Genomic DNA, 56778 nt, shown 5'->3' with positions numbered 1-56778 from the left:
GCGGATGCCGTCGACCATGACCCCGAGTGCGCGCGCCTCGAGCGGAGCATCCGGCCCCTCATGCCCCTTCGCGAAGCCGGGCATGCCGGCGAACGAGGTCTGCACATCGGTGATCGGCAACCGGCTCGCGATGGCGACGCCGTTCCACTGGTTCAGGCCGTGCACCTCGACGTGATACCCGGCCTCCTCGAACGGTGCGTACGGGAACTGCTCGGGCTTGCACTTGACCTCCTGCATCGCCAGCACGTCGATGTCTTCACGCACGGCGAACTCGACCGTGCGGGCGACGCGGGTGCGGATGGAGTTGACGTTCCAGGTGGCCAAGCGCATGGTTCCCAGCCTAGTTGCGGGGGCGGACATCGGCCGTCCGCGGGTCGATGCCCACGGACGGCACCACGCGCGCTCACCCGCGAGCCTGCTCCGCCTTCTTCTCGCGGCGGAGGCCGTGCAGCAGAGGTTCCGTATAGCCGCTCGGCTGCGCGGCGCCCTCGACGATCAGGCGCCGGGCGGCCGTGTACGCGATGCCCGGAGTGCCGCCATCGGGGACGGCGAGCTTCTCGTAGTTCGGGTCTCCGGCGTTCTGCTCGTCGACGACCACGGCGAGGCGGCGCAGGCTGTCGTCGATCTGCTCCTCCGTGATCACTCCGTGCGTCAGCCAGTTCGCCAGCAGCTGGCTCGAGATGCGCAGCGTGGCGCGATCCTCCATGAGCCCCACCCTGTGGATGTCCGGCACCTTCGAGACGCCGATGCCCTGGTCGATCCAGCGCACGACGTACCCCAGGATCGACTGCACGTTGTTGTCGATCTCGCTCGCCACGACCTCCGGCGTGAGGTCCTCAGGGCCGGCGAGCGGCGGCACGAGCAGCCGGTCGAGCGCCGTGGCGTCGACCGGAGGCAGCGTGCGCCGCACCTCGAACGGGTCGACCTGGTGGTAGTGCAGCGCGTGGAGCGTCGCCGCCGTCGGGGAGGGCACCCACGCGGTCGACGCGCCGGAGCGCGGGTGCGCGATCTTCTTCTCCAGCATGTCGTGCATGAGGTCGGGCTCCGCCCACATGCCCTTGCCGATCTGCGCGTGCCCGTCGAGACCGCAGGCCAGCCCGATCGCGACGTTGCGGTCTTCGTAGGCCTGCATGAAGGGCTGCTGCTTGATCGCCGCCTTCGGGAGGAACGGCCCGGCGTGCAGAGACGTATGGATCTCGTCGCCCGTGCGGTCGAGGAAGCCGGTGTTGATGAAGACGACCCGGTCGGATGCCGCGGCGATCGACGCCGCGAGATTCGCCGAGGTGCGGCGCTCCTCGTCCATGATGCCGATCTTCATGGTGCGCGCGGGGAGTCCGAGCAGCTCCTCCACCCGGGAGAAGAGCTCGGCGGCGAACGCGACCTCCTCGGGGCCGTGCATCTTCGGCTTCACGATGTACATCGACCCGGTGCGCGAGTTTCGTCCGGCATCCGGGCCCTCCAGCTCGGGGAGTGCGCCGAGCGCGGTCATGATCGCGTCGAGGATGCCCTCGAACACGGGGGCGCCGTCACGGTCGAGCGCGGCGTCGGTGCGCATGAGGTGACCGACGTTGCGGATGAAGAGCACGGCACGCCCGGGGAGGGTGATCTCACCTCCGTCGGCGGTGCGGTACGTGCGGTCGCCGGCCAGGCGGCGCGTGAACGTGCGGCCGCCCTTCGTCACGGTCTCGGTGAGGGTCCCGTCCATGAACCCTCGCCAGTTGCGGTAGCCGAGAGCCTTGTCGTCTCCGTCGACCGCGGCGACGGAGTCCTCGAGATCGAGGATCGCCGTGAGGGCGGACTCGAGCACGATGTCCTGCACGCCTGCGGCATCCGTCTTCCCGATCGGGCCCTCGCGGTCGACGACGATCTCGGCGTGCAGCCCGTTGTGACGCAGGAGCACCGCGGTCGGGGCGCCGGCCTCGCCGGTGTAGCCGACGAATGCGCCGGGCTGGGCGAGCCGGCGCTCGCCGTGCGCCGTGTCGATGATCAGGCCCGCGCCGTCGACGCGATACGACACGGCGTCGCCGTGGGATGCGCCGTCGAGAGGAGCGATGTCGTCGAGCAGGGCACGACCACGAGCCACCACGGCCGCAGCGCGTGCGGGGTTGAACTCCCGTCCGGGCGCGAGCTCGCCGGACTGGTCGATCGCGTCCGTGCCGTAGAGCGCGTCGTACAGCGAGCCCCAGCGGGCGTTGGCCGCGTTGAGCGCGAAGCGCGCGTTCAGCAGCGGCACCACGAGCTGCGGCCCGGCCATGGACGCGATCTCGGGGTCGACGTCCTCCGTCGTGACGGTCACGTCCTCGGGCTCCGGAACGAGGTACCCGATCTCGGTCAGCAGGGCGCGATAGGCGTCGCGATCGGGGACTCCGGGGTTGGCGCGGTGGAAGTCGTCGATGCGCTGCTGCAGCTCGTCCCGCTTCTCGAGCAGCGCGGCGTTGCGGGGCCCGAGGTCGTGGATGATCGCGCTCGCCCCGGCCCAGAAGGCGTCGGCGTCGCGCCCGGCGTCGGACAGCGACGTCTCCGCGAACTCGACGACGGGTGCGGCAACCGAGAGATCGGCTCGGGAGAGATACGTGGTCATGGTTCCATTCCTTCTGCTCGGGCGCCCAGGCGCCTCAGGGTCTCGAGCGCGATCTCGCCCCGTGCGGGGGCCGCCCGTCACGTCGAGGCGCCGTCGCCGACTTCACATAACGAATATTTGCTTTCGCATGATGGAAGAATACTGCAGGACTCACGACGTGTCCATCTGAAGGCGCGAATGCCGCCGCGCGGTATCGCGCGGCGGCATTCGGAAGGGGGATGTCAGCGGTCGGCCGGGTCGGCGGTCCCGACGAGCACGCCCCGTGCCAGGGTGTGGAAATGACGGTGGAAGCCCAAGGTGCCCGGGGTCTCATCGCCCCGAAGATCGAGGTGCTCCACGTCGAGCGCGTCCACGACGAAGAAGTACCGATGCACACCGGTCCCGGTAGGCGGCGCCGCGCCGATGAAGCGCTGCAGCCGCGCTTCGTTCGGCATCACCTTCGCGCCTTCCGGCAGGCTCGCAGCGGTGCCGTCGATCGACTCGAGCTCCGTCAGCCCGGCAGGCAGGTCGAACGCGGCCCAGTGCCAGAACCCCGATCCGGTCGGTGCGTCTGGATCGAAGCAGGAGATCGCGAGGCTGCGCGTGCCCGCCGGCGGTGCGGACCACCGCAGGCGCGGCGTCAGGTCGCTGCCCCCTCTGTCGGACGACCATGCGGACAGAGGGAGGGCGCCGCCCGGCTCGAAATCGGGGCTGGACAGCTCCAGAGGAGGAACCGGACGCAGCTCGGCGAGCGCGGCGTAGGGATCGTACGAGAACACGGATGCTCCTTCCGTTCGGTCACGGGCCACGATAGGCGGATGCCGCCGGGTAAGCCAGGCCGACGGCGCGTGGGAAGGAGGCATCCGCCCTTCTAGACTGGGTGCCGTGACCGCACTCGACGCAGACCGCCAGACACTCCTCGACCTGATCACGGGCGAGGCGGTGTTCCATGGCGACTTCACCCTCTCCAGCGGCAAGAAGGCGACGTACTACGTCGATATGCGCAAGCTCACCCTCGACCACCGCGCAGCCCCGGCGATCGGCCGCATCATGCTCGATCTGATCGCCGACCTCGACGCCGTCGCCGTCGGAGGCCTCACGCTCGGCGCCGACCCGATCGCCAATGCCGTCATGCACGCCTCCGTCGCGACCGACCGGCCGCTCGACGCGTTCGTGGTGCGCAAGGAGCCCAAGGATCACGGCCGAGGCAGGCAGATCGAGGGAGCCGATGTCGCAGGCAAGCGCGTCGTCGTGCTCGAGGACACGTCGACCACCGGGCAGTCGGCGCTGAAGGCCGTCGAGGCGCTGCGCAAGGAGGGTGCCGAGGTCGTGGCGGTCGCCGTGATCGTCGACCGCAAGACGGGTGCGCAGGCCGCGATCGAAGCCGAGGGACTCGAATGGCGCGCAGCCTTCGACCTCGACGACCTGGGACTCGACCCGCAGTGACCCGCTACGCACTGGCCGTCGACGTGGGCGGCACGAAGATGGAAGCAGCGCTCGTCGCGGAAGACGGCACGCTCGTGAACGGGAGCCGGAGCCGCCGCGCGACGGGCCGCGACGCCACCCCCGCATCGCTCGACGATGCGGTCGCCGCGGTGGTCACCCACGCGCTCTCGCATCTGCCTGACGACGCCGAGCTCGTCGGGGCCGGCGTCGGCAGCGCCGGGCCGATCGACCGCAACGCCGGCCGGATCCTTCCCGTGAACATGCCGGCCGCCCGTGGGTACGGCCTTGCGGATGCCGTGCGCACCACGGCCTCCGGCATCCTCGGCCGCCGGCTGCCCACCGTGCTCGGCCACGACGGCGGCGCCCTCGCGCTCGCCGAGTCCTGGCTCGGCGCCACGAGGGAGGCGGGCGCCTCGCTGTCGATCGTGGTGTCCACCGGCGTCGGCGGCGGGTTCGTCGTGAACGGTGCGTACATCCCCGGCGCGACAGGAAACGCGGGACACCTGGGGCAGGTTCGGCGCGAGGGCGGGCTGACGCTGGAGGAGATCGCCTCCGGTCCGGCGAGCGCCGCGTGGGCGCAGCAGCAGGGGTGGACCGGTGCCACCGGCGAAGATCTCGCGCGTGATGCCGCAGCAGGGGATGCCGTCGCCCGCGCGGCGATCGAGCGGTCGGCAAGGGCCGTCGGCGAAGCGCTCGCGGATGCTGCGACACTCGTCGACCTCGACGTCGTGGCGATCGGCGGAGGCTTCTCCCGTGTGTCCGCGGATTACATCGAGCTCGTGCAACAGGCTCTCACCGCCAGCGCCGCTCATGAGTACTCCCGCCGCACACGCGTCGTGCGGTCGGGGCTCGGGGACGAAGGTCCCCTGATCGGAGCGGCCGCGCTCGTCCTCCGCTGAGCATCGCCGAAGGGGTCACCGCGTCAGCATCAGATGACGTGGCGGCCCCTCCCAGCGGGCGATGGCGAGTTTCACCTCGAACATGTCGCTCTGCAGCGCGGCGACGTCGGCCTTCAGCTCGGTGACGTCGCCTTTCAGATCGGCGACGCCGGCCTTGAGCACGGTGACGTCGGCCTTGAGCACGGTGACGTCGGCCTTGAGCTCGGCGACGTCCGAGGTGAGCACGCCCACCTGATGTGCGATGACAGCCATGTCGCTCCTCAGTGAGGCCTGCCCCTCCATGAGCCCCTCACCGCGTGTGGTGAGCTTGTTCTCGACGTCGTCGATTCGTGTGGTGAGCTTGTTTTCGACGTCGTCGATGCGTGTGCTGAGCTTGTTCTCGACGTCGTCGATGCGTGTGCTGAGCTTGTTCTCGACGTCGTCGATGCGTCTGGTGAGTTTGTCTTCGACGTCGTCGATGCGTCTGGTGAGTTTGTCTTCGACGTCGTCGATCTTCGTCGTGAGCCTCGTGTCGAGCGCGTCGATCCGCTCCTCGAGCCGGGCGTCTCCGGCATCCGCTCGCCGCACGCACCAGCTGAAGCCCGCGAACATGCCCGCGCCGAGCGTGACGATGATGCCGACGGCGCTCAGGATGACGGCGATGATCTCTGCGGACACGTACATGCCTCCAGTCTCGTGAGGGGACGGGCTCGACGCTACGCGGCCGCACGCGACACGCGGGGCCCGTCGCGGACGTATCTCGGAATGTGTGGAGAAGTCCGCGAGGGGAAGGGATGTGGAGGGAGACCTGCGCGCGGACCCGTACGCTCGAAGGGACGATGGAAGGACACGCATGCGCGTACTCGGACTGCTCTCAGGAACCTCGCACGACGGGATCGACGTCACCGTCGTCGACTTCGAGGAGTCGGGAGGCGCCGTGCACGGCACGGTGCTGCACGAAGACAGCGTTCCCTATGATCCGGAGCTGCGGTCCCGGCTGATCGCGGCGCTGCCTCCCGCGCAGACCACCTTCGCGGAGGTGTGCGAACTCGACACGTTCATCGGCCAGGCGTTCGCCGAGGTGGCTGCAGCGGCCGCGGCATCCGTCGGCGGCGTCGACGCCGTGTGCACGCACGGTCAGACCGTCTACCACTGGGTCGAGGTTGGACACGCCCGCGGCACCCTGCAGATCGGCCAGCCCGCCTGGATCGCCGAACGCCTCGGGGTGCCCGTCGTCTCCGACGTGCGCATCCGCGACATCACCGCGGGCGGACACGGTGCGCCCCTCGTGTCGTTCCTCGACGAGCTCCTGCTGCGCGGCCGTCCCGGCGTCTCTGCGGCGCTCAACCTGGGAGGCATCGCCAACATCACCGTCGTGGGGCTCGACGGACTGTCTGCGTACGATGTCGGACCGGCCAACGCGCTCATCGACGCGGTCGTCGTGGCCGAGCGTCTCGACGACCGCGGCTACGACGCCGACGCCGCGATCGCCCGGAGCGGACGCGTCGACCATGCACTGCTCGAGGCACTCCTCGCCGACCCGTACTACGCGCTCCCCGCGCCGAAGAGCACGGGCAAGGAGCATTTCCACCTCGACTATGTGCGCCGCATGACGGAGGGCCGTGACATCGCGCCCGCCGACCTCGTGCGCACGCTCACCGAGCTCACGGTCCGGACCGTGGCGCAGGACGTGAGAGCGGCCGGCATCCGCTTCCTCGCCGTGTCGGGCGGCGGATGCCGGAACCCGCTCATCATGCAGGGACTCCGTGACGCCCTGCCCGACGTCGAGGTGGTTCTCGCCGACGAGCTCGGCGCTTCGGCCGACGGCAAGGAGGCGATCCTCTTCGCGCTCATCGGATGGTGCACGCTGCACGGAGTTCCTGCCGTCGTGCCCGGCGGGACGGGAGCGCGGGAGGCGCGCATCCTCGGCACCATCACACCGGGCGCCGGACCGCTCCGGATGCCGCAGCCGGTGGGGCGCGTGGAGAGTCTGAAACTCACCGCGCGCTGAACGACGGGTCCCGCGCGGTCTCGGTGTGGGCGGGCGCGTCAGCGTCGCCGGTCGTCGTCCTCCCAGGGGCCTTCCCACCAGCCGGCGCGGCCGTCCCCTGAGCCACCGCCTCGCCGGCCGCGCACGAGGTTCACCACGGTGATCGTGATCGTCGTGACGAGGATCAGGGTGACGACGAGGAACAGCAGATCGCTCTGGCTCATGGCCGCTTCCCCTCCGCGGCATCCGCCACGATCTTCGCGATGCGCGCCGTGCGCGTCTCGGCCTTCTTCGCCATGGCGATGTTCGTCAGCCCCAGCTTCTTCGCCGACTTCGGAAACGCATCCCAGTTCGCGCGTGCGGCGGGCACGGCGTCGAGCGCCTCGGTGAGCTCGGGCGGCTCGATTCCCGCTTCCGGCCCGTCGAGCACCGTCCACGTGCCGTTGGCCTTGGCCGCCTCGATCGCGCGGATGCCGGCGGGGGCGAGGAGGCCCGCCGTCTCGAGCTCTGCGACACGGGCCTTGTTGGTCGCGGCCCAGCCGCTGCCCGGCCGTCGCGGCGAGAACCACTGACCCACCGTGGCATCGTCGAAGGTGCGCACGGGACCGTCGATCCAGCCGAAGCACAGCGCCTGGCGCACGGCGTCCTCGTAGCCCACGCCGTCGCTCGCGGCGCCCCGGACGCTCAGCAGCCAGACTCCGGCCGCGCGCTCATGGTTCTCCTCGAGCCAGGCGCGCCAGGCCGACGCGTCCGCGGCGCGGAGCCGTTCCCCGTCGTCGAGGGCTCCCATCTCAGCCGTCCGTCGCGGGCAGCAGCTCGGCGACCGACTCGACGATCTCGTCGGGGCGGAACGGGTACTTCTCGATCTCCGCGCGGTCGCTGATCCCCGACAGCACCAGCACGGTGTGCAGCCCCGCTTCGATGCCAGCCACGATGTCGGTGTCCATGCGGTCGCCGATCATGCCGGTCTTCTTCGAGTGTGCGCCGATCTTGTTGAGCGCCGAACGGAACATCATCGGGTTGGGCTTGCCGACCACGTACGGCTCCTTGCCCGTCGCCTTCGTGATGAGCGCGGCGATGGCACCCGTGGCGGGGAGCGGGCCGTCGACGCTCGGGCCGGTCGCGTCGGGGTTCGTGACGATGAACCGTGCGCCCGCGTTGATGTGACGGATGGCCTTGGTGATCGCCTCGAACGAGTAGTTGCGCGTCTCGCCGACCACGACGAAGTCGGGGTTCGTCTCGGTCATGATGAATCCGGCCTCGTGCAGGGCGGTGAGGATCCCCGCCTCGCCGATCACGAAGGCCGACCCGCCGGGGAGCTGCTGGGCCAGGAAGTCGGCCGTGGCGAGGGCCGAGGTCCAGATGCGGTCCTCCGGCACCACGAGGCCGCTGGCGCGCAGGCGGGCCGACAGGTCGCGGGCGGTGAAGATCGAGTTGTTCGTGAGCACCAGGTAGGGGATGCCGTCGCGCTCCCATCCGGCGAGGAGGTCGGATGCTCCGGGGATGGCGTCGTTCTCATGGACGAGCACGCCGTCCATGTCGGTCAGCCAGCATTCGATGTCATCGCGGTGTGCCATGAGCCCAGCCTATGGCGCACGAGGGCGGGGCGCAGCGGAGGTATCCGCAGAGTGGAAATTCTTTCCATTATCTGCCACTCCTTGTCCCACGCGACGAAAATTGTTTGCAGAATGTTTTGTTAGTGGCATAGTCTTAATTCGAGGCGGAGAGGAAGCCGCCGTGGACGTTTTCAACGAGGAGATCCTGATGCACAAGCGCATTCTGTCCGCCGTGGCGCTCGGCGCCGTGGCCACGCTCGGCCTCGCGGCCTGTTCCGGAGGAGGAACCGACACCAAGGGAGAGGCCGTCGACGGCAAGGGCCAGGAGCTCACCGTCTGGATCATGAAGGGCACCAACCCCGACTCGACCGCTTTCTACGACGCGGTCTCGAAGGAGTTCAAGAAGGAGACCGGCGCCACGGTCACCATCGAAGAGGTGCAGTGGGCCGACGCACACGACCGCTTCGTGACGTCGATCGCCGGCGGCACGACCCCCGACATCGCCGAGACCGGCACCACCTGGACCGCCGAGTTCGCCGACGCCGGTGCGCTCCTTCCGATCGACGAGTACGTCGACGCCGAGAAGGGGCTGCGCAAGGACCTCGTCAAGGGCCTCGAAGAGGCAGGGACCTACGACGGCGAGCTCTACGGCATGCCGTGGTACGCCGGCGTGCGCTCGCTGGTCTACCGCACCGACGTCTTCGAGGAGCTCGGCCTCGACGCCCCGAAGAACTGGGACGACATCGTCGCCGCGGGTGAGGCCATCAAGGCCGCGAAGCCCGACATGCTGCCGTTCCCCGTGCCCGGCGACGCCGAGTTCCAGGTCTACCCCTGGGTCTGGGGCGCCGGCGGCGAGGTCGCCACGCTCGACGGCAAGGAGTGGACGAGCGAGCTCGACAGCAAGAAGTCGCAGGAGGGCATCGAGTTCTACACCGACCTCGCCACGAAGCACGGCTTCTCGTCGGCCGGTGCCACCACGTGGAAGGAGACCGACCTCCGCGACGCCTTCACCCAGGGCAACGTCGCGATGATGCTCTCCGGCTCGTGGACGCCGAAGGCGCTCGTCGAGGCCAACCCCGACCTCGAGGGCAAGATCGGCGCGGCCGTGATCCCTGGCAAGGACGGCGGCATCGCGCCCTCGGTGCTCGGTGGATCGCACCTGTCGATCTTCAACACCACGAAGAACGCCGACCTGGCGTGGAAGTTCGTCGAGATGATGACCACCGGGAAGTTCGCCGAGCAGTGGGCTGACGAGACCGGCTACTTCCCCGGCGTGCAGTCCGCGATGGAGGAGGCCCTGGCCTCCACCGACCCGCTCGTCGCTCCGTTCGCAGAGCAGATGGTCGACGGCGGCGCTTCGGTGCCGGTGACCCCGAACTTCGGCGCCGTGCAGGCGAAGAAGACTACCAACTCGATGATCCAGGCCATCCTCAGCGGGCAGAAGGACGTCGCGACCGCGACGAAGGACGCCGCGGCTGAGATGACCGAGCTGCTCAACCAGTAGGAAGTCCTCTTTCCATGACGATGGTGCAAGCACCGCTGCCGGCCACGAAGGCGGAGACCTCCTCCGCCTCCGTGGCCGGCAGGCCCCGCGGGTTCTCGCTGGCGAAGGCGCGACCGTGGCTCCTCCTCGCGCCCGGCCTGATCATCCTTGCGGTGCTCATGCTGTGGCCCCTCGTCCAGGTGTTCCTGTACTCGCTGCAGGACTACGGACTGCGCCAGATCAACACGGGCGAACAGAACTGGATCGGCCTCGAGAACTACGGCAAGGCGCTCAGCGATCCGCAGCTGTGGACCGTCGTGCTGCCGAACACCGTCGGCTTCGCGGCCGTCGCGGTGTTCGCGACCGTGGCCGTCGGCACACTGGTCGCCCTGCTGCTCGCCCGCCTGGGCACGGTCTGGCGCACGATCGTCTCCAGCTGCATCATGGTCGCGTGGGCCATGCCCGCCGTGACCGGCACCTACGTCTGGACCTTCATCTTCGATGCCGACCGCGGCATCTTCAACACGGTGCTCACGGGCCTCGGCATCATCGACGAGCCGGTCAACTGGTTCACCAACCAGTGGTCGTTCTACGCGATCGTGCTGCTCAACGTCGTGCACCACGGCTTCCCGTTCGTGGCGATCACCGTGCTCGCCGGCCTTCTCGGCGTCTCGAAGGAGATGCTCGAGGCGGCAGCCCTCGACGGCGCCGGCGCGTGGCGCCGCTTCTGGAAGATCATCTTCCCGACCCTCAAGCCGGTGTTCTCGGTCGTCATCATCCTGTCGACCATCTGGGACTTCAAGGTCTTCGCGCAGGTCTACCTGATGCCGGGAGGCAACGGAGGCAACCGCTCAGTGCTGAACCTGGGCGTGTGGTCGTACGTGGAGTCGTTCGGTCAGAACAAGTACGGCTTCGGCGCGGCACTCGCGGTGCTGCTCACCCTCGTGCTGATCGGCATCACGATCGTGTACATCCGCTCTCTCATGAAGGAGGACGAGCTGTGAACCCGCGTCCGTCCGTCCTGTCGAGGATCGGCATCGGCGTCGCTGTCGCCGCCGTCCTGATCTTCACCCTGTTCCCGGTGTACTGGATGGTCTCCAGCGCGCTCGACAAGAAGGCCTCCAGCGGCGGGCAGTCCCTGCTGCCGCAGGAGTTCACCTTCGACAACTTCGCCTACGTCCTCACCGACGGCGGCTTCGGCACCTACCTGCGCAACTCCGCGATCGTGGCCCTCGTCACCGTGCTCGTGAGCGCGATCGTGTGCCTCCTCGCGGCGGTCGCCGTCGCGCGGTTCCGCTTCAAGTTCCGCACCACGATCCTCATGATGATCCTCGTCGTGCAGATGGTGCCGCTCGAGGCTCTGGTCATCCCGCTGTTCCTTCAGGTGAAGAGCCTGGGCCTGCTCAACAGCATCCTGGGCCTCATGGTGGTCTACGTCGCACTGTCGCTCGCGTTCGGCATCTGGATGCTGCGCGGCTTCGTCGCCGCGGTCCCCGTCGAGCTCGAGGAGGCCGCGTACATCGACGGCGCCAGCTGGTGGCGGATGTTCCGCTCGATCCTGCTGCCGCTGGTGATGCCCGGGCTCGTCGCGACGAGCATCTTCAGCTTCATCACGGCGTGGAACGAGTTCATCTTCGCCATGACGATCCTCGGCAGCGCGACCGACCAGTACACCGTGTCGATCGGACTCAAGTCGTTCTTCGGCCTGCACTCCAACGACTGGGGCAGCATCATGGCCGCGTCGACGATCATCACCGTCCCGGTCATGATCTTCTTCGTGATCGTGCAGCGCCGCCTCTCCGCCGGCATGGTGGCGGGAGCGGTGAAGGGATGAGCGACGAGTTCACGCGTCTCGCCAACGGCGTCGTCTGGCCCGGCTTCTTCGGCACGCGCGCTCCCGAGTGGCTGCGGGCAGAGCTGCGCGACGGCCTCGCCGGCGTCGTCTATTTCGGGCAGAACGTCGGCGACGAGCTGGATGCTCTCAGTGCCGAGATCCTCGAGGCGAACCCCGATGCCTTGATCGGCGTCGACGAAGAGGGCGGCAGCGTGACGCGGCTCGAGCGGGCGTCCGGCTCCACGCTTCCGGGCGCGGCGCAGCTCGGGGTCGTCGACGACACGGCGGTCAGCAGGGCCGTCGGTGTGGAGCTCGCCCGTCGACTGCGCACGGTCGGCGCCAACGTCGCGCTCGGACCGGTCGCCGACGTCAACACGAATCCGCGCAATCCGGTCATCGGCGTGCGCGCGTTCGGCGCTGACGCCGAGCTCGTCTCCCGTCACGCCGTCGCCATGATCGACGGCATCCAGAGCGGTGCGGTGGCGGCATGCGCGAAGCACTTTCCCGGGCACGGCGACACACACCTCGACTCGCATCACGCGCTGCCGGAGATCAGCCTCGACACCGCCGAGTACGAGCGCGTGCATCTCGCACCCTTCCGCGCCGCCGTCGACGCGGGTGTCGACATGATCATGACCGCGCACATCGTCGTCCCCGCGTGGGGGAGCGAGCCCGCAACGCTCAACCCCGCGATCCTCGGCATCCTCCGCGGCTGGGGATTCGACGGCGTGATCGTCACGGATGCCCTTGACATGGCGGCGATCAGAGAGAGCGTCGGGATCGGCCAGGGTGCGGTGCGCGCCCTGGCGGCCGGCGCCGACCTGCTGTGCATCGGCAACCCGACGAACCCCGGCGCGAAGGCGGCGGCCGACCAAGACGAGCAGGACTTCCGCGCAGCACGCGACGCCATCGTGACGGCTCTGCGTGAGGGCGTGCTGCCGGTCGAGCGCGTCCGGGAGGCTGCGGAGCGCGTGTCGCGGCTGGCGCGCGCTCTTAGGGCGCAGAGCAGCGCGCGTCCGCTCACCGCCCTTCCCGCCGCCGACCTCGCCGACGTGGTGCAGCGCGCCGTCGGCGTCACCGGCCATGTCCCCGCGGTCGACGGCCCGCTCGCGGTGGTCGACGCCCGGCGCCGGTCGACGCTGGCTGTCGACACCGCCGCGGACTTCGTCTCGGAGGTGCTGCGCGACGGCGGGACCGTACGGCGCATCGACGCCACGGGCGCCGGCCTCGGCGACGGCGAGATCCCCGCGGGACAGATGGCGCTCGTCGTGGTCGACGGCCCCGAGCTGACTGCCGCGCAGCGCACGGCGATCGACGTGGTCGCGCGTCGCGGACCCGGAGTCGTCGTCAACGTCGGCCTCCCCGTCGAGGCCGCGCTTCCGCTCGCGGTCATCGACGTGCGCGCGACGAACAGGGCCGGAGTGGTGGCTGCGCTCTCCCTGATCAGGGGAACCACCCGTGGAGCAGCGTGACGCGATCGCGCTCGTGCGGGAGTCGCTCCCGGGGCTGACCGCGTCGGAGCGCCGGATCGCCGAGGAGATCCTCGACGATCCCACCGGGGTCGCGGGGCTCGCCATCACCGATCTCGCCGTCCGCTGCGAGACCTCGGTGTCGACCGTCGCCCGCTTCGCGCAGTCCCTGGGCTACTCGGGATACCGGGAGCTGCGGGCCGAGATCTCCCGCTCGGTGACGCTCGCGCAGGCGCAGCGGGAGCGCTTCGGCCTCGAGACCACGGCGATCGACCCGCACGACGCGGTCTCCACCGTGGCGGCCAAGATCGGCGCCCAGCAGGTCGACGCCATCGAACGGACCGCGCGCATGGTCGACGCGGATGCCGTCGACAGGGTCGCCGCGGCCATCGTGTCGGCGCGTCGGATCGAGCTGCTGGGTCAGGGCGCATCGGCGCTCACCGCGCAGGACCTCCAGCAGAAGCTGGTGCGTATCGGACTCGCCGCCTCGCACGCCTCGGACCCGCATCTGGCCCTCACGATGGCCTCGCTCTGCACCGAGGAGGACGTGGTCATCGCGTTCTCCCACAGCGGCGCCACCCCCGAGACCATCCGCACGGCGACGGTGGCGCACGACGCCGGAGCGCTCACGGTCGCGGTCACCAACGAGCCCGCCGCGCCGCTCCTCGACGCGGTCGACGTGGTGCTGCTCACGCACGCCGACGAGTCACCGTTCCGCATGGCCGCGATGTCCAGCCGCATCGCTCAGCTGGCGCTCATCGACATCCTCTTCGTCCGCATCGTGCAGCGCGCCGGCGGATCGGTGTCGACGCCGCTGCACCTCACGCACGACGCCATCGCCCGCCGCTGAGGCGGACCGGCCGGTTCCTGGGGATGGATCGGCGGCCCGCCGTGCTGCTGCCGTTCAGCTGTTCAACTGTCCAGCCGCTGTTCAACTGTTCAGCCGCGCGGAGCGGTTCAGTCGCGCGGGGCCGTTCAGCCGCGCGGAGCCTTGCAGGGGGTGCCGTTGCCGTGGCCCTGGCCGTTCCCGTTCCCCTTGTCGTGGCCGGTCGCGTTGCCCTTGCCGTTGCCGGGGTGCTGTGCCGGCGCGGCGGCGGCGACGGCCTGGCTCTCGACCGATGCCGCATCGAGCGCCGTCACCACCCAGACCGCGTCGGGGTCGGCATCCGCCGGGATCTCGTACGAGAAGGTGCCGTCGTCGCCCGCCCACACGCGGTCGATGAGCGTTCCCGGCGTCTGCACGACCTCCTCGGGCGTGCCCGTGCCGGAGTACACCGCGAAGAAGCGTGCGTCGCCGCACTGCGTCCACGACAGGGTCGGGCCGTCCTTCGTCACGCTCCCGGCGCGTTCACGGCGCCCGTCGAGAGCCACGGCTTGGCGGGCGTGAGCGTGGGATAGGAGAACGCGCCGGACTTCAGCTGCGCGATGGCATCGTTCTTGGCCTGATGGCGGGGCTTCAGCGCATCCGACAGGGCCGAGAGGTCGCTGGGTCGCATGTCGTTGTAGCTGAACAACACGCTGCCGTCGATGCCGTCGAGCTTCTGGTTGAACAGGATCTGGTTCGGCACCTCCTCGGGGTTCATCCAGGCCTGCTCGAAGTAGATCTGCGGGGTCAGACAGTCGACGAGCTCGTCCTGCACCCAGCCTCGGGTATCGGCGAAGATCGCGGAGCTGTAGCTCTGCGACGAGGTGGTCGGCGTGTGCGATCCCGCCGGGTCGTTCGCGATGTGCTCCCAGATCCCGAAGGGGCTGACGCCGAACCGCACGGCCGTTCCCGCCTCGGCGTTGTGCGCGTCGATCGCGTCGCCGACCTCGGTGATCAGGGCAATGACGTTGTCGCGCCGCCACTGCTCGATGCCCTCGGCCGTGTCGGGGTATCCCGCGGCGAGGCCGTACTGCTCGAAGGTGGCCCGGTCTTCTCCGGCAGAGCCGAAGAACACGTTCGCGCCGTTGACGCTGATCCGGTACGGGTAGAAGTAGTCGTCGAAGTGGATGGCGTCGACGTCGTAGTTCTCCACGATCTCGGCGACGGATGCCGCGACGTAGTCGCGCACCTCGGGACGGCCGGGGTCGAGGAACAGCTTCTCGTCGAACGCCAGCACGAGCTCCGGATGCTGCACGGCGAAGTTGTCGCTCGCGAGGATCCCCGCGGCGTGCAGGGCGGCGATGTACTCCGGGATGGTGAGCGCCCTGACCTGGTCGGCGGTGAGCTGGAGGGCGTTGAGGATGCTCGCTGCCGTCATCTTGGTGTTGGTGACGCGGTACGGGTTGAGCCAGGCGTGGTACTCCATGCCGCGCTCATGCGTCGCGTCGACCATCCGGGCCAGCGGGTCGTATCCGGGGTCGGTGCCCTGAGTGCCGGTCAGGAACTCCGACCAGGGGTTCAGCTGCGAGGGGTAGTACGCGTCGAGCAGCGGGCGCACCTGGAAGATCACGGCGTTCATGTTCCACGCCTCGAAGTCGTCGAGCACCGCGGAGTAGTTGGCGTCGAAGTCGGCTGCGTCGGCGGGCTTCCCGAAGTTGAGGTTGCCGATCGTGCCGACCCAGGCGCTGGAGAAGCGGCGGGACTCGTGCGTGAGCGTGGTCGGCACGGTGACCTGCGTGCCGGAGCCCGGTTAGGTGTACACCGGCGTGCTGCTGTAGCCGTACGTCCCGTCGGCATTCTTGACGTAGGTGTACAGCGGTTCTTCCTCGGGGGTCGCAGCGGCGGCCGTCGCCGCGGGGGCGCCGAGCAGCAGCAGCGAAGCCGCCGCGGCGACCAGGGGGCGTCTCTTCATCGAGTCCTCATTCCGTCTCGGTGCGGTAATGGTTTCCACAATCTTGCACGCACGCGAAAAGAATTACCACCCCTGGGGAGGGAGTCAGGCGGTGAGCCAGATGACCGCGGCCGCGTCACCCACCTCGACGTCGACGCCGTCCACGCGCACGCCGCCCGGCGTCACGACGACCTCGGTTCCGACGGTGACCCCTGCGGCCTCCACGGCCCGCAGGACCTCGGGATCCTGATCGCTCACGCGCAGCACCCGGCCGGCATGCCCTGGCGCGGCATCCGCGAGCAGCACGAACGGTTCCCGGTCGATCCGCCCCTCGGCATCCGGAATCGCGTCGCCGTGCGGATCGAACCGCGGACGACCGAGGCGGGCATCGATCCCCTCGAGGAGCCGATCGCTGATCGTGTGCTCGAGCACCTCTGCCTCGTCGTGGACCTCGTCCCACCCGTAGCCGAACTCCTGCACGAGCCAGGTCTCGATCAGGCGGTGGCGCCGGATCACCGCCAGTGCCCGCTGCGTTCCGGCATCCGTGAGGCGCACCGCTCCGTACGGCACGTGCGAGACGAGCCCGGCTGACGCGAGCTTCTTCACCATCTCGGTGACCGACGACGGGGCGATGCCCAGCTTCGCTGCCAGCACCGACGGGGTGATCGGAGAGTCCTGCCACTCCGTGTGCGCGTAGACGGTCTTGAGGTAGTCGTCAGCTGCGGGGGATGCCACGTCTCCAGACTACGCGGGCGCCTCGGCGGCTCAGTTCGCGGCGGCGACGAGGATGCCGAAGGCGACCTGACCGGCGAAGAAGACCACGAGGAACCCGAGCAGCGCCGCGGCGAGCGACAGCCGTCCGTCGAAGCCCTCCACGTCGCTCATCCCGACCCGACGGGCTCGGAACGCGAGCACCAGGGTGAGGATGCCGAGCGCGAGCTGCACCCACGGACCGCCGACAGGGAGCATCTTCGGAAAGGCGATGAGCAGAGCGCCGACCACCCCGGCTGTCAGCCCGAGCCACGTGAACAGGCGGACTTTGGCTTCGGGGGTCATGACTTCGAGCCTAACCGCGCGCTGTGCGGAGCGGGAATCGAGGGTGTGCCTCCTCGCGACAGGGGCGGATGTCTCCTCGCGACAGGGCGGATGCGGGGATCGACGGGTCACGAGCCGGTGAGCACCAGCCACAGCAGGGCGCCGTTGAGCGCGATGAGGAGGACGGAGGCGGCGACCCCGGCGATCGTCGTGCCCGTGCGGTTCGCCCACGCGCCCAGCGTGCGGGTCTGGGCGGTGAGCGCGACGAGCGGGATCAGCGCGAACGGGATGCCGAACGACAGCACGACCTGGCTGAGCACGAGCGCGAGCGTCGGGTCGACGCCGGTGCCGAGGATCACGAGCGCCGGGATGAGGGTCACAAGGCGACGGGCGAGAAGCGGCACGCGCACGCGCAGGAGCCCGTGCATGATCTCAGCGCCGGCGTAGGCGCCCACCGAGGTCGAAGCGAGCCCCGACGCGAGGAGCCCCACCGCGAAGAAGGTCGCCACGACGGGGCCGAGCCCGTCGGCGAGGGCCGCATGCGCTCCTTCGAGCGAGTCGGTGCCTTCGACGCCGGCGAGGTTCGCCGCGGCGAGCAGCAGGATGCCGAGGTTCACCGAACCGGCGATGACCATCGCGACCGTGACGTCCCAGCGGGTGGCGGTCAGGAGGGTGCGCGTCTCGGCATCCGCCCGAGGGTCGCCGCCGAACCGGTCGCGCGCGAGAGAGGAGTGGGCATAGATCGCGTGCGGCATGATCGTCGCGCCGAGGATGGACGCGGCGAGGAGCACCGAACCGCTGTCCTCGAAGCGCGGCACGAGGCCGCCGGCGACACCGGCCGGGTCCGGCGGGGCGATGAACACTCCGGCGATGAACCCCACGGTGATGATGACCATGAGCGCGATGATCACGAACTCGAAGTGCCGCGGACCGCGCCGGCTGTGCACGGCGAGGAGGATCATCGACACCGCGCCCGTGATGACGCCGCCGAGCAGGAGAGGCATGCCGAAAAGGAGGTTGAGGGCGACCGCGCCGCCGATGATCTCCGCGAGGTCGGTCGCCATCGCCACCAGCTCGGCCTGCAGCCAGTAGGCGCGGCGTGCCCACGGGCGGCGGAGCCGAGCGCCGAGGAGCTCGGGAAGGCTCTGCCCCGTCACGACCCCGAGCTTGGCCGAGAGGTACTGGATGAGCCACGCCATGATGTTGCCCGCCAGGACGACCCAGACCAGCAGATAGCCGTACTGGGCGCCCGCGGTCATGTTGCTGGCGACGTTGCCTGGATCGAGGTAGGCGACGCCGGCCACGAGCGCCGGGCCGAGGAGCCAAAGGCCGCGCGAGCGGAGCGTTGAGGCGGACGATTTCGGCATGCCGAAATCGTAGCTGATTTTTCGGCATGCCTAAATCCCGGGCGAGGATAACGATCGCTCCTCGGAATCCCGGGGTCACCGGCGCGCGTGTTAGAAGTGAGGAATGGCGACAGGGAGAGCGAGCACGGCGTGGTGGGTGCTCCTGCTGCTGGCCATCCTCAGCGTCTTCCCCGTCGCGACGGCGGCCATCGCGCAGGCGGATGCCGTCGCCGATCCGGTCGCGACCTGCTGGGCGAGCGAACTCCCCGACGGGGTCGAACCGCATGACGACACACTGCGGAGGGTCGAGGTCACGGCCTTCCCCGTCGGGGTGCGGTGCGACTGGGAAGCAGGCGACACCCAGAGCGGGTGGCCCCTCACGGTCGTCGCGCTCGTCGGCACTGCGGTGTGCATCGGTGCGACGGCGTTCGCGCTTCGCCAGGGGCCGGCGGCACGCCGCCTCGTGACGGCGATCCCTGCCGCAGCGATCGGCGTGATCTGGATCGTGATCGCGTCGAACACGCTCTTCGTCATCATCGACTGACCCCGGCGGATAGCCTGGCGTGATGGACGAGCAGACGCCCGAGCGCACCACCCACGGCGTCGGACCGTGGCCAGGCGGACGGGAAGCGTGGCCGGAGGATGCCCGCTACGACCCCGACCTTCTCGCGCACGGCGACACCCGCAACGTCATCGACCGGTACCGCTACTGGCGGATGGAGGCCATCGTCGCGGATCTCGACGAGCGCCGGCATCCGTTCCACGTGGCCATCGAGAACTGGCAGCACGATCTGAACATCGGCTCGATCGTCCGCAGCGCCAACGCGTTCCTCGCCGACACCGTGCACATCATCGGGCGCCGGCGCTGGAACAAGAGGGGCGCGATGGTCACCGACCGTTACCAGCACGTCGTGCATCATGCCGATGTCGCGGCGTTCGCGGCGTGGGCGGATGACGCCGGAATCCCGGTCATCGCGGTGGACAACGTGCCGGGCGCCGTGCCGGTCGATCGAGCGGACCTGCCGGAGCGATGCGTGCTGCTCTTCGGGCAGGAGGGGCCGGGGCTCTCGGAGGAAGCGCTGGCAGCGGCATCCGCCCACGTCGAGATCACGCAGTACGGATCGACGCGGTCGATCAACGCGAGCGCGGCGGCGGCCGTCATCATGTACGAGTGGTGCCGCCGGTACGCATGACAGCGGCCGCGCCAGCTCGGCGCGGGTCAGTCGCGTTCCAGGCCGAACGCGCGCTTCGTGAGGGCGCTGATGTCTGCGTCCAGCCGGTCGAGGCGCCGGCCGAGGGCGCTGAACTCGGCGCGTATCTCGGTGCGGAGGCTCTCCGTCTCGGCGCGGACGTTGCCGATCTCGGCGCGCATCTGTGCGGATGCTCTCGGTCTCGGTGCGGAGTTCCCTGCGGATGCTCTCGGTCTCGGTGCGGAGTTCCCTGTGGAGGCTTGCGGTCTCCGTGCGGACGCTCCCGACCTCGGCCCGCAGCATGCGTGCGAACATCGTGGACATCAGGGTGAGCATGCCGAACAGGCACGCGGCGAAGACGCCGATCAGGGTCCACACCTGCGGCTCGTTCATGGTCAGCATCCCTTCATCATTCCGGTGGCAGGAACACCATGCCAGGGGGATACGGAGATCGAGGGCGCGTGTCGCGGATGAATACCGGTCCGGTGGAGAACTCGTCGTCGAGCGGGAATGTGGAGGAGCAGTCCGTGCGACGGGTCATGCCTCGGCGAGCGCCCAGCGGCCCGACCTGACCCGCCAGCCGAGGGTGCCCAGCCGCGCCAGCAGGTAGACGCCGAAGAATGCCACGGAGAGCCAGATCAGGCCGGTCGCGCCGTCGACCCCGGTCGCCGAGATGATCCACAGCGAGGGCAGGAACGGCACGAGGTTCACGATGCCCGCGATCGCTAGGTAGCGGGCGTCGTTCGCGCCCATGAGCACGCCGTCGAGCACGAACACCACCCCGGCGATGGGCTGCGCGACCGCCAGCACGACGAGCGCCGGCTGAACGAGGCCGGACACCTCCGCGTCGCCGGTGAACACGAAGCCGAGCACGCCGGACGACGCGGCGATGAGGACGCCGACCACGACCCCGAACCACGCGCCCCACGCCACCGTCCGCCCGAGGACGCGCCGTACCTGCGCGTCGTCGCCGGCGCCGAGCTCTTTGCCGATCAGCGCCTGTGCCGCGATGGCCAGCGCGTCGAGCGCGAACGCGGCCGCCGAGAAGATGGTGAAGACGATCTGCCATCCGGCGAGCTCCCGCGTGCCGATGCCGGTGGCGACGCCGACGGTCGCGAGGAGCGCGACGCGCAGGCTGACGGTGCGGAGGAACAGCCAGCCCCCCGAGCGAGCCGTGCGGCGGAGGCCGTCACCGTGCGCGCGCAGTGAGGCGTCGTGACGGTCGGCCAGGCGACGCACGACGACCACGTACGCGGCCACCATGCCCCACTGCGCCGCGACGGTGCCGGCAGCCGAGCCGGCGATCCCCCAGCCGAGGCCGTAGATGAAGAGGTAGTTGAGCAGCGCGTTCGCGCCGAATCCGAGCCCGGCGATCCACAGCGGCGTCACGGTGTCCTGCATGCCCCGCAGCAGCCCTGTCGCCGCGAACACGATCAGCATGGCGGGGAGCCCCCACATCGAGATGATGAGGTAGTCGCCGGCCTGTGCCGCCACGGCGTCGCCCGCGCCGAAGAGCGAGACGAGCCACGGCGTGGACACGGCGCCGATCACCGCGAGCACCGCGCCGAGGCCCAGCGCGAGCCACATGCCGTTGATGCCGACGGAGACCGCCTCGCCCGGCTCTCCCGCTCCGTACCTCCGCGCGACGGCTGGTGTCGTCGAGTAGGCGAGGAACACCATCAGGCCGACCACGGTCTGCAGCACCGCGCTGGCGATTCCGAGCCCCGCGAGCGGCACTGTGCCGAGGTGACCCACCAGGGCCGCGTCGACGATGAGGAAGGCGGGCTCCGCGATCAGCGCGCCGAGCGCGGGCACGGCGAGGCGCAGGATCTCTCGGTTCAAGGAGGCGCGCGCGGTCACCTTCCGAGCCTAGGGGAGGCCGCCGACGTCGCTCCGTCCGCCGACATCGCCGCGGCAGGATGTCCCGGGCGAGCGGGCCGCGTCGGCGCGTGCCGACGTACGCTGGAATCACCGGAGGTGCAGCATGAGCGATCCACGAGAGGCCGCCGCCCGGTATCTCGCGCGCCGACGCGGTGAGCGGGATGCCGATGAGGGCATCCCGCCTGGAGCCGCCGCAGCCGTCGACCGCGCCGCGTACGTCGAGAGCGCGATCCAGGTCGCGATCCGCCGCGGCGATTTCGACAACCTGCCCGGTGCGGGCAAGCCGATCCCCGGATTGGGAGATCACCACGACCCGGACTGGTGGATCCGGCGGAAGATCGAGACGGAGAACCTGACCGGCCTCGGCCCTCCGGCCCTGCTCCTCCGCGTCGAAGACCGCGAGCTCGACGACCAGCTCGACCTCCTCACCCGCGAGAGCGACGTGCGCGAGGTGCTCGAGGACTTCAACCGGCGCGTGATCGAGGCGAGGCGGCAGCTCCTCGGCGGGCCTCCCGTGGTCACCGCGCCGCGCGACGTCGAGGCGGAGGTGGTCGCGTGGAGTGCGCGGCGAGCGGCTCGTGCCGCCTCGGCCCCGCCGGAGCCGCCGAAGCGACGCCGCTTCCGTCTCCGCCGTCGCCACTGAGCCCGCGGTGCCGGCTGGGCCCGCGGTGCCGACCGAGCCCGCGGCGCCTGCTGAGCCCGCGGTGCCGGCCGAGCCCGCGGCTGTTGCGACGGAGTGCGTGAGCCCGCCCGAATGACACGGCCGCCGCGATGTCGGAGGGGTGGTCCTAGGCTGGTCGCATGACCGACGTGCTTCCCTCTGGCCTGGCCATCGACGAGTTCAGCTCCGACATCCGCCCGCAAGACGACCTGTACCGCCACGTCAACGGCGAATGGCTCGCACGCACCGAGATCCCGGGCGACAAGGCGCGCTGGGGCTCGTTCCACCTGCTCGCCGAGCAGGCCGAGAAAGACGTCAGGGCGATCATCGAGGAGTCGCAGAACGCCGAAGAGGGCACCCTCGCGCGCAAGATCGGCGACCTCTTCGCGAGCTTCATGGACACCGAGCGCATCGCTGCGGCCGGCGTCACCCCGCTCGCCGGCACCTTGGCCGAGATCGACGCGATCGACAGCATCCCTGCGTTCCTCCGCACCGTGGGCACGTACGACCGTGACGGACGCGCCCACCTGATCGGCCTGTACATCGAGCCCGATCCTGGCAACCCCGAGCGCTATGTGCCGTTCGTCGTGCAGTCGGGACTCTCCCTCCCCGATGAGAGCTACTACCGTCTCGACACATTCGAGGGCACCCGATCGACGTACCGTGCTCATCTCGAGCGCCTGCTCACCCTCGTGGGCGTGGCGGATGCCGCAGGCGACACCGAACGGTCGATCGCGCTGGAGACCGAGCTGGCAGGCCACCACTGGGACAACGTGCGCAGCCGCGACGCGGTCGAGACGTACAACCTCAAGAGCTGGGACGAACTGCAGGCGCTCGCGGGAGTCGACCTCGCGCCGTGGCGCGACGCCGTGGCTCCGAGCAACCCCTCCGCGTTCGACGAGGTCGTGGTGTACCAGCCCAGCTTCATCGAGGGGCTCGGCACCCTGCTGACCGACGCCAGGCTCGACGACTGGAAGGCGTGGCTGCGCGCACAGGTCGTCCACTCGGCGGCGCCGTACCTCACCGACGACATCGTGCAGGAGAACTTCTCGTTCTACGGCACCGAGCTCACCGGAGTGCCGACGATCCGCGAGCGCTGGAAGCGCGGCGTCTCGGTGACCGAGGGCGCGCTGGGCGAAGCCATCGGCAAGGTGTACGTCGAGCGTCACTACCCTCCGACGGCCAAGGCCGCGATGGACGAGCTGGTCGGCAACCTCATCGAGGCCTACCGGCAGAGCATCGCGCAGCTCGACTGGATGACCGCCGAAACGCGTGAGCGGGCTCTCGCCAAGCTCGACGCGTTCACGCCGAAGATCGGTCACCCCGAGGTGTGGCGTGACTACTCCGCTCTCACGATCGATCGCGAAGATCTGCTGGGGAACGTGCGGCGGGCGGCGATCTTCGAGCACGACCGCAACGTCGACAAGGTCGGCAAGCCGATCGACCGCACCGAGTGGTACATGCCGCCGCAGATGGTCAACGCCTACTACAACCCGCTCATGAACGAGATCGTGTTCCCGGCTGCCATCCTGCAGTACCCGTTCTTCGACGCCTCACGCGACGCGGCGGCGAACTACGGCGGGATCGGCGCCGTGATCGGCCACGAGATCGGTCATGGGTTCGACGACCAGGGCAGCCGCTACGACGGCGACGGCCGCCTCCAGGACTGGTGGACGGATGCCGATCGCACGGCTTTCGAGGAGCGAACGAAGGCGCTCATCGCGCAGTACGACGCCCTCGTGCCCGAGGGGCTGGACCCCGAGCACCACGTCAACGGTGCGCTCACCATCGGCGAGAACATCGGAGATCTCGGCGGTCTCGGCATCGCGTTGAAGGCTTATGAGCTGTCGCTCGGGGGGAAGGAAGCCCCTGTCATCGACGGCTACACAGGCGTTCAGCGGCTCCTCCTCTCGTGGGCGCAGGTATGGCAACAGAAGAGCCGCGAGGCCGAGACGCTGCGCCTGCTCACGATCGACCCGCACTCCCCGAACGAGTTCCGGTGCAACCAGATCGTGCGGAACATCGACGCGTTCTACGACGCGTTCGGTGTCACGGAGTCGGACGCGCTGTGGCTGCCGCGAGAGTCCCGAGTGACCATCTGGTGAAGTCTGCGGCGACGGGCGGGCGTCCGCCCCGGGTCGTCGACGACGTCGGCTGACCCGATTTCCGCACTCTGTGGGGCCCGCTCATCGGGCGGGGTTACGATAGCCCTGCCGCTCGCAGCTCAGCCCGCGGCATCCCGTCCATCCACACCCCTGTAAGGATCACGCGTGGGCGCTCACGAGCCTGTAGACGGGCCTCAGAACTCCGTGGTGCCGGGGGCCGGCGCCGATGGGCAGGCCCACGGCGCCGAGCGCGCGGGAGACGGGCGACGGTCGCAGCGCACCAGCCGGCGCCTGCCCCGTCGGGCCGCTGCAGGGCGACGGTCCTTCACCTCCACCCTGCGGGCGCTCGAACAACTCGCCGACTCGGGGGCGCAGGTCTCGGTGCACGTCGTCGATCTCGACAGCCACGTGCACGTGCTGGCGGGCGATGACCATGTGACCATGCCCGTCGCCGGGCTCGGCGTGGTTCCGCTGCTCATCGAGGTGGCCGCCGCGTTCGGCGAAGGGACGCTCGACCCGCTCGAGATCGTCGACCGGTCGACGGTCGAGCCCGTGACGACCTCCGGGGTCTGGCGGCATCTGCACGCGCCGGCGCTACCCCTCGAAGACCTCGCGGTGCTCGCCGCGGCGGCCGGTGATCCGGTGGCCGCGAACGCTCTTCTGCAGCGTGTCGGCCACGATCGCGTCCGCGCGCGCATCGAGTCGCTCGGACTCCGCCGCACGGCGCTGCTCGACCGATTCCGCGACCAGCGCGGTCCCGACGATGCGCCGCACGTCGCGGTCGGCTCGGCGCGCGAACTGGCCGGACTCTTCTCAGCCCTCGTCAACTCGCAGGTCGTCGATGCGGCCGTGAGCGCGCAGGTGGCCGAGTGGCTGAGCCTCAACCACGACCTCAGCCTGGTCGCAGCGTCCACCGGGCTCGACCCGTTCGCCCACGACCACGACCCTCACGGGCTCCTATTCGTCAACAAGACCGGACGCGATCGCGGTGTGCGCGCCGAAGCCGGAGTCCTGGCCGGGCCGCGCGCAGGCGTCGGCTATGCGCTCATCGTGTGCTTCGACGACCTGTCGATCACGCACCGGCTGCGGGCGCACGACGCGTTCCGGGTGCTCGGGGTCGAGCTGATGGAGTACACGCACTGATCGCGACGGCCGGTCCGTACGGCGTCCGCCCGGCGCAGCCCTCGTCCGCGCGTTAGCATCGACGGATGCCGCACGCAGACTGGACCCCGCACCGCCGCGACGATGGAGAGCTCCTCGGCTGGATCCGTCCCGAGGGGGACGAGTGGGTCGCCGTGGATGTGCTCGGCCGCACGGCATCCGCTGCGGGCGAATGGCTGGACGCCGAGGCGGCCCTCGAAGAGAGGGGCATCGCGTGGCTCGCCGACCCGTGGATCCTCGAGGGCGAGGGCGAGGGCGAGGGCGAGGGCGAGGGCGAGGGCGAAGGCGAAGGCGAGGGTGAGGGCGCCCGGCCGCTTCGGGTGCGGATCGTCGAGGCGACTCCCGACGAGGGTGGCGTCCCCGGGCGCATCGTGGTGAAGGCCGACGATTTCGGCGACATGAGCCGACCGGCCACCGCACAGTACGTGTTGCCGTGGCCGATCCCGCCGCGGCTGCGGCCGCCGCGCCCCGACGACCCTGACCCGCGAGAACTCAGCTCACGCCCTTCATGAGCCGCAGGACGGGGCGTGCCGACGCGAGCAGTCCCAGACCGACGACCACGGCGATGCCGCCGAGAACAGAGAAGTACGGCACCTCGTTCGCCGGGTCGTAGAACCGGGTCAGCCAGCCCGAGATCGCGGTCCCGAGGGCGACGGACAAGAAGAACAGCGCGACCATCTGCGTGTGGAACGCGGCAGGCGCCAGCTTGGTCGTCACCGACAGGCCGACCGGGGAGATGAGCAGCTCGGCGATCGTGAACACGAGCAGGATGCCGACGACGGCCAGCAGCGGCGTCGAGTTCTCACCGCCGCCCGCGAAGGGGAGGAACAGGAGGAACGCGGCGCCCATCACCATCGCCCCGAGCGCGAACTTCACGGGTGTCGACGGCTGCCTCGTTCCCAGACGCGTCCAGATGACAGCGAACACCCCGGACAGAACGATGATGAACACGGGGTTGATGGACTGCACCCACGAGACCGGCATCTCCCATCCGAAGAGGTTGCGGTCCAGACGCTTGTCGGAGTACACCGTGAGCACCGTGAACTGCTGCTGATACAGCGACCAGAACGCCACGCTCGTGACGAACAGCGGCAGGAAGGCCCAGACGCGGGACCGTTCCGTCCGATCGATGCGACGGCTGGAGAGGATCACCGCGAAGTACGCGACCGCAGCGACGAGCGTCCCGATGATGACGATGGTCGAGAGGTTGTCCGCGCGGATCACGCCGAGCAGCACGAGCAGCGTGATGACGACGACCCCGGCGGCGGCGATGCCCCACACGAGCGGGCGCCTCGACGCAGGCAGCGGATTCGGCACGCGCCGTGCGTCGTCGGGGAGTCCGCGTCGGCCGAACGCGTACTGCACGAGTCCCAGCGTCATCCCGATGGCCGCGAGGCCGAACCCGTAGTGGAATCCCAGGGTGGACTGCAGAAGCCCGGTGAGGATCGGCCCGAGGAACGCGCCGAGGTTGATCCCGAGGTAGAACAGCGAGAAGCCGGCATCCCGCCTCGTGTCGTCTGCGCTGTAGAGAGTGCCCACCACCGACGTGGCATTGGCCTTGAGCCCGCCGGAGCCGAGAGCCACGAGCACGAGACCGACTCCGACGCCGAGCGCCCCCGGCAGCAGGGCGAGAGCGAGGTGACCGGCCACGATGACGATCGCGCTGAAGAACAGCACGCGCTCCGAACCGAGGAGGCGGTCGGCGAGCCACGCCCCGAGGATCGTCGACAGGTACACCGCGCCGCCGTACGCCCCCACGATGCCGCCCGCGACTGTCTCGGGGATGCCGAGTCCGCCCTGCGTTGCCGAGTAGTACAGGTAGATGAGCAGGATGCCCTGCATGCCGTAGAAGCTGAATCGCTCCCACATCTCCACGCCGAAGATGTGCACGAGAGCCCACGGCTGCCCGAAGAATCGCGTGTCGTGGTGGTCGTTCTCACTCGTGTTCTGTGGAGTGCCCATCATCCGACGGTACTCCGCCGTGGCCGGAGCGTGTGCGGGAGCGCGCGGGAGGCGAGGGACGCGTCGGGTTTCGCGTCGGGCGGGATCAGGGACAGACTGGGAGGGTGCGAACCATCCGCGACCTCGACACCGTAGAACTCATCCTCGACGCCCAATCGCTGCTGGACTCCATCCGCGGCCCCGAGCGTGTCATCGACGCCGGCACCCTGAGGGCGCTGCAGCAATCGGGCAACTACGTCGTCGGACTCTTCGACGACGAGGGCGGTGAGGAGCGGATGGTCGGCGCGTCGATCGCGTTCTTCGGCGAGCCTGGCCGGCGGGCCATGCACTCGCACATCACGGCGCTCCTGCCCGAGTACCGCGGGCGCGGCTGGGGCCGCGAGCTCAAGGAGCACCAGCGTCAGTGGGCGTTCTCCCGCGAGGTCGGCCGCATCACCTGGACCTATGACCCGCTCGTCGCGCGCAACGCGCACTTCTTCCTCACGGTGCTCGGTGCCAGGGTCACGGGTTACTCGGTCAACCGCTACGGCATCTTCGGGGGCGGCGACGCGGGAGACGAGAGCGATCGGCTGGACGTCGAATGGGCTCTCGCCGACATCGCCAAGCCCCCGGCATCCGACGCCGTCGTCGCGACACTCGCCATCCCGTCGGACATCGAGTCGATGCGAGTGTCGGATGCCGATGCCGCGCACGAGTGGCGCCTGCGGCTGCGCGCCGAGATGGAGGAGCTGCTCGGACGCGGGCTGCGGATCGCGGGCTTCGACGTGGAACGCGGATACCTCTTCACCGAGTAGGGCGGGACAGCCGGCTCACCGAGTAGGTCAGGCGGCTCACCGAGGCAGGTCAGGCGGGCGACCGAAACACGTCAGGCGGGCGGCAGCACGAACGCACCGGTGTCGCCCGGATTGACCGCGATCTCCCATCGGAACCCGTCGGGATCGGCGAAATATCCCGAGTAGCCGCCCCACTCGCGTTTGGTCGCAGGCGACACCGCCGCTCCCAGCGCCTCGGCCTCGGCGAGCACGGCGTCGACCTCGGCCTCGGTGGCGAGGTTGTGCGCGAGCGTGATCGGCGCGATGCCGGATGCCGGTGCCTCACCGATCTCGGCGGTGAAGCCCTCCACGCTCCACAACGACAGGATGACGCGGTCGGCGACGGGCAGCATGAGCACGTCGTCGGCCTCGAAGATCGGCTGCCATCCGAGGCCGTCGACGTAGAAGGCTCGGGTGCGGGCGACGTCGGCGACGGCGAGGGTGATGAAGCTCACGCGTTGTTCCATGCCTCCAGCATGCCGCCGGCATCGGACATGCCGGAAGGGCGTCGGAGATAGGATTGGCATGCCCGTGTTCACGGGTCTCTCACCCGCATCCGACCATTGGAGCCACCGTGGCCGAACAGTCCCGTCTTGACAAGGTCATCGCCCTCGCCCGCCACCGCGGGTTCGTGTTCCAGGCGGGTGAGATCTACGGGGGATCCCGTTCGGCATGGGACTACGGACCCCTCGGCACGGAGCTGAAGGAGAACATCCGCCGCCAGTGGTGGCAGACCTTCGTGCGCGGGCGCGGCGACATGGTGGGCCTGGACTCGTCGATCATCCTCCCCAAGCGCGTGTGGGAGGCCTCCGGCCACGTCGCGACGTTCACGGACCCCCTGGTCGAGTGCCTCAGCTGCCACAAGCGCTTCCGTGCCGACAACCTCATCGAGGACTTCGAGGCGCGCAAGGGCCGCAAGGCCGAGAACGGTCTCGCCGACGTGCCCTGCCCCAACTGCGGCACGAAGGGGCAGTACACCGAGCCCAAGGACTTCTCGGGACTCGTGAAGACCTACCTCGGCGTCGTCGACGACGAGTCGGGGCTGTACTACCTGCGCCCCGAGACCGCGCAGGGCATCTTCGTGAACTTCTCCAACGTGCTCACCGCCTCGCGCAAGAAGCCGCCGTTCGGCATCGGTCAGGTCGGCAAGGCGTTCCGGAACGAGATCACGCCGGGCAACTTCATCTTCCGCACGCGTGAGTTCGAGCAGATGGAGATCGAGTACTTCACGCCGCCCGCCGAGGCGCAGGAGTGGTTCGAGCACTGGGTCGAGGCCTGCTGGAACTGGTTCATCGACCTCGGTATCGACCCCGACAACATGCGGCGCTTCGACGTTCCCGAGGAGGACCGTGCGCACTACTCGGCGGGCACCATCGACGTCGAGTACCGCTTCGGCTTCCCCGGCAAGGAGTGGGGCGAGCTCATGGGCATCGCGAACCGCACCGACTACGACCTGTCGAGTCACACCGAGGCATCGGGGCAGGGTCTCACCTACTTCGACCAGGCGACGGGCGAGCGGTACACGCCGTACGTGATCGAGCCCTCGTTCGGCCTGACGCGCTCGATGATGGCCTTCCTCGTCGACGCCTACCGCGAGGAGGAGGTGCCGAACGCCAAGGGCGGCACCGACGTGCGCACGGTGCTCGCTCTCGACCCGCGTCTGGCTCCGGTGAAGGCGGCCGTGCTGCCCCTGAGCCGCAACGAGAAGCTGTCTCCGCTCGCACGCGAGGTCGCCGACGCCTTGCGCGGCTCGTGGGCCGTCGACTTCGACGACGCCGGGGCGATCGGTCGCCGGTACCGCCGTCAGGACGAGATCGGCACGCCGTTCTGCGTCACCGTCGACTTCGACTCGCTCGACGACCGCGCCGTCACCGTGCGTGACCGCGACACCATGGCGCAGGAGCGCATCTCGATCGACGCGCTGCACGCATACCTCTCGGAGCGCCTCAAGGGAGCCTGAGCCCGGCAGGTCGTTCTCGAGACCCCCGCCCATCGCTGAGGCCCATGGCTGCACCTGCGGGCCTCGGCGACAGGTGGGGGTCTCGGCGTACGGGCCGGGGGTTTCGGCGGCAGAGCGCGAGACCAGTCATGACGTGACGGTCAGCTGCGGCTTCATCCGGCGGCCTTGGCCGCGGCCTTCATCGCCTTCTTGTGCTCGCGGACCTTGGCGAGCGACTCGGGCGACACGATGTCGGCGACGCTGCGGAAGGAGCCCTCCTCGCCATAGGGCGCTGAGGCTTCGCGCCACCCGTCGCCCGTGAAGCCGTATTGCTTGCCGAGCAGCGCGAGGAAGATCTTCGCCTTCTGCTCGCCGAATCCGGGCAGCTTCTTCAGTCGAGCGAGCACCTCGGCGCCGTTCGGTTCGCCCTCGGTCCACAGCGCGGACGCGTCTCCGCCCCAGTCATCGACGATCGCCTGGCACAGGGTCTGCACCCGCGCGGCCATCGATCCGGGGAAGCGGTGCACGGCGGGCGACTGCCGGAAGGCCTCGAGGAACTCGTCCGGATCCATCGCCGCGATGCTCGCGGCATCCGTCGCCCCCGTGCGCTGCTGGATCTTGAGCGGTCCGGCGAAAGCGGTCTCCATGGGCACCTGCTGGTCCAGAAGCATCCCGACAAGGAGTGCGAGCGGGTTGTCGCTGAGGAGCGCGTCGGCGGCGGTGTCTCCGGTGATGTGCAGGGCAGGCATGCGTCCATTGTGGCACTGGGGTCGATCGCGGCGTGCGGCTACTCCGCGTTCCACAACTGTCTGTAGTAATCGATGCGCAACGGGTCTGGCTCCGCGCCGTATGCGGCCCAGAAGACCGCCTCGTCGTACTCTCGATAGTTCCAAGCGAGAGACATCGTCATCACCGCGAGATCGGCCCACCGATCGGCTACGCCGAGCCGAGCGAGATCGACGTGTGCGAGGAACGACCCGTCATCGGCGAGCAGAGTGTTCGGAGCGCACGGATCACCCTGGCAGAGCACGAGCTTGTCAACCGGTGGGGGCTCCTCGAGGGCGCCCGCCGTCATCCGTCTCGAACGGATCCGATGATCCACCCGCCAGTCGAAGGGGCACTCATCGATGGGAAGGTCATGCAGGCGTCGCAGGCCGACGCCGAGTGCGCGGAGCGCGGTCGCCGGGTCATCTCGCCACCGCGAGGCGACGGCCGAATCGCCGGGGAGCGCGTGCGTGAGGAGCACTTCCTCGTGCTCCGCGCAGGTCAGCTCGGCAACGACCGGCGCGGGGTGGCGTCGTTCGATCCAGCGCAGTCTCTCAGCCTCCTGCGTCAGCGATTCTCCCGTCGTGATCGGATTCCACTTCGCGTAGAAGTCGATCGGCCGCCCCTGTCCGCCGCTGGCGACGGAGAAGGTCAGACCTCCCGCAGAGTTTCGCCAGACAGGCGTGACATGCGCAGCGCTGAATCCACACATGTCGAGCGATGACTGCACAGCGAGAGGGACGGGAGTGGTCGGCGAGGCCGGACCAGCGAGATTCCTCGGTATCTCCGCGTCCGCTGTATACATGGCTACCGCACCTGCTGGTCGAGCAGCATCCCGACCAGCAGTGCCAGCGGGTTGTCGGTGACCAGGTCGTCGGCGGCGGTCTCGCCGGTGATGTGAAGGGCCATGGTTCCAGTCTGGCACCGCGGATGTGGAGCGGTGAGGGTCGCGGGGGTAGCGAGGTGTCGTGAGGGTCGATGGAGCGGGGGCGGGTCGCCCTCAGGGGCGTTGAGAGGGTCGCCCTCAGGGACGTTGAAGGCGCGGAGCCGGACCCTCCAGCCGCGCGATCGCAACCTTCGTGTCGACGATGTCGGCGTGGACCTGGTCGAAGCGATCGTCGACTTTCTCGAATCGGGCGTCGACCTTGTCGAACCGTGCCTCTAGCGCGTGTGATTGCCGCGTCAGCATGGCGCTGACCCCGCCGAGCACCGTCACGCTGAACGCGAAGAGCGCGATGATCATCGCGACGACATCAGGCGACATGAGCATCTCCCCATTCTGCGCCGCCGTGATGCCGGCGTCACTCGATCGACGATATGCAGTGCGCGCGGTCGCGTGCGTGGATGTCGTCACTTCCGCCGGGGTCTGTGGAAGACGCCGCGGAGCGCCCCGATGTGGAGGAAGAGCGGAGGCCCGAGCAGGCGAGGGAGGCGCGAGCAGGCGCGGGAGACCGCGAGCAGGCGTGAGGGCGAACCGGGCCCGGCGTGTCAGGCGCTGGCGGATGCCGCGTCTGCCGCCGGCGCCTCCGGCTCGATGCCGTAGAGGGTGCCGATCGCCGCCGTGAACTCGTCGGCACGGCCGGCCGCCGCCAGCTCGTGCGCCCGAACGGTGGGAGTGTGCAGCAGCACGCCGACCAGATGCCGGAGCGCCTGCTCGACCTTGCCGTCTTCGTCTCCGCGCGCGCGGGCACGGTCGATCTCGGTCTCCAGCAGGGAGAAGATGTGCGAGCGCAGGGCCACGACCGACGGCGTCACGCTCTGCCGCGCGCCGACGAGGTGGAAGGCGCTTGCTGCCTCGCGCACGACGCTCCGCGCGGCATCCGTCGCCTGCAGCTCTTCGAGCGGCGCGTGCAGGCGGATGGTCTCGAGATCGAGCAGCGCCACGCCTTCGAGAGTCGCGACGGCGGGGTCGACGTTGCGCGGCATGCCAAGGTCGATGACCAGCTGGCTGTGCGCGCCCACCGGGCACCCGATCGCGGCTTCTCCCGTCGGGCGCTGCAGCTGTTCGGGGCCGAGCACCGGCTCCGCGGAGGACGTGCAGGTGATGAGCAGCGACGACCGAGCAGCCGTGGCGGCGTACGCGTCGGCGGGGACGGCTCGGATGCCGTGCTTCGCGGCGAAGACCTTGGCGCGGCCGGACGGAGAGTACACGGAGATGTCCTGTGCGCCGCGTTCGCGCAGCGTCGCGAGCGTCACGGCGGCGTACGCGCCGGTGCCGACCAGCAGCACTCGCTCGGCGGACCAGTCCGCGATGCGGCTGTCGGCCAGCTCGAGCGCGAGACGCACGAGCGAGCGGCCGGCACGGCTGAGCGCCGTGACGTTCTTGACCTTGCGCTGCGCCTGGCTGGCCCGCTGGAAGAGGCGCTCCAGTTCGGGGGAGGTCGTGCCCTCCTTGCGTGCCGCCGTCAGGGCGCGACGCACCTGCCCGGCGATCTCGCCCTCGCCCGAGACGACGGACTCGAGACCGGACGCGACGGAGAAGAGGTGCTCTGCGACGCGGCGCCCCGAGTGCACGGCGTACGCCCCGTCGAGATCGGATGCCGGAACGCCGGTCGCGGCTTCGACCGCTTCGAGCACAGCTCCTGTGCCTGCTGCGGCATCGACGGAGGCGGACTCGTCGATCTCCACGTACGCCTCGAAGCGGTTGCACGTCGCCAGCACGACCGCACCCTGAACGCACGGCGTCGTGCCCACGAGGGTGGTGGCGACGTCATCGGGGGTGCGGCTCAAGCGTTCGAGCAACTCGAAGGAGGCGGTCTTGTGACTCGCCGTCACACACAGCAGCACGTGTCGATTCTACCCGAGGTGCGGGGAGGGGGTGCCGGACGGACTGCCGGAGGGACTACCGTCCTGCCTCGTGAGCGACCGGCGTTCTCATAGAACCCGGATGGGAGGATGGGGGCATGCCCCTCTCCGATGCCCCGCTGCTCCGCGCCCTCGCCGGCGACCGTCCCGCGCAGACGCCCGTCTGGTTCATGCGTCAGGCCGGCCGCTCGCTGCCGGAGTACCGCGAACTGCGGGTGGGCACGCGGATGCTCGACGCCTGCCTCACTCCCGATCTCGCGGCGGAGATCACGCTGCAGCCGGTGCGTCGCCACGGCGTCGACGCGGCCGTGTTCTTCAGCGACATCGTGATCCCCCTGCGCCTCGCCGGCGTGGCGGTCGAGATCGAGCCGGGCCGCGGACCGGTGTTCGCACAGCCCGTGCGCACCGCCGACGACGTCGACCGCATCACGGCCATCGACCCGGCCGACCTCGACGGCTCGGCCATCGCCGAGGCCGTGCATCTCGTCACCGCTGAGCTCGGCGACGTGCCGCTCATCGGTTTCGCCGGCGCCCCGTTCACGCTCGCCGCCTACCTCGTCGAGGGGGGACCATCGAAGGAGCATCTGCGGGCACGCGCCATGATGCACGCGGACCCGGAGTCCTGGAACCGCCTCGCCGCGTGGCTGTCCCGTGTGTCTCGGCGCTTCCTCGAGGTGCAGCGTGATGCGGGAGCATCCGCCGTGCAGCTCTTCGATTCATGGGCAGGGTCGCTCAGCCCCGCCGACTACCGCCGGTTCGTCGCGCCCCACTCGCGGGCCGCGCTCGATGGCATCGGCATCCCGACGATCCACTTCGGCGTCGGCACCGGGCCCTTCCTCGCCGACATGCGTCTCGGCGGCGTCGCGGATGCCGTGGGCGTCGACTGGCGTCAACCGCTCGATGAGGCAACCGCGGTGGTCGGGCAGGAGACGACCGTGCAGGGCAACATCGATCCCGCTCTGCTCGCCGCGCCCTGGCCTGTGCTCGAGACGCATGTGCGCGAGGTGCTCCAGCGCGGCCGCGCGGCGCGCGCGCACATCCTCAACCTGGGCCACGGTGTGCCGCCCGAGACCGACCCCGATCAGCTCACCCGCATCGTCGAGTTCGCCCACGCGCAGTGACTCCGGCGGGGGCGAGGTCTCCGGGGGGTTACCGCAGCGGATGCCTGACAGGATTGAGGGTATGACCGCTGAGCCCGCAGAACTCGCCGCCCGCGCTGCCCGGACGCACGTCGTCGTCATCGGCGGCGGCATCGGAGGGCTCGTCGCCGCCCGCGAGTGCGCGAAGGTCGGCATGAGGGTCACGCTGCTGGAGGCGGCGGATGCCGTCGGCGGCGCGATCCGCCGAGCCGAACTGGACGGCGTCGTCGTGGATGCCGGCGCCGAGAGCTTCGCGACGAAGGGCGGCCACGTCCGCGCACTCGTCGCCGAGCTCGGACTCGCCGACAAGGTCGTGACGCCCGCGGCCGGTGGAGCATGGCTCGCCGGCATCCCCGGAGTCGGGGCCGCGCCGCTCCCCGCAGGCGGTGTGCTCGGCATCCCCGCCAATCCGTTCCAAGAGGATGTGCGCCGTATCCTCGGCTGGTCGGGCACGTGGCGCGCGTATCTCGATCGGGTACGTCCGCCGCTCACGATCGGGCACAACCACAGCCTCGGCAAGCTCGTCTCGTCCCGCATGGGCGCCAAGGTGCGCGACCGGCTTGTCGCCCCCGTCACCACCGGGGTGTACTCGGCAGCGCCGGAGGATGTCGACGTCGACGTCGCCGCACCGGGCCTGAACGCCGCACTCACCAGGGTCGGCTCCCTCTCCGGAGCGGTGCAGGTGCTCCGCGACGAGAACGCCGCGCGACGCACGACCCCGGGAGCGGCGGTCGAAGGGCTCGACGGCGGCATGAGCGGACTCGTCGACGCGCTGGTGGGCGACCTCGAGAAGCTGGGCGCACGCGTGCGCACCGGCGTAGCGGTCCACGAGGTCCGACGCGACGGCGACACCTGGACGATCATTGCCGAGCCGCACCTCGAGACCTTCCCACCCGCGCCGGGCGCCGCGCCGAACGCCGGGCCGGGCGCCGCGCCGGGCGCCGCGCCGAACGCCGAGCGGGGTACTGCGCCGAGCGCTGCGCCGAGCGCCGGACCGGGCGCCGAACCGGATACCGCGCCGGATGCCGACGCTCTCCCCACCGGGCCCGCGAACGAGACGTTCTCGGCGGATGCCGTCGTCGTCGCGGTCGACGAGACCACGGCACGTCGACTGCTCGCGTCCGTCGTGCCCGCTCTCGCCGCGACGGCGGAGGCTGAGGCGCCGCAGATCGAGATCGTGACGCTGCTGCTGCACGCCCCGCAACTCGACGGCGCCCCCCGCGGCACGGGCGTGTTGACGGTGCCGGGGAGCCACACGGCCAAGGCGCTCACCCACTCCAGCGTGAAGTGGCGGTGGGTGGCGGACGCCGCGGGTGGTCGCCATGTCGTGCGCGTGTCGTTCGGAGCGCAGGGGGAGCCGGCGGCGACCGCTGCGCTCGACGACGAGGCCGCCACGCGCCTCGCCGTGCGTGAGGCATCCGCCCTGCTCGGAGTCGCGCTCGACCGGGACGCCGTCATCGCATCGCATCGCGCCCGATTCGTGCAGTCGCAGCCCGCGTCGATCATCGGTGCGGCTGAGCGTCGCGCGGCCGCACGCGACGCCGTGCATTCGGTGCCAGGGCTCGCCGCGGTCGGAGCATGGCTCGCCGGGACCGGCCTCGCTCAGGTCATCCCCGACGCGACGGCAGAGGCGGATCGCCTTCGTCGCGGTCTGCTCTGGCACTGACCCCCGCCTCGGGACCCGTCGTGCGCGGGGTCTTCGAGTCGGCCCTCGGGGTGCGTGCAGAGCAGCCATGAGCGCGGCGACGCCGTATCTGTCAACCCCCTCCGGAGTAGATGCCGAACTCGGCATATGGGGTTACTCTGGGTACCTGGTCGGCGGTTCCGAACCGCCGGTACGCCACCAGGCGTCCACACCGGAACAACGTGAGGAGACCCCATGAAGGGGAAGATCGGACTCGTCGTCGGACTCGGCGTGGGATACGTGCTCGGCACCCGCGCCGGACATGAGCGCTACGAGCAGATCAAGACGCAGTGGCTCAAGGTCTGGCACCTCGATCCCGTGCAGGAGCAGGTGTCGAAGGTCAAGGATTTCGTCGGCGACAAGGCTGCCGCGGTGCCCGGTGCGCTGTGGAACGGCGCCGTGAAGATCGCGAAGACGGTCAGCGGCAACGGAACGCCGGGTCAGCGCCTCGACTCCGCGATCGCCACGGGGCGTGACACTGCCGAAGACGTCGCCCAGGCGACGGGAGACGCGGTCGCCGAAGCGAAGAGGGCAGCGGCGAAGAAGACCACTGCGCCCAAGACCGCAGCACCGAAGGCCGCAGCACCGAAGGCCACAGAGCCGAAGTCCTCCGGGTCCGGCGCCCGAACCGGGAAGTGACATGGCGGGGATCGGAGTGCCCCGGGGAACGGGCCAGCGCGACCGCGCCGACGACAGCCTTCTCACGCTGCTCGGCGACCTGCCCGAGCTGATCACCAACCTCGTCAAGGCCGAGATCGACGCGGCCAAGACCTGGGTCTCGCGCACCGCGAAGGATGCCGGCATCGGATCCGTCTGGTTCCTCGTCGCCCTGTTCTTCCTGTTCTGGGCTGTGCCGGTGATCCTCGTCTTCGCCATCGCCGGCCTGTCGTCGTGGTGGCCGGTCTGGCTGTCGGCACTGGCCGTGTTCGGCATCCTGATCCTCGCCGTGCTCGTGTTCGCCCTGCTCGGCATCCTGAAGTTCCGCAAGGTGCTGGCGCGGGAGAACCCCGCGCAGGCCGTGGCCACCGACATCAAGATCGCGAAGGGCTCGGGCGATGACGAACTCTGACAGCACGCTGCCGAAGACCGTGGTCCCCGCGGGGGTGACCGACCCGGTGGCCGCCGCCCGTGCCGAGCTCAAGGCGGCGCTCGCGGCGATCGAGGTCAAGGCGAACTTCCCGCGCCGCATCGAGAAGGCCTCCATGCGGGCCGCAGCCAAGGCCCGCCGCTTCGCCGACGACAACCCGGTCGGGGCGATCGCCGCGGCCGTCGGCCTCGCAGCCGTCGTCGGCGGCGCAGTGTGGGCGATCGCACGCGCCATCGCGCGCTGACCGGCACGAATTCGCACCCTTCAGGTAAAGGGGGCAGACTGGACGCATGTCCGAAGAGCGCGAAGAGAACCCGTCCGGATTCACCCTCTGGGCGGTCTGGCGACGCAATCCCGACGTCGCGGTGACCGAGGCCGACTCCACCGAACTCGAGACGATCGTCTCGTACATCGAGGACTCCGGCGTGACCATTCGCGGCTTCTACGACGTGTCAGGACTCAAGGCGGATGCCGACCTCATGGTCTGGCTGCACGGCGACACGGCCGAGGAACTGCAGAAGGCCCTGCGCCGCCTGCGCCGCACGGAACTGCTGCGCCCCCTGCTCCCGGTATGGAGCGTCATGGGCGTGCACCGCGACGCGGAGTTCAACCGCCAGCACGTCCCGGGCTTCCTGCGCGGCGTCGCGCCGAAGGACTGGCTGTGCCTCTATCCGTTCGTCCGCACGCCGGAGTGGTACCTCGCGCCCGAAGAGGAGCGTCGCGCGATGCTCGCCGACCACGGCCGCAAGGGCGCTGCGTTCACCGGCGTGATCGCGAACACTGTCGCAGCCTTCGCGCTCGGCGACTACGAGTGGCTGCTGCCGCTGGAGGCGGACGACGTCACCGAGCTCGTCGACCTCATGCGCGATCTGCGCTACACCGACGCCCGGCGATACGTGAAGGAGGAGGTGCCCTTCTACACGGGGCGCAGGCTCCGGTTCGACGAGATCGCGGACGTGCTGCAGTAGACGCCATGACCACCTCCCTCCGCCGGTCCACCCCGATACGACTCGGCACTCGACGCAGCGCGCTCGCGCAGGCGCAGTCCGGTCATGTCGCCGCCGCTCTCGAGAAGCTCACCGGAGTCCCCGTCGAACTCGTCCCGATCACGAGCGAGGGCGACACGAACCGCGCATCGCTGTCGGAGATCGGCGGACAGGGCATCTTCGCCACCCGACTCCGCGAGGAGCTGCTCGCGGGGGAGTGCGACTTCCTGGTGCACTCGCTCAAGGACCTCCCCACAGCTCAGCCCGACGGCCTGATCATCGCCGCGACGCCTGTCCGCGAAGACCCGCGCGACGTCGTGATCACGCGCGACGGCCGGCCGCTGCACGAGCTCCCGCCCGGCGCCCGCGTCGGGACGGGGTCGCCGCGGCGCATCGCCCAGGTGCACCGACGGGCGCCTCGTGCGGAGGTCGTCGACATCCGCGGCAACGTGGACTCGCGGCTCGCGCGCGTGGCCTCGGGTGAGCTGGATGCCGTGATCCTGGCGGCGGCGGGGCTCTCCCGGCTCGGTGCGGACTCTCCGCTGCGCCGCGAGGAGCTCGGGCTCGCCGAGTGGCCGACGGCACCCGGCCAGGGGGCTTTGGCCGTGGAGACACGGGACGACGTCGATCCGGATCTGCTCGCCGCGCTGCGCGGACTCGACGACACCGAGACCCGGCTGGCGGTGACGGTGGAGCGCGGCGTGCTGGAGGGGCTGGATGCCGGATGTCAGGCTCCGATGGCCGCGCACGCGGCCGTCTCCGGCGAGTCGGTGCGAGTGCGTACCGTAGTGTATGCGCCCGACGGAGCACAACGAGTGGGCCTCGACGTCACAGAGCCGGTGAACGGGGAGTATATTCGTCGGAACGGCAGTGGCAATGGAGCGGATACTGCCGATGGTGCAGACCCGATGCACGCAGCACGCGAGCTCGGGTTGACTCTTGCCCGTCGGCTGCTCGATCAAGGGGCGGCTGACCTCGTCTCCCGAGAGCGTTCCTCATGACCAATTCGAAGCACGACAAGCCGCTGGACGGCTGGCGCATCCTGGTGCCCCGCGGGGGGCCCTGGGGCGACGGCGTCGCAGCGAGTCTTCGCGCGCAGGGCGCGGTGCCCGTCGTCGCGCCCCTCATCAATTTCGCCCCGACGACCGATCAGGCTGCGCTCGACGCGGCCCTCGCCAAGCTCGCGGCGGGCGAGTACGACTGGCTGACCATCACGAGCGCGACCACCGTCGACGTGCTGTACGCGCACCGGGCGGTCGTCCCCTCCACGACGAAGATCGCGGCCGTCGGGGAGACCACGGCCGCGGCCCTTCAGGCCGTCGGATACGAGGTCGCTCTTGTCCCCGCCCAGGACAACTCGGCCGAGGGCATGGCGCACCAGCTGATCGCGCTAGAGCCGGAACCGCGGCGCATCCTCACGCTCCGCAGCGAGATCGCCAAGCCCGTGCTGACGAAGTCGCTGCTGAAGGCCGGGCATCACGTGGACAGCGTCGTGGCGTACCGCACGGTCGGCGTTCCCGTGACGGAGCGCATCCTGCGCGACGTGCAGAACGGCCGCATCAACGCGATCCTGATCACGAGCGGGTCGGTCGCGGAGCAGGTTCGCGAGCAGTTCCCCGACATCCCCGAGGAGACGCTGCTCGCGGCGATCGGACCGCGCACCGCACGGGACGCCCGCAAGGCAGGGCTGCCCATCTCGGTGGTCGCCGACCGTCAGACCGTGGATGCTCTCATCGACGCCGTCTCGCACTTCACGCTTCCGCACGCGGCAGACGAGTTCGCGCCGTGAGCTTCCCGCAGACCCGCCTGCGCCGGTTGCGGCAGTCGCCCGCCGTGCGCGATCTCGTGCGTGAGACCTCGCTCGAGCCGAGGCAGCTCGTGCTGCCCGTGTTCGTTCGCGAGGGTGTCGACGAGCCCACCCCGATCGGCTCCATGCCGGGCGTGATGCAGCACTCCCTCGACTCGCTGCGCGCCGCCTCCGTCGAGGCTGCAGAAGCCGGGGTCGGCGGCGTGATGCTGTTCGGCGTCCCTGCCGTCCGCGATGCGCGCGGGTCGGGCGCGGACGATCCGCGCGGCATCCTGAACGTGGCGACCGAGCTGCTTTCGCGAGAGGTCGGCGACGCACTCGTCGTGCAGACCGATCTGTGCCTCGACGAGTTCACCGACCACGGCCACTGCGGCGTGCTCGCGGACGACGGAAGCGTCGACAACGACGCGACCCTCGAACGCTACGCCGCCATGGCGCTCGCGCAGGCCCGTGCCGGCTCCCAGCTGCTGGGGTTGTCGGGCATGATGGACGGCCAGGTGGCGCACCTGAGGGCCGCGCTCGACGCTGAGGGTTTCTCCGACACGCTGCTCCTCGGTTACGCCGCGAAGTATGCCAGTGCGTTCTACGGTCCGTTCCGCGAGGCTGTCGACTCGCAGCTGAAGGGCGACCGCCGCACGTACCAGCTCGATCCGGGCAATCGGCGTGAGGGGGTGCGCGAGGCTGTCGTCGATGAGGCCGAGGGCGCGGACATCGTGATGGTGAAGCCAGCGATGGCGTTCCTCGACGTGCTCCGCGAGGTACGTGACGCCGTGCAGATCCCGGTGTGGGCGTACCAGGTGTCCGGTGAGTACGCGATGGTCGAAGCCGCAGCCGCGAACGGCTGGATCGACCGTCGAGCCATCGTCCTGGAGACGCTGCTGTCGATCCGCCGTGCGGGCGCCGACGCCGTGCTCACCTACTGGGCGACCGAGGCCGCGCGCTGGCTGCGCGGCTGAGTGGCACACCGGATCACCCGTCCGCCCCATCCACCGGCTGCCCGCCCCGTCTGCCCGCCCCGCCCCGTTCCGCCCGTCCCGCCCCCGTCTGCCGGCCCCGCCCCGCCCCATCCGCCCGCCCCGTCCCGTCCCGCCTCCGACTGCCCGTCCCGCCCCCGTCTGCCGGCCCCGCCCCGCCCCATCCGCCCGCCCCGTCCCATCCGCCCGTCACCTCTCGGAGGAGTGTCATGACCGATCGCAATGACGACCTGTTCGCCGCCGCCCGCGCGGTGACGCCCGGGGGAGTGAACTCTCCGGTGCGCGCGTACGGCTCCGTCGGCGGCATACCCCGCTTCCTCGCGTCCGCGGCCGGGGCGAGGGTGACGGATGCCGCCGGTGTCGAGTACGTCGACCTGGTGGCATCGTGGGGTCCCGCGCTCCTGGGGCATGCGCATCCGGAGGTCGTCGCCGCCGTGCAGGAAGCGGCCGCTCGCGGACTGTCTTTCGGAGCGCCGACCGAGGGGGAGGTCGAGCTGGCAGCCCTGATCGTCGACCGCGTGCGTTTCGGCGATGCGCGCCCCGTGGAGCGGGTGCGCCTGGTGTCGACCGGCACCGAGGCGACGATGACGGCGATCCGGCTGGCGCGTGGTGCAACCGGCCGTGATCTGCTGGTGAAGTTCTCCGGCCACTATCACGGCCACTCCGACGGACTGCTGGCCGAGGCCGGATCGGGTGTCGCCACGCTGGCGCTGCCGGGATCGGCCGGGGTGCCGGCGCCCGTCGCAGCCCAGACGCTGGTGATCGGTTACAACGATCCCGACGCGCTCGCCGCGGTCTTCGCGGAGCACGGCGACCGGATCGCCGCCGTGATCGTCGAGGCATCGGCGGCGAACATGGGCGTCGTGGCGCCGCTGCCGGGATTCAACCGGCTCATCGCCGAGACAGCGCACGCGCATGGCGCGCTCATGATCCTCGACGAGGTGCTGACCGGTTTCCGCGTGCACCCTGCCGGTTTCTGGGGACTGCAGGCGCAGAGCGGCGAGGAGTACCTGCCCGACATCGTCACCTTCGGCAAGGTCGTCGGCGGCGGGATGCCGTTGGCCGCGCTCGGCGGCCGTGCGGAGGTCATGGAGCTGCTGGCTCCCCTCGGTCCCGTGTACCAGGCGGGTACTCTCTCGGGCAATCCGCTCTCGGTGGCGGCGGGGCTGGCGACGCTGCGCCTCGCGACGCCGGACGTATACGAGAAGATCGATGCGGCATCCGAGCGGCTCTCCCGCGCGCTCGACGCCGCGCTGTCGGACGCCGGAGTGACGCACGCCGTCGCGAAGGCCGGGAATCTGTTCAACGCGTCCTTCCGTGCATCGGCTCCGCGGGACTACGCGGAGGCCCAGGCGCAGGAATCGTTCCGGTATGCGCCGTTCTTCCATTCCATGCGTGAGCAGGGCGTGGCACTCCCGCCGAGCGTGTTCGAGGCCTGGTTCCTCACCGCTGCGCACGGTGACGAGGAGTTGGAGCTCATCGAGCGTGCTCTTCCCGCCGCAGCCGCGGCGGCGGCACGCGCCCAGGCCTGACATGCAGGTCACATGCGGCCCTGACATGCAGGCCGGATATGCAGGCCGGATATGTAGGCCTGACATGCACGCCAAATGCAGGCCGGATATGCAGTTCTGACATGCAGGCCCGGCATGCAGTTCTGACATGCAGTCCTGACACGACCTAGACGAGTGTGATGCCTACACGAACATGACGCGGCGTGGAGGTGGATCACCGTAGGTGCGCCCGAGTGGACTGGTCCATTCCACCGTGCCGTCGGGCAGCTGTCGGGCCGTCCATCGGTGCCTCGCGTCGATGTCCGGATGCTTGAGTGCATGATGACCGACGCAGAAGCTGCTCAGGTTGTCGATTCGTGTGGGCCCGCCCTTGGCATGATCGTGGTTGTGGTCGACCTGACACCGGTGGACCGGCATACGGCATCCTGGGAAGCGGCAATGCTGGTCGCGTGCCCGCAGCAGTCGTCGCATCGCCGCCGTGGGCGTGTATCCGTCGGTGGCCGTGACCATGCCGGTGTGGTCGAGGAAGAGGCGCGCCCATCCGGTGTGATGACCTGCAAGGTCGCGGGCGATCTCCGGGGCGATGGGCCCTACACCGTCGAGTTCCGCCGGTCGATCGTCAGCGCCCGCCAGCGTCGTCGCTGCGATCGTGACCTGAATTCGACCGCGGATGCTCTCAGCACCGGTGCCCGCGACCGACGTCGGGTCTGCCGCGAGGAGGAGATCGGCGAGGAGGTCGGCCCGTACCTGGTCGATCGAACGGGTGTCGCCGTCGCGGCGTCGGACGGGCCCCGTCGACCCCGCAGCCGAAGAATCTCCGGCCGGAGAATCGGCGCCTCCGGCCGGAGAATCGGCGCCTCCGGGAACGGCAGCAAGGGCAGTGCCTGCACGAGCCGGGGCAGGGGCGGCGCCTGCGGGCAGCGGATCGAGGGTGAAGGTGTCGCTTTCGCCGAAGATGGCTCCGGCGAAAGCGTCGTACGTGTCGAGGGCTGGATCAGAGGGGAACAGGTCTTGCGCGAAGATCGGTTCGGGGTCGTCATCGAAGACGGCTGTGCGCTCCGCGCAGTTGCGAGCGTCTGCGGACTCCGGACGCTCGCCGTCGCCCTCGCCCTCGGCGCAGCTCCTGGTGTCGATGACATGATGCGCGAGCTGTGACAGCCGGTCGTAGATCGCCGAAGCCAGGTGCTCCGGGAGCACGACCTGCAGCAGCGCAAGGCCGTCGCCGACCGACCTGATCGTGACGCTGCGCTCGCCTGCGGCGCGCCGATGCCTCTCGACGACGGTCTCGCCGACCAGCGATGCCGCGACGCGGCGTGCGTGCGCCCGTGTGCGCGCCACGGTGTCGCTTTCGGCGACGACGAGAGCCGCGATATCGAAGAGCGTCAGCGTCTCGGCATCCGCCCGCTGTTCGCGGACAGCCTGGTCGACCACAGCACCTGCCTGGACGATCTCTCTGACGTGGGCTGCCGTGATCGTGCCCCGGGCGAACGACTCGCGCACCGCCGGGTGCGCGTCGAGCAGGAACGCATCGGCGAAGGCGTTCTCCATGGTCGTCGTCGGGACGTGGCCGGCGGCGGAGTACTCCGCGATCATAGAGCGCCTCATCGCGTCGCGGTGGAAACCCTGCTCCTCGACTTCCGACTCGTGCAACCGGAGCCGATCGGAGAGGAGAGACGCCGCCGTCGCCTCCCACTTCGCGATCTGGCGCCGCGCGTCGACCCACGCGTCGAGCAGTTCTCGGCGCCGGTCGAGTTCGTCGTCAGCGGTTCCCATGCCTCGAGTATAGTACATATGTTCGAAACTCGATGGAGGTGTCAGACGGAATGATGGAATGCGACAAACGATCGTTGCGGTCCTGTGAGCAAGTTCCAGACAACTGGGAGGATGCCGCTGGCAGACTGGTGGCATGGTGACGCTGCTGTTGGACAGGACGCAACTGGAGGTCGTGCTGTCGCCACTCGAACGCGCCGCGACGTTCCACCGCGAGAACGTCCGCATCCCGCGCGAGAGCATCAGCAAGGTGCAGCTCACCGACGACGCATGGACCTGGCTCAGAGGCGTCCCGAATCCTGGCACGCACATCCCCGGCGTCCTCGCCGCGGGGACGTGGAAGGCTGCGGGCAGCGTGGACTTCGTGCTCATCCGACGGCGGAGGCCCAGCGTGGTCGTCGACCTCGACGGTGACGGTGAATACCGGCGTTTGATCCTGACGACGCGTCACGGGCTCGCCCTCACCCAGGCCCTGCGCCTGGAGGTGTCGGGCGAACCGGCCGATGTCGAGGAGATCGTCGCGACCAGCCCGACACCGGCAGGCAAGGGCAAACGGCGCCCCGTCATCCGTCCGCGACCGGCCTGAGCCACCTGCCGCAGACGACGAACCCCTCCGTGGCGGCGCACAGAGGGGTTCGAAACGGTCGTGTGACGCGCGGTCACCAGTGCGGATGCTGGTCGCCCTGGTGCCCGGCATCAGGCATGTGCTCGGCGTCGCCCTGATGTTCGGCGTCGCCCTGGTGTTCGGCGTCGCCCTGGTGTTCGGCGTCGCCCTGGTGTTCGGCGTCGCCCTGGTGTTCGGCGTCGCCCTGGTGCCCGGCATCAGGCGTGTGCTCGGCACCAGGCGTGTGCTCGCCGACTGTCGAGTGTGCTTCGTCCTCGGCGCTCTCGTGGCCGGCCTGGGTGTCGCCGGACTCGTGCTGTTCGCCCGAGGCGTCGGACTCGCCATCTGCGGACGTGCTCTCTTCCGACGCCGCATGGTCCGTCGACTCGGGGCCGGCGTCGGCGACTGCGGACTCCTGCGGCGCGCCACCGTCGGAGACCTGCGAGACGGCGTCGCTCAACGGGTACGGCCGCGGCTCGTCCTCGTAGTAGGCCCGCGCGGCGGCTGCGAGCATCGAGGAGACGGCGGCGACCCGGGGATCGTCGTCGCCATCCGTGCGGTCGTCCGAGGCGGGAGCCGCGTCGAGGCCTGAATCTTCACCCTGCTCGCCGTCGCCGGAGTCACCGTGCTCGCCGCCGCCCGAGGCAGTGCGCTCGTCAAAGAGAGTGTCGTGCTCGTGCGCATCAGTCTCGTCGTCCCCGGACGAGGCGAGCGCGTCGAACACCTCGATACCGGCGTGTTCGGCGGTGTCCGCGGCTGGTTCGACGGGGCCGTTCTGCGCGGCGGGAGCGTCGCCGTTCTGCGGGCGTGCGTCGACGGTTCCCTCGGTTTCGGCTTCGTTCCCGGCTTCGGCGTCGTTCTCGGCGTTCTCGGCCGCGGGGAACCCGCTCGCGAACGACGGGGCTGCCGCGAACGACGGTGTTGTGGCGAACGACAGGGCGGGGGCGGACGAGGCAGGCTCGGATGCCGCGTCGTCGGTCGTCGCGTGGCGCGGTCCGTCGAAGAGCGCGTCGCCGTCGCTTTGCTCGGCGGCTTCCCCGGTGCCGAACAGGATGTCGTCGAAGGAAGGACCGGCGGGAGCGCTCTCGTCCGCGACGGGGGCGTCGGCGGACGCGGCGACAGTGTCCTCGGAGGATGCCGCGACCGGGGCCTCGGCGGGCGCAACCGCGTCTTCGGCGGGCGCGACCGCGTCCTCCGCGGGCGCGTCATCGATGTGAGGCTGGGCGTCCATCGCGGCGCCGGCGCCGGCCGTCAGGGTCGCGGCGGCCACCGGATCGCTCGGGACGCTCTCGGCATCGAGGGGCAGCGGCTCTGCGGCGTCCGGCAGTTCGGTGGCGCCTGCGTCGCCGGCTGCACCGGCACTCTCCACCCCGGCATCCGCCACCCCGGCATCCGCCACCCCGGCACCCTCCGCATCGATACCCGAAGCCTCGGCATCCGAAGCCTCGGCATCCGCCACACCGGAATCCCCGGTGCCGGAGTCCGCCGGCGCCTCGCCGGCGCCGGGGTGCAGCAGCTGGGTCGCGGCCGCCTCCGCCTTGGCTCCGAGTCCACTGCCTCGGACGAGCTCGATGAACACGTCTTCAAGCGTCGGGCCCCGCTGCACGAGCGTGCTCAGGGCCACGCCGGCCGAGGCGGCAGCGGCGCCGACAGTGCGTGCATCCGTCCCCCGTACGGTGAGGCCCGACCGCAGCACCTCGAACTCCAGGCCGGCCTGGGCGAGAGCGGCGCGCAGCCCGTCGCGGTCGACCGCGTCGACGACCACCGAGCCGGCCGACGGGTCCGCGAGCTTCTCGATCCCGCTCGACAGCATGAGCTGCCCCTTGGAGAGCACGAGCACGTGATCGGCCACCTGCTCGACCTCGCTCAGCACGTGCGACGACACCACGACCGTGCGGCCCTCGTCGGCGAGGCGGCGCATGAGCAGGCGCATCCAGCGGATGCCCTCGGGGTCCAGTCCGTTCGCGGGCTCGTCGAACACGAGAGTGCCCGGGTCGCCGAGCAGAGCGTGCGCGACGCTCAGGCGCTGACGCATGCCGAGCGAGAAGCTGCCGATACGCCCTTCGCCCTCGCCCTCGAGGCCGACCAGGCGAAGGACCTCGTCGACGCGCGAGAGCGGGATGCCGTTCGCCTTCGCCGCGATCGTGAGCTGTCTGCCGGCGGTCCGCCGCGGCCGGTAGACCGTCTCCTCCAGCACGGCGCCGATCGTGCGCAGCGGCGTGCGGAGGTCGGCGTACGCGACGCCGCCGATGGTCGCCGTACCGCTCGTGGGGCGCACCTGGCCGAGCAGGATGCGCAGCGTCGTGGTCTTTCCTGCGCCGTTCGGACCGAGGAACGCGGTCACCACGCCGGGTTCGACACGTGCGGAGAAGTCGGAGACCGCCGTCACATCGTTGAAGCGCTTCGTGACGTGCGTGAACTCGAGCACCTGTCCGTCGGGCATCCGCGACCTCTCGTTGCAGTGGGCAGTTCCATCTATCCTGCCGGAAAAGCGCCCCGATCGCGTATTTCCCGCTCGAGAGGAGCCGCGGGCAACGGAGTAACGTGACACTCGTGACCGATTCCACAGACGCCCCCAAGGTCCTCGTCCGCACCGAAGGGGCTCTCGGCAGACTCACCCTTAACCGGCCGCGGGCCATCAACGCGCTCGATCAGGACATGATCTCCCTCCTCACGGCGGCGCTCGACGCGTGGCGTCACGACACCGACGTGCAGATCGTGATGATCGACGGCGCGGGGGAGCGGGGCATGTGCGCGGGTGGAGACATCCGCGCCCTGCACTCGCAGATCGTGGCGGGGCGCACCGACGAGACGATCGATTTCTTCCGGGCGGAGTACGCGCTCGACGCCATGATCGCCGAGTATCCGAAGCCCGTGGTCGCCATCGCCGACGGCATCACCATGGGCGGCGGGATCGGCCTCGCCGGGCATGCGGCGATCCGCGTCGTCACCGAGCGCTCGACGCTCGCGATGCCCGAGACGCGCATCGGCTTCACCCCCGACGTCGGCGGCACCTGGCTGCTCGGACGTGCTCCGGGGAGGTTCGGCGAGTACTTCGGCCTCACCGGACGCACCATGAACGCGGCGGACGCCCTGTATCTCGGCTTCGCCGACCACTTCGTCCCGTCGGAACGACTCGACGCGCTGCGCGACGCGCTGGCGCACCGGGCGGACCCCACGGGGCCGAGTGAGATCGTGCTGCTCTTCGACGAGACCCCCGATCCGTCGCACCTGCCTGCGTCACGGGCATGGATCGACGAGGCCTTCTCGGCTCCCGACGTGCGCGAGATCATCGCGCGGTTGCGAGCCTCAGGAGAGACGGACGCCGCGGACACGGCGGACCTGCTCGAGAGCCTCGCTCCGACCGGACTGGCGGTGACGCTCGACGCGGTCCGGGAGGCGAGAGAGATGTCGGGGCTGCGCGCCGCTCTCGAGGGGGAGTACCGGAGGGTGCTGTGGTTCGTGCACCGGCATCCGGATCTCGTGGAGGGGATCAGGGCTCAGGTGGTGGACAAGGACCGTTCGCCGCGCTGGGATCCGCCCACGATCGACGACCTGGCACCGGATGCCGGGGCGGACGCCCGCGCCTACGTGCCGGAACGCGCGCTGTTCTGATCCCGACGGGGCGCGTTCTTCGCCTCGGTGCAGAAACCGCAGGCCGGAGCGGGAAAGGTTCGCTGTCAGCGAAGGCCCACCGTAAGGGGGATGCGAATGTCTGTGGCACATGGCACTCTGTGATGCGGCCGATTGTCGGCGGGTCATCCACCCGCGGGGAAATCGGCTGCTCGACCCCTCAAGGAAAGTCCGCCTGTGCTGGGAAAGATCCTCGTCCGCTACCTGTCCAGATATCGGTGGCTGCTGCTCGGAGTGCTGGTGTTCCAATTCGCCAGCGCCCTCGCCACCCTCTACCTTCCCCGCCTGAACGCCGACATCATCGACAAGGGCGTGGCCCAGGCCGATACCGGCTACATCTGGCGCACCGGCCTGTTCATGCTCACGGTGTCGCTCGGTCAGATCGTCGCGTCGATCATCGCGACGTACTTCGCCGCGCGTGCAGCCATGAGCGCGGGCCGTGACATCCGATCCGACGTGTTCGCGAAGGTGAGCGGATTCTCCGAGCGCGAGGTCTCGCAGTTCGGCGCCGGGTCGCTCATCACCCGCAACACGAACGACGTGCAGCAGGTGCAGATGCTCGCCATGATGGGCGCGACGATGTTCGTGACGGCGCCCCTGCTCGCCATCGGCGGCATCATCATGGCCGTGCAGACGAACGTCGGCCTGAGCTGGCTCATCGCCGTCTCTGTGCCCGTGCTGCTCATCGTCGCCGGCATCATCATCGGCCGCATGGTCCCGCTGTTCCGCAAGTACCAGAGCAAGCTCGACGCCGTGAACCGCGTCATGCGCGAACAGCTCACCGGCGTCCGCGTGGTGCGCGCCTTCGTGCGCGAACGCATCGAGGAGGAGCGGTTCCGCGAGGCCAACACCGACATCATGGTGGTCGGCCGCAACGTCGGGTCGCTGTTCGTGCTGCTGTTCCCGCTGTTCATGCTGATCCTCAACGTCACCGTGGTCGGCGTGATCTGGTTCGGCGGCATCGAGGTCAACACCGGGGCGGTCGAGGTCGGCACGCTGTTCGCCTTCATGCAGTACATCGGCCAGATCATGATGGGCGTCATCATGTCGAGCTTCATGGCGATGATGATCCCGCGCGCTGCGGTGTCGGCCGAGCGCGTCGGCGAGGTGCTCGACGCGACGTCGAGCATGGAGCGCCCCGCCAACGGCGTCACCGAGTTCCCGGAGCCGGGAGCCGTCGCCTTCGACGACGTCGAGTTCACCTACCCCGGCGCCGAGTCGCCTGTGCTCTCGGGCATCAGCTTCGCGGCCCGCCCCGGTGAGACCGTCGCCATCGTCGGATCGACCGGCGCGGGCAAGACCACGCTGGTCTCGCTCATTCCACGACTGTTCGACGTGTCGGGCGGAGCGGTGTACGTCGGCGGCACCGACGTGCGCGAGGCCGATGTCGAAGCGCTGTGGAAGGGCATCGGACTCGTGCCGCAGCGACCGTTCCTCTTCACCGGCACCGTCGCGTCCAACCTCCGCTACGGCCGGGAAGACGCAACGGACGACGAGCTCTGGCGCGCGCTGGAGATCGCTCAGGGCCGTGACTTCGTCGAGGAGATGCCCGACAAGCTCGAGTCGCGGATCGCGCAGGGCGGCACGAACGTCTCCGGCGGCCAGCGTCAGCGTCTGGCCATCGCGCGGGCCATCGTGCACCAGCCGCAGATCCTCGTGTTCGACGACTCGTTCTCCGCGCTCGACCTCACCACCGACGCACGCCTGCGACAGGCGCTGTGGCGGGAGCTTCCGCACGTCACCAAGATCGTCGTGGCACAGCGCGTGTCCACGATCACGGATGCCGATCGCATCGTCGTCCTTGAAGGAGGAACCATGGTCGGAGTGGGCACCCACGAGGAGCTGCTCGAGACCAGCGAGACCTATCGCGAGATCGTCGAGTCGCAGCTGGGGGTGGACGCATGAGCGAGCAGCCTCCCGCGGGCCCCGCGAAGGGGGCGAAGAGCCGTCGCGAGCGCATCGCGGCCGCACGGGCCGCCGCGGCCTCCGGTGCCGCGACGACGGAGGAGCGCGAGCTCACCGACGCCGAGAAGTACGAGGCCGAGCTCGCCGAGCAGGCGCGGCAGAACGCGGGCGGCTGGGACAGCGTCGCTCCGGGCAAGGCCGACAACTTCGGCAAGAGCTTCGGGCGGATGATCGGGTTGCTCAAGCCGTCGGCAGTGTGGTTCGTGCTGGTCTCGGTGCTCGGCGCCATCGGCGTCGTGCTCACGGTCGCCGCGCCCAAGGTGCTCGCAGAAGCGACCAACATCGTCTACGAGGGGTTCATCGCGAACCAGCTCGGACAGAAGATGGGCGATTTCCCCGGGTTCCCTGCGGGCACGCCGAAGAGCGCGGTGGTCGAGGCGCTCCGGTCGGCCGGTCAGGACGACTTCGCCAACATGGTGGCCGCCATGAGGGACTTCTCCGTCGGTGACGGCGTCGACTTCGACGCGCTGCGGGGCATCATCCTCGCCGTGCTCGCGATCTACGTCGCCGCCGCCCTGCTGAGCTGGATCCAGGGCTACGTCATCAACGTCATCATGGTGCGCACCATGTGGCGCCTGCGCGAGCAGGTGGAGGCGAAGATCAACCGCCTGCCGCTGTCGTACTTCGACAAGGTGCAGCGCGGTGAGCTCATCTCTCGCGTCACCAACGACATCGACAACATCACGCAGACGATGCAGCAGTCGCTCTCGGGCGCGCTGACGTCGGTGCTGACCGTCGTCGGCGTGCTCGTGCTGATGTTCTCGATCTCGTGGCAGCTGGCACTCGTCGCCCTCGTGGCGCTGCCGCTCATGGGCGTGATCTTCGGCATCATCGGTCCCCGATCGCAGAAGGCGTTCGGCATCCAGTGGCGCAAGGTCGGCCGCCTCAACGCGCGCGTCGAGGAGGCGTTCTCGGGCCACGCGCTGGTCAAGGTGTTCGGCCGCGAGCAGGACGCCCTCGACCGGTTCAAGGACGAGAACGAGGAGCTGTACCAGGCGAGCTTCAAGGCGCAGTTCCTCGCCGGCATCATCATGCCGGCGATGACCTTCGTCGGAAGCCTCACCTACGTCGGGATCGCCGTGCTCGGAGGCCTCATGGTCGCGAGCGGCAACCTGCGGCTCGGCGACGTGCAGGCCTTCATCCAGTATTCGCAGCAGTTCACGCAGCCGCTCAGCGAGCTGGGCGGCATGGCCGCGGTCGTCCAGTCGGGCACGGCATCCGCCGAGCGGGTGTTCGAACTCCTCGACGCCGACGAGCAGGATCCGGATGCCGAGGAGGCGCCGGCCCTTCGCCGGGCTCAGGGACCGGATCAGGGAGGCGTGATCGAATTCGAGAACGTCGCCTTCTCGTACACGCCGGAGCGCCCGCTCATCACCGACCTGTCGTTCCGGGTGGAGCCCGGTCAGACGGTCGCGATCGTGGGGCCGACGGGTGCGGGCAAGACCACGCTGGTCAACCTCATCATGCGCTTCTACGAGCTCAGCGGCGGACGCATCCTGCTCGACGGTCAGGACATCTCGAAGATGACGCGCGACGACCTGCGGTCGCGCACCGGAATGGTGCTGCAAGACCCGTGGCTGTTCGCCGGGAGCATCCGCGAGAACATCCGTTACGGCCGCTCCACGGCGACCGATGACGAGGTTCTCGCCGCGGCCAAGGCGACATACGTCGACCGGTTCGTGCACGCGCTCCCCGAGGGCTACGACACGGTGCTCGACGAGGACGCCTCGAACGTGTCGGCGGGTGAGCGCCAGCTCATCACCATCGCGCGTGCGTTCGTCGCTCAGCCGTCGATCCTCATCCTCGATGAGGCGACGTCGGCGGTCGACACGCGCACCGAGCTGCTGCTGCAGCACGCGATGGCGGCGCTGCGCGAAGGTCGCACCTCGTTCGTCATCGCCCACCGTCTGTCGACCATCCGCGACGCCGACCTCATCCTCGTGATGGAGCACGGTGACATCGTCGAGAAGGGCACGCACGACGAGCTCATCGCGGCGCAGGGGGCCTATTGGCGCCTCTACCAGTCGCAGTTCGAGCAGGCAGCGACCGACATCGACGCCGAGGAGGCCCTCACCGGCAGCACACCTGTCGTGGTCACCGGCGAGGCGGAAGCCGTCGCGGCCGATGCCCGCGTCGGCGCAGCGGTCGGGGCGGAGACGCCTGTCGCCGAGGCCGCTGCGGCGCAGGCCGTCGTCGAACGTCCGGACACGGCAGAGCGGTCCGACTGACGGCGGGCTTCCGTCGCGCCGGTCGTGCCCGGCGCGCCGGAAGCCCCGGGCGCGGTGGAAGCCCCGGGCGCGGTGGTCGCGCCGGAGCTGGCGGGAGCGCCGGAAGTCCAGGAAGACTCAGGTCGCCCCGTCCCGAGAAACCTCGGGGAGGGGCGATCCGTCTATCGGTGGGTGTCGTCGGACAGGCCGAGCAGCTCCAGGGGGTGCGTGAGCCGCCACCACGCGCTCGGCCCGTCGACCTGCTGGGCCAGGGTCAGCGGCGTCGTCACCGAGTTCAGCGGGCCGGTCGCCGTCAGAGTGCCCACGCGGTCGCCCGCTTCCCGGTGATCGCCGAGGTCGATGTCCGCCTCGGTCGTCACGGTGGCGGCGTTCCAGCGCACCACGTCCGTGTCGGCATCGGTCACGATGTCCGCGGATGCGCCCCACAGCGTCTCGACCGTTCCGACGACGGTGCCTTCGTCGACGACCGGACCTTGCCCCTGCAGCTCGGCCTCGGCCTGACTGAACAGAGAGCGCGTCGCCTCGAGGCGCATGTCGTCGTCCTCCTGGCCGAGCACGGCGGCATAGAGGCGCACGCTCGTCCCGTCGACCTCGACGTCCTTCGCCGTCAGCAGGTTCCAGCTCTCGCCCAAAGTCCCCGTCTTCACGCCGACCACGCCGGGGTCGGCGAGCATGCCGTTCGTGTTCACCACGCGACCTGCGCCCGGAAGCTCCACCGACTCCATGCCGACGATGCCGGCGAACACGGGGTTCTGCATCGCGAGCTCCGCGAGCCTGACGAGCGCCGAGGGCGTCGCGACATTCCCCTCGTCGAAGCCTGAGGGCGTCACCACCGTGATGCCGTCGAGGTCGCGCTCGCTCAGCCACGTCTCGGCCGCGGCGGCGAACGCCTGATTCGAGCCCCAGATCTCCTTGGCGAGCCGGTCGATGTAGTTGTTCGCCGAACCCAGCAGCGTGCCCTGCAGCATCTGCAGCTCGGTGAGCGTGCCGCCCACCGGCACGTCGAGAGCCGACTGATCCGCGCGACGGTACGACCAGTACGCCTGGCTGTCGGCTCTCGTGAAGGAGAACTCGGGCCCCTGCTCGCCGGGAGCCAGCGGCATCCGATCCAGCACCATGAGCGTGCTCACGACCTTCGTCACACTGGCGATCACCGCACGGTCGTCCGTCGACGCCACCGTGCCGATGCCGCCGACGCCGACCGCAGCGCTGCCCTGCTGCGGCCAGGTGATGGCGGCGGCCGGGGTCTGCGCGACTGCGACATCGGCCACGGTGACGGTCGGTGCGACCTCGTGCAGAGGCCAGAGCAGAGTCGTTCCGGCATACGTGGCGAGCAGCCCCATGAGCACACCGAGAGGAACCAGGGCGGCCGGGCGGGTGATCGCGGAGCGCAGGTGCGCATCGGCCAGCAGCGATGCACGCTGAGTCTCGCGCTCGACCGCGTCGAATCCCGTGACGGCGGGCGAGTCGGCGACCACGGCCGGGTCGACCCAGGTGAGAGCCGTCGCGCCGGCTCCCGCGGGCGCCCACAGCGCGCGCGGCGCCTCGGATGCGGGAACGTCGAGGCCGAGCTCATCCAGCGCGGTCGGCTCGGCTGACGGAGCAGGGGACAGCCCGGAGCACAGCTCGGCTGACGGAGCAGAGGACGGCGCGGCTGATGGAGCAGGGGACAGCCCGGAGCCCTGATCGGAGTGCGGGCGGGCACCGCCGACGGCTGGGAGTGCCGCGGCATCCGCAACCGCTCCTGCGTCGTCCGCGGGGCGCGCCGGGGCATCCGGCACCGGTGTGGTGGCGTCGGCGGAATCGGGAGCGGTCACCTGCTTACGGTACCGAATCCGTTCGGAGAAACGGGGTCGCGTCGACTCGTGACCCCGTCGGTGTCGCGACTCGGTATGATCGTCAGCACAACCACGGGAGTCCGGCGAGCCGGGCTGAGAGGGAGCGAATCGCGCTTCGACCGTCGAACCTGATCCGGATCATGCCGGCGCAGGGAGGAGTTCCAATGAGTGCATCCACTGACCACACCGTGACGAATGCGGCATCCGCATCGTCCTCCACCGCCGCACCCCGCGTGCTGCGCTGGCGCGTCGTCGACATCGTCGTCGCCAGCGTCGTCGCTGTCGCGTGCGCCGTCGTCTTCCTGCTGTGGAACGTCGGCTACGAAGGTCCCGGCGTGTTCCTCAAGTCCCTGCTCCCCGGAGTCCAGGGGCTGCTCGCCGGTCCATGGCTCATCGCCGGAGTGCTCGGCGGTCTCATCATCCGCAAGCCGGGGGCGGCCCTGTACACCGAGCTCGTCGCCGCGACGATCTCCGCACTCATCGGCAACGCGTGGGGCCCGCTCACCATCGTGTCCGGACTCGCGCAGGGCCTCGGCGCCGAAATGATCTTCTTGGTCTTCCTCTACGGCGTCTGGCGTCTGCCCGTCGCCATGCTCGCCGGGGCCGGTGCGGGCCTCGCGTGCGGCATCAACGACCGCGTGCTCTGGTACCCCGGCGTCGACACGCTCTTCACCACCGTGTACATCGCGTCGACCACCGTGTCCGGTGCGATCATCGCCGGACTCGGCGCCTGGCTGATCACGCGCGGGCTCGCCGCGACAGGCGCGCTGAGCCGATTCGCGGCCGGCCGCGAGGTCACCGCACGCGTGTGAGCGACCATGTCCACCCGGCCGCGCTGGAGGCGCGCGGCTGGGGATGGCGCTACGCCACACGACGGCGATGGGCCGTGCGCGAGGTCGACCTGCGCATCGAGCCGGGCGAGCGCGTGCTGCTGCTCGGCGCATCCGGCTCCGGAAAGTCGACGCTGCTGCAGGGGTTCGGCGGCGTGCTCGGCGGCGCGGACGAGGGCGAGTCGCACGGCGCTCTGCTCGTCGACGGCGCCCCCGCCGCCGGCGTCCGCGGCCGCGTCGGCATGGTGCTGCAAGACCCCGACACCCAGACGATGCTCGCCCGCGTCGGTGACGACATCGCGTTCGGATGCGAGAACCTCGGCGTCCCGCGTGCGGAGATCTGGACCAGGGTCGCGCAGGCCATGGCGGCGGTCGAGCTCGACGTCGCACTGGACCGCTCGACATCGGCCCTCTCGGGCGGGCAGAAGCAGCGGCTCGCGCTCGCCGGGGTGCTCGCGATGCGCCCCGGGGCGATCCTGCTCGACGAGCCCACCGCCAACCTCGACCCCGCAGGCGTGCTCGACGTGCGCGACGCCGTGGCCGCGGCGCTCGATGCCACCGGCGCGACCCTTGTCGTCATCGAGCACCGCATCGACGTGTGGCTTCCCCTCGTCGACCGCGTGATCGTGCTCGGCGCCGAACCGGAGGGCACCGTGGTGCTCGCCGACGGAACGCCCGACGAGGTGCTGGGAGCTCGCGGCGCAGACCTCGCGGCATCCGGCGTGTGGGTGCCGGGGCATCCGCCGTCCGCCCCGCCGCCGCCCGCACACGCACCCGGGGAGGCGTTGATCGAGACTCACGACCTCGTCGTGTCGCGGAGGCGCGGCATCCCGGTCGCCGGTCCCTTCACCCTCGACGTGCGTGCGGGGGAGGCGATCGGCATCACCGGACCGAACGGGGCGGGCAAGTCCACCCTCGGCCTCACGGTCGCGGGGTTGTTGCCGGCCGAGTCCGGCCGGGTCGCCGCCACGCCGGCGCTGCGCGCGGGGGAAACAGCCGACCCCTATCGGTGGAAGTCCCGCTCCCTGCTCACCCGCACCGCCACCGTGCTGCAGACCCCCGAGCACCAGCTGCTCGCCACGACCGTG

Annotated in this window: 56 protein-coding genes, 1 pseudogene and 1 riboswitch (2 of these 58 running past the window's edge); of the genes and pseudogenes, 32 read left to right on the top strand and 25 right to left on the bottom strand. The window is 69.9% G+C overall.

Annotated features, from left to right (window positions below; genetic code table 11):
• The 3 genes from AB663_RS02755 to AB663_RS02745 all read right to left on the bottom strand — a co-directional run.
• Nucleotides 1-330, bottom strand: partial view of an exodeoxyribonuclease III gene (locus tag AB663_RS02755; RefSeq protein WP_067195615.1) — the 5' end (the start) only. It extends 513 nt beyond the left edge of the window; only the first 330 of its 843 coding nucleotides appear in the window; it begins with the start codon at nt 328-330; the stop codon falls past the left edge of the window.
• A gap of 73 nt (nt 331-403) precedes the next feature.
• Nucleotides 404-2581: a malate synthase G gene (locus AB663_RS02750; RefSeq protein WP_067195612.1), complete on the bottom strand. Its 2178-nt coding sequence runs from the start codon at nt 2579-2581 to the stop codon at nt 404-406.
• 221 nt (nt 2582-2802) lie between these two features.
• Nucleotides 2803-3339 (bottom strand): YbhB/YbcL family Raf kinase inhibitor-like protein, encoded by a 537-nt coding sequence (locus AB663_RS02745; RefSeq protein ID WP_232304612.1) that lies wholly within the window; start codon nt 3337-3339, stop codon nt 2803-2805.
• A 106-nt stretch (nt 3340-3445) separates the two neighbouring features.
• On the opposite strand from AB663_RS02745, the gene pyrE reads away from it, so the two are divergent.
• Entirely contained in the window at nt 3446-4006 is a 561-nt protein-coding gene (gene pyrE / locus AB663_RS02740) for an orotate phosphoribosyltransferase (protein WP_067195609.1), read from the top strand.
• Nucleotides 4003-4905: an ROK family protein gene (locus AB663_RS02735; RefSeq protein WP_067195606.1), complete on the top strand. Its 903-nt coding sequence runs from the start codon at nt 4003-4005 to the stop codon at nt 4903-4905. The genes pyrE and AB663_RS02735 overlap by 4 nt, the downstream gene beginning before the upstream one ends.
• A gap of 15 nt (nt 4906-4920) precedes the next feature.
• On the opposite strand, the gene AB663_RS02730 is transcribed toward AB663_RS02735, so the two are convergent.
• Complete coding sequence (locus AB663_RS02730; protein ID WP_067195602.1) at nt 4921-5568, bottom strand: hypothetical protein; 648 nt, start codon at nt 5566-5568, stop codon at nt 4921-4923.
• Nucleotides 5569-5737: 169 nt separating this feature from the next.
• On the opposite strand from AB663_RS02730, the gene AB663_RS02725 reads away from it, so the two are divergent.
• On the top strand, nt 5738-6895 hold the full coding sequence (locus AB663_RS02725) for an anhydro-N-acetylmuramic acid kinase (protein WP_067195600.1): 1158 nt from the start codon (nt 5738-5740) through the stop codon (nt 6893-6895).
• A 38-nt stretch (nt 6896-6933) separates the two neighbouring features.
• On the opposite strand, the gene AB663_RS17300 is transcribed toward AB663_RS02725, so the two are convergent.
• The 3 genes from AB663_RS17300 to AB663_RS02715 are packed head-to-tail and all read right to left on the bottom strand — an operon-like array spanning nt 6934 to nt 8451.
• Complete coding sequence (locus tag AB663_RS17300; RefSeq protein WP_198147911.1) at nt 6934-7098, bottom strand: hypothetical protein; 165 nt, start codon at nt 7096-7098, stop codon at nt 6934-6936.
• Nucleotides 7095-7664, bottom strand: a complete 570-nt coding sequence (locus AB663_RS02720; protein WP_067195597.1) for a YdeI/OmpD-associated family protein — start codon at nt 7662-7664, stop codon at nt 7095-7097. The genes AB663_RS17300 and AB663_RS02720 overlap by 4 nt, the downstream gene beginning before the upstream one ends.
• A 1-nt stretch (nt 7665) precedes the next feature.
• The gene (locus AB663_RS02715; RefSeq protein WP_067195594.1) at nt 7666-8451 is read right to left on the bottom strand and encodes an HAD-IIA family hydrolase; all 786 of its coding nucleotides are present in this window, start codon (nt 8449-8451) and stop codon (nt 7666-7668) included.
• Between the two features lie 187 nt (nt 8452-8638).
• Here AB663_RS02715 and AB663_RS02710 point away from each other — a divergent pair, with 187 nt between their 5' ends.
• The 5 genes from AB663_RS02710 to AB663_RS02690 are packed head-to-tail and all read left to right on the top strand — an operon-like array spanning nt 8639 to nt 14066.
• A complete protein-coding gene (locus AB663_RS02710) occupies nt 8639-9934 on the top strand; it encodes a sugar ABC transporter substrate-binding protein (RefSeq protein ID WP_067202021.1) in 1296 nt (431 codons plus the stop codon).
• 14 nt (nt 9935-9948) lie between these two features.
• Nucleotides 9949-10917 carry a carbohydrate ABC transporter permease gene (locus tag AB663_RS02705; RefSeq protein ID WP_067195591.1) on the top strand — a complete coding sequence of 323 codons (969 nt, stop codon included), beginning with the start codon at nt 9949-9951 and terminating at the stop codon, nt 10915-10917.
• Nucleotides 10914-11747 carry a carbohydrate ABC transporter permease gene (locus AB663_RS02700; protein ID WP_067195588.1) on the top strand — a complete coding sequence of 278 codons (834 nt, stop codon included), beginning with the start codon at nt 10914-10916 and terminating at the stop codon, nt 11745-11747. Before AB663_RS02705 ends, AB663_RS02700 begins: the two co-directional genes overlap by 4 nt.
• A complete protein-coding gene (locus tag AB663_RS02695; RefSeq protein ID WP_067195584.1) occupies nt 11744-13219 on the top strand; it encodes a glycoside hydrolase family 3 protein in 1476 nt (491 codons plus the stop codon). The genes AB663_RS02700 and AB663_RS02695 overlap by 4 nt, the downstream gene beginning before the upstream one ends.
• Entirely contained in the window at nt 13206-14066 is an 861-nt protein-coding gene (locus tag AB663_RS02690) for a MurR/RpiR family transcriptional regulator (protein WP_067195580.1), read from the top strand. The genes AB663_RS02695 and AB663_RS02690 overlap by 14 nt, the downstream gene beginning before the upstream one ends.
• 125 nt (nt 14067-14191) lie before the next feature.
• Here the strand turns inward: AB663_RS02690 and AB663_RS02685 are convergent, their stop codons facing one another.
• The 6 genes from AB663_RS02685 to AB663_RS02665 all read right to left on the bottom strand — a co-directional run bounded on the left by AB663_RS02685 (nt 14192) and on the right by AB663_RS02665 (nt 18374).
• Nucleotides 14192-14551 carry a hypothetical protein gene (locus tag AB663_RS02685; RefSeq protein ID WP_157540840.1) on the bottom strand — a complete coding sequence of 120 codons (360 nt, stop codon included), beginning with the start codon at nt 14549-14551 and terminating at the stop codon, nt 14192-14194.
• The gene (locus tag AB663_RS02680; RefSeq protein WP_067195573.1) at nt 14548-15807 is read right to left on the bottom strand and encodes a glycoside hydrolase family 10 protein; all 1260 of its coding nucleotides are present in this window, start codon (nt 15805-15807) and stop codon (nt 14548-14550) included. Before AB663_RS02680 ends, AB663_RS02685 begins: the two co-directional genes overlap by 4 nt.
• Before the next feature lie 24 nt (nt 15808-15831).
• A complete protein-coding gene (locus AB663_RS17070; protein WP_157540837.1) occupies nt 15832-15993 on the bottom strand; it encodes a hypothetical protein in 162 nt (53 codons plus the stop codon).
• 84 nt (nt 15994-16077) lie between these two features.
• The gene (locus AB663_RS02675; protein WP_067195570.1) at nt 16078-16707 is read right to left on the bottom strand and encodes a metal-dependent transcriptional regulator; all 630 of its coding nucleotides are present in this window, start codon (nt 16705-16707) and stop codon (nt 16078-16080) included.
• 30 nt (nt 16708-16737) lie between these two features.
• On the bottom strand, nt 16738-17028 hold the full coding sequence (locus AB663_RS02670) for a hypothetical protein (protein WP_067195567.1): 291 nt from the start codon (nt 17026-17028) through the stop codon (nt 16738-16740).
• Nucleotides 17029-17135: 107 nt separating this feature from the next.
• Nucleotides 17136-18374 carry an Nramp family divalent metal transporter gene (locus AB663_RS02665; RefSeq protein WP_067195564.1) on the bottom strand — a complete coding sequence of 413 codons (1239 nt, stop codon included), beginning with the start codon at nt 18372-18374 and terminating at the stop codon, nt 17136-17138.
• A 103-nt stretch (nt 18375-18477) separates the two neighbouring features.
• On the opposite strand from AB663_RS02665, the gene AB663_RS02660 reads away from it, so the two are divergent.
• Together AB663_RS02660 and AB663_RS02655 are read left to right on the top strand one after the other, a co-directional pair.
• On the top strand, nt 18478-18897 hold the full coding sequence (locus AB663_RS02660; protein WP_157540835.1) for a hypothetical protein: 420 nt from the start codon (nt 18478-18480) through the stop codon (nt 18895-18897).
• Between the two features lie 22 nt (nt 18898-18919).
• Complete coding sequence (locus AB663_RS02655) at nt 18920-19546, top strand: TrmH family RNA methyltransferase (RefSeq protein WP_067195559.1); 627 nt, start codon at nt 18920-18922, stop codon at nt 19544-19546.
• Between the two features lie 26 nt (nt 19547-19572).
• Here the strand turns inward: AB663_RS02655 and AB663_RS17065 are convergent, their stop codons facing one another.
• Complete coding sequence (locus AB663_RS17065; protein WP_157540833.1) at nt 19573-19725, bottom strand: hypothetical protein; 153 nt, start codon at nt 19723-19725, stop codon at nt 19573-19575.
• 355 nt (nt 19726-20080) lie between these two features.
• Nucleotides 20081-21403, bottom strand: a complete 1323-nt coding sequence (locus AB663_RS02650; protein WP_067195556.1) for an MATE family efflux transporter — start codon at nt 21401-21403, stop codon at nt 20081-20083.
• A 124-nt stretch (nt 21404-21527) separates the two neighbouring features.
• Here AB663_RS02650 and AB663_RS02645 point away from each other — a divergent pair, with 124 nt between their 5' ends.
• From AB663_RS02645 to AB663_RS02630, 4 genes are all read left to right on the top strand, one after another.
• Nucleotides 21528-22067, top strand: coding sequence for a J-domain-containing protein (locus tag AB663_RS02645; protein WP_067195552.1), 540 nt, complete (start codon nt 21528-21530; stop codon nt 22065-22067).
• A 158-nt stretch (nt 22068-22225) separates the two neighbouring features.
• A complete protein-coding gene (locus tag AB663_RS02640) occupies nt 22226-24190 on the top strand; it encodes a M13 family metallopeptidase (RefSeq protein WP_067195548.1) in 1965 nt (654 codons plus the stop codon).
• A gap of 165 nt (nt 24191-24355) precedes the next feature.
• A complete protein-coding gene (locus AB663_RS02635; RefSeq protein ID WP_067195544.1) occupies nt 24356-25333 on the top strand; it encodes a serine hydrolase in 978 nt (325 codons plus the stop codon).
• Between the two features lie 65 nt (nt 25334-25398).
• The gene (locus AB663_RS02630; RefSeq protein ID WP_067195541.1) at nt 25399-25863 is read left to right on the top strand and encodes a hypothetical protein; all 465 of its coding nucleotides are present in this window, start codon (nt 25399-25401) and stop codon (nt 25861-25863) included.
• On the opposite strand, the gene AB663_RS02625 is transcribed toward AB663_RS02630, so the two are convergent.
• Nucleotides 25844-27313 (bottom strand): peptide MFS transporter, encoded by a 1470-nt coding sequence (locus tag AB663_RS02625; RefSeq protein WP_067202018.1) that lies wholly within the window; start codon nt 27311-27313, stop codon nt 25844-25846. The two genes, AB663_RS02630 and AB663_RS02625, sit on opposite strands and share 20 nt — an antisense overlap.
• Before the next feature lie 104 nt (nt 27314-27417).
• On the opposite strand from AB663_RS02625, the gene AB663_RS02620 reads away from it, so the two are divergent.
• Nucleotides 27418-28107: a GNAT family N-acetyltransferase gene (locus AB663_RS02620; RefSeq protein WP_067195537.1), complete on the top strand. Its 690-nt coding sequence runs from the start codon at nt 27418-27420 to the stop codon at nt 28105-28107.
• A 71-nt stretch (nt 28108-28178) separates the two neighbouring features.
• Here AB663_RS02620 and AB663_RS02615 read toward each other — a convergent pair whose 3' ends face one another.
• Complete coding sequence (locus AB663_RS02615; RefSeq protein ID WP_067195533.1) at nt 28179-28592, bottom strand: VOC family protein; 414 nt, start codon at nt 28590-28592, stop codon at nt 28179-28181.
• 107 nt (nt 28593-28699) lie between these two features.
• Here AB663_RS02615 and AB663_RS02610 point away from each other — a divergent pair, with 107 nt between their 5' ends.
• Nucleotides 28700-30085, top strand: a complete 1386-nt coding sequence (locus AB663_RS02610) for a glycine--tRNA ligase (RefSeq protein WP_067195530.1) — start codon at nt 28700-28702, stop codon at nt 30083-30085.
• A 152-nt stretch (nt 30086-30237) separates the two neighbouring features.
• Here the strand turns inward: AB663_RS02610 and AB663_RS02605 are convergent, their stop codons facing one another.
• The 5 genes and pseudogenes from AB663_RS02605 to AB663_RS02590 all read right to left on the bottom strand — a co-directional run bounded on the left by AB663_RS02605 (nt 30238) and on the right by AB663_RS02590 (nt 33616).
• Complete coding sequence (locus AB663_RS02605) at nt 30238-30813, bottom strand: HhH-GPD-type base excision DNA repair protein (RefSeq protein ID WP_067195527.1); 576 nt, start codon at nt 30811-30813, stop codon at nt 30238-30240.
• A gap of 38 nt (nt 30814-30851) precedes the next feature.
• Entirely contained in the window at nt 30852-31559 is a 708-nt protein-coding gene (locus tag AB663_RS02600) for an aminoglycoside 3'-phosphotransferase (RefSeq protein ID WP_232304611.1), read from the bottom strand.
• Nucleotides 31560-31642: 83 nt separating this feature from the next.
• Nucleotides 31643-31738: pseudogene (locus tag AB663_RS17060) on the bottom strand (HhH-GPD-type base excision DNA repair protein); the annotation flags it as partial.
• Nucleotides 31739-31853: 115 nt separating this feature from the next.
• Nucleotides 31854-32099 (bottom strand): hypothetical protein, encoded by a 246-nt coding sequence (locus tag AB663_RS02595; protein WP_157540829.1) that lies wholly within the window; start codon nt 32097-32099, stop codon nt 31854-31856.
• A gap of 218 nt (nt 32100-32317) precedes the next feature.
• Nucleotides 32318-33616, bottom strand: coding sequence for a glutamyl-tRNA reductase (locus AB663_RS02590; protein ID WP_067195520.1), 1299 nt, complete (start codon nt 33614-33616; stop codon nt 32318-32320).
• A 116-nt stretch (nt 33617-33732) separates the two neighbouring features.
• Between AB663_RS02590 and hemE the strand changes: the two genes are divergently transcribed.
• From hemE to hemL, 10 genes are all read left to right on the top strand, one after another.
• Complete coding sequence (gene hemE, locus AB663_RS02585) at nt 33733-34755, top strand: uroporphyrinogen decarboxylase (protein WP_067195517.1); 1023 nt, start codon at nt 33733-33735, stop codon at nt 34753-34755.
• 61 nt (nt 34756-34816) lie between these two features.
• Complete coding sequence (locus AB663_RS02580; protein ID WP_067195514.1) at nt 34817-36439, top strand: protoporphyrinogen/coproporphyrinogen oxidase; 1623 nt, start codon at nt 34817-34819, stop codon at nt 36437-36439.
• Between the two features lie 213 nt (nt 36440-36652).
• On the top strand, nt 36653-37096 hold the full coding sequence (locus AB663_RS02575; RefSeq protein ID WP_067195510.1) for a hypothetical protein: 444 nt from the start codon (nt 36653-36655) through the stop codon (nt 37094-37096).
• A 1-nt stretch (nt 37097) separates the two neighbouring features.
• A complete protein-coding gene (locus tag AB663_RS02570; protein ID WP_067195507.1) occupies nt 37098-37526 on the top strand; it encodes a phage holin family protein in 429 nt (142 codons plus the stop codon).
• Entirely contained in the window at nt 37513-37788 is a 276-nt protein-coding gene (locus tag AB663_RS02565) for a hypothetical protein (protein WP_067195504.1), read from the top strand. The genes AB663_RS02570 and AB663_RS02565 overlap by 14 nt, the downstream gene beginning before the upstream one ends.
• A 46-nt stretch (nt 37789-37834) precedes the next feature.
• Nucleotides 37835-38512: a hydrogen peroxide-dependent heme synthase gene (hemQ, locus tag AB663_RS02560; protein WP_067195501.1), complete on the top strand. Its 678-nt coding sequence runs from the start codon at nt 37835-37837 to the stop codon at nt 38510-38512.
• A 5-nt stretch (nt 38513-38517) separates the two neighbouring features.
• Complete coding sequence (gene hemC / locus AB663_RS02555) at nt 38518-39531, top strand: hydroxymethylbilane synthase (protein ID WP_067195498.1); 1014 nt, start codon at nt 38518-38520, stop codon at nt 39529-39531.
• A complete protein-coding gene (locus AB663_RS02550; RefSeq protein WP_067195495.1) occupies nt 39528-40319 on the top strand; it encodes a uroporphyrinogen-III synthase in 792 nt (263 codons plus the stop codon). Before hemC ends, AB663_RS02550 begins: the two co-directional genes overlap by 4 nt.
• Nucleotides 40316-41293: a porphobilinogen synthase gene (hemB, locus tag AB663_RS02545; protein ID WP_067195491.1), complete on the top strand. Its 978-nt coding sequence runs from the start codon at nt 40316-40318 to the stop codon at nt 41291-41293. Before AB663_RS02550 ends, hemB begins: the two co-directional genes overlap by 4 nt.
• A gap of 227 nt (nt 41294-41520) precedes the next feature.
• Nucleotides 41521-42843 carry a glutamate-1-semialdehyde 2,1-aminomutase gene (gene hemL / locus AB663_RS02540; protein ID WP_067195487.1) on the top strand — a complete coding sequence of 441 codons (1323 nt, stop codon included), beginning with the start codon at nt 41521-41523 and terminating at the stop codon, nt 42841-42843.
• A gap of 162 nt (nt 42844-43005) precedes the next feature.
• Here the strand turns inward: hemL and AB663_RS02535 are convergent, their stop codons facing one another.
• Nucleotides 43006-44595, bottom strand: coding sequence for an HNH endonuclease signature motif containing protein (locus AB663_RS02535; protein WP_067195485.1), 1590 nt, complete (start codon nt 44593-44595; stop codon nt 43006-43008).
• Between the two features lie 133 nt (nt 44596-44728).
• On the opposite strand from AB663_RS02535, the gene AB663_RS02530 reads away from it, so the two are divergent.
• Entirely contained in the window at nt 44729-45178 is a 450-nt protein-coding gene (locus AB663_RS02530; protein ID WP_067195482.1) for a hypothetical protein, read from the top strand.
• A gap of 73 nt (nt 45179-45251) precedes the next feature.
• Here the strand turns inward: AB663_RS02530 and AB663_RS17295 are convergent, their stop codons facing one another.
• The gene (locus tag AB663_RS17295; RefSeq protein ID WP_198147910.1) at nt 45252-47639 is read right to left on the bottom strand and encodes an ATP-binding cassette domain-containing protein; all 2388 of its coding nucleotides are present in this window, start codon (nt 47637-47639) and stop codon (nt 45252-45254) included.
• A gap of 110 nt (nt 47640-47749) precedes the next feature.
• Here AB663_RS17295 and AB663_RS02520 point away from each other — a divergent pair, with 110 nt between their 5' ends.
• The 3 genes from AB663_RS02520 (at nt 47750) to AB663_RS02510 (ending at nt 53022) form a co-directional block, all read left to right on the top strand.
• Nucleotides 47750-48811, top strand: coding sequence for an enoyl-CoA hydratase/isomerase family protein (locus AB663_RS02520; RefSeq protein WP_067202010.1), 1062 nt, complete (start codon nt 47750-47752; stop codon nt 48809-48811).
• Nucleotides 48812-49006: 195 nt separating this feature from the next.
• Nucleotides 49007-50734, top strand: coding sequence for an ABC transporter ATP-binding protein (locus AB663_RS02515; protein WP_067195478.1), 1728 nt, complete (start codon nt 49007-49009; stop codon nt 50732-50734).
• Nucleotides 50731-53022, top strand: coding sequence for an ABC transporter ATP-binding protein (locus AB663_RS02510; RefSeq protein WP_083511064.1), 2292 nt, complete (start codon nt 50731-50733; stop codon nt 53020-53022). Before AB663_RS02515 ends, AB663_RS02510 begins: the two co-directional genes overlap by 4 nt.
• 161 nt (nt 53023-53183) lie before the next feature.
• On the opposite strand, the gene AB663_RS02505 is transcribed toward AB663_RS02510, so the two are convergent.
• A complete protein-coding gene (locus AB663_RS02505) occupies nt 53184-54839 on the bottom strand; it encodes a D-alanyl-D-alanine carboxypeptidase family protein (protein ID WP_067195475.1) in 1656 nt (551 codons plus the stop codon).
• An 83-nt stretch (nt 54840-54922) separates the two neighbouring features.
• Nucleotides 54923-55034, top strand: a riboswitch (TPP riboswitch).
• On the opposite strand from AB663_RS02505, the gene AB663_RS02500 reads away from it, so the two are divergent.
• Together AB663_RS02500 and AB663_RS02495 are read left to right on the top strand one after the other, a co-directional pair.
• Entirely contained in the window at nt 55025-55672 is a 648-nt protein-coding gene (locus tag AB663_RS02500) for an ECF transporter S component (RefSeq protein WP_067195472.1), read from the top strand. (Overlaps the previous riboswitch by 10 nt.)
• Nucleotides 55669-56778 carry the 5' portion of an ABC transporter ATP-binding protein gene (locus AB663_RS02495; RefSeq protein ID WP_232304610.1) on the top strand. Its footprint extends 351 nt past the window's final position, so the window shows 1110 of its 1461 coding nt (coding positions 1-1110); its start codon is at nt 55669-55671; its stop codon lies off the right edge, out of view. The genes AB663_RS02500 and AB663_RS02495 overlap by 4 nt, the downstream gene beginning before the upstream one ends.

The organism is Microbacterium sp. XT11 (assembly GCF_001513675.1).
In the GTDB taxonomy this organism is placed as follows: domain Bacteria; phylum Actinomycetota; class Actinomycetes; order Actinomycetales; family Microbacteriaceae; genus Microbacterium.
Note: the sequence above shows the minus strand (reverse complement) of the source record. Positions and strands in the feature narration are given on the sequence as shown.

Coding starts and splice junctions, on each gene's coding strand:
- AB663_RS02750 (WP_067195612.1), bottom strand. CDS start 2,581: ATGACCACGTATCTCTCCCGAGCCGATCTCTCGGTTGCCGCACCCGTC.
- AB663_RS02730 (WP_067195602.1), bottom strand. CDS start 5,568: ATGTACGTGTCCGCAGAGATCATCGCCGTCATCCTGAGCGCCGTCGGC.
- AB663_RS02725 (WP_067195600.1), top strand. CDS start 5,738: ATGCGCGTACTCGGACTGCTCTCAGGAACCTCGCACGACGGGATCGAC.
- AB663_RS17300 (WP_198147911.1), bottom strand. CDS start 7,098: ATGAGCCAGAGCGATCTGCTGTTCCTCGTCGTCACCCTGATCCTCGTC.
- AB663_RS02720 (WP_067195597.1), bottom strand. CDS start 7,664: ATGGGAGCCCTCGACGACGGGGAACGGCTCCGCGCCGCGGACGCGTCG.
- AB663_RS02715 (WP_067195594.1), bottom strand. CDS start 8,451: ATGGCACACCGCGATGACATCGAATGCTGGCTGACCGACATGGACGGC.
- AB663_RS02710 (WP_067202021.1), top strand. CDS start 8,639: ATGCACAAGCGCATTCTGTCCGCCGTGGCGCTCGGCGCCGTGGCCACG.
- AB663_RS02705 (WP_067195591.1), top strand. CDS start 9,949: ATGACGATGGTGCAAGCACCGCTGCCGGCCACGAAGGCGGAGACCTCC.
- AB663_RS02695 (WP_067195584.1), top strand. CDS start 11,744: ATGAGCGACGAGTTCACGCGTCTCGCCAACGGCGTCGTCTGGCCCGGC.
- AB663_RS17070 (WP_157540837.1), bottom strand. CDS start 15,993: ATGAAGAGACGCCCCCTGGTCGCCGCGGCGGCTTCGCTGCTGCTGCTC.
- AB663_RS02670 (WP_067195567.1), bottom strand. CDS start 17,028: ATGACCCCCGAAGCCAAAGTCCGCCTGTTCACGTGGCTCGGGCTGACA.
- AB663_RS02665 (WP_067195564.1), bottom strand. CDS start 18,374: ATGCCGAAATCGTCCGCCTCAACGCTCCGCTCGCGCGGCCTTTGGCTC.
- AB663_RS02660 (WP_157540835.1), top strand. CDS start 18,478: ATGGCGACAGGGAGAGCGAGCACGGCGTGGTGGGTGCTCCTGCTGCTG.
- AB663_RS02655 (WP_067195559.1), top strand. CDS start 18,920: ATGGACGAGCAGACGCCCGAGCGCACCACCCACGGCGTCGGACCGTGG.
- AB663_RS17065 (WP_157540833.1), bottom strand. CDS start 19,725: ATGCGCGCCGAGATCGGCAACGTCCGCGCCGAGACGGAGAGCCTCCGC.
- AB663_RS02645 (WP_067195552.1), top strand. CDS start 21,528: ATGAGCGATCCACGAGAGGCCGCCGCCCGGTATCTCGCGCGCCGACGC.
- AB663_RS02640 (WP_067195548.1), top strand. CDS start 22,226: ATGACCGACGTGCTTCCCTCTGGCCTGGCCATCGACGAGTTCAGCTCC.
- AB663_RS02630 (WP_067195541.1), top strand. CDS start 25,399: ATGCCGCACGCAGACTGGACCCCGCACCGCCGCGACGATGGAGAGCTC.
- AB663_RS02625 (WP_067202018.1), bottom strand. CDS start 27,313: ATGGGCACTCCACAGAACACGAGTGAGAACGACCACCACGACACGCGA.
- AB663_RS02615 (WP_067195533.1), bottom strand. CDS start 28,592: ATGGAACAACGCGTGAGCTTCATCACCCTCGCCGTCGCCGACGTCGCC.
- AB663_RS02605 (WP_067195527.1), bottom strand. CDS start 30,813: ATGCCTGCCCTGCACATCACCGGAGACACCGCCGCCGACGCGCTCCTC.
- AB663_RS02595 (WP_157540829.1), bottom strand. CDS start 32,099: ATGCTCATGTCGCCTGATGTCGTCGCGATGATCATCGCGCTCTTCGCG.
- hemE (WP_067195517.1), top strand. CDS start 33,733: ATGCCCCTCTCCGATGCCCCGCTGCTCCGCGCCCTCGCCGGCGACCGT.
- AB663_RS02580 (WP_067195514.1), top strand. CDS start 34,817: ATGACCGCTGAGCCCGCAGAACTCGCCGCCCGCGCTGCCCGGACGCAC.
- AB663_RS02575 (WP_067195510.1), top strand. CDS start 36,653: ATGAAGGGGAAGATCGGACTCGTCGTCGGACTCGGCGTGGGATACGTG.
- AB663_RS02570 (WP_067195507.1), top strand. CDS start 37,098: ATGGCGGGGATCGGAGTGCCCCGGGGAACGGGCCAGCGCGACCGCGCC.
- AB663_RS02565 (WP_067195504.1), top strand. CDS start 37,513: ATGACGAACTCTGACAGCACGCTGCCGAAGACCGTGGTCCCCGCGGGG.
- hemQ (WP_067195501.1), top strand. CDS start 37,835: ATGTCCGAAGAGCGCGAAGAGAACCCGTCCGGATTCACCCTCTGGGCG.
- hemC (WP_067195498.1), top strand. CDS start 38,518: ATGACCACCTCCCTCCGCCGGTCCACCCCGATACGACTCGGCACTCGA.
- AB663_RS02550 (WP_067195495.1), top strand. CDS start 39,528: ATGACCAATTCGAAGCACGACAAGCCGCTGGACGGCTGGCGCATCCTG.
- hemL (WP_067195487.1), top strand. CDS start 41,521: ATGACCGATCGCAATGACGACCTGTTCGCCGCCGCCCGCGCGGTGACG.
- AB663_RS02535 (WP_067195485.1), bottom strand. CDS start 44,595: ATGGGAACCGCTGACGACGAACTCGACCGGCGCCGAGAACTGCTCGAC.
- AB663_RS02530 (WP_067195482.1), top strand. CDS start 44,729: ATGGTGACGCTGCTGTTGGACAGGACGCAACTGGAGGTCGTGCTGTCG.
- AB663_RS17295 (WP_198147910.1), bottom strand. CDS start 47,639: ATGCCCGACGGACAGGTGCTCGAGTTCACGCACGTCACGAAGCGCTTC.
- AB663_RS02510 (WP_083511064.1), top strand. CDS start 50,731: ATGAGCGAGCAGCCTCCCGCGGGCCCCGCGAAGGGGGCGAAGAGCCGT.
- AB663_RS02500 (WP_067195472.1), top strand. CDS start 55,025: ATGAGTGCATCCACTGACCACACCGTGACGAATGCGGCATCCGCATCG.